The 57671-nt window shown below is 63.9% G+C and carries 49 protein-coding genes and 1 tRNA gene (1 of these 50 running past the window's edge); 34 read left to right on the forward strand and 16 right to left on the reverse strand.

The window, feature by feature from the left end:
• From AC5RV1_RS14950 to pyk, 9 genes are all read left to right on the forward strand, one after another.
• Positions 1 to 290: Trp biosynthesis-associated membrane protein (locus AC5RV1_RS14950; RefSeq protein ID WP_493995083.1), on the forward strand; the 290-nt coding region annotated here is incomplete at its 5' end.
• 103 nt (positions 291 to 393) lie between these two features.
• Positions 394 to 681: an HGxxPAAW family protein gene (locus AC5RV1_RS14955; RefSeq protein WP_458778783.1), complete on the forward strand. Its 288-nt coding sequence runs from the start codon at positions 394 to 396 to the stop codon at positions 679 to 681.
• Positions 681 to 1502: an indole-3-glycerol phosphate synthase TrpC gene (gene trpC / locus AC5RV1_RS14960; RefSeq protein ID WP_493995084.1), complete on the forward strand. Its 822-nt coding sequence runs from the start codon at positions 681 to 683 to the stop codon at positions 1500 to 1502. The genes AC5RV1_RS14955 and trpC overlap by 1 nt, the downstream gene beginning before the upstream one ends.
• 117 nt (positions 1503 to 1619) lie before the next feature.
• Positions 1620 to 2948, forward strand: coding sequence for a tryptophan synthase subunit beta (trpB, locus tag AC5RV1_RS14965; protein ID WP_493995085.1), 1329 nt, complete (start codon positions 1620 to 1622; stop codon positions 2946 to 2948).
• Entirely contained in the window at positions 2945 to 3772 is an 828-nt protein-coding gene (gene trpA, locus AC5RV1_RS14970; RefSeq protein ID WP_493995086.1) for a tryptophan synthase subunit alpha, read from the forward strand. Before trpB ends, trpA begins: the two co-directional genes overlap by 4 nt.
• 3 nt (positions 3773 to 3775) lie before the next feature.
• Complete coding sequence (gene lgt, locus AC5RV1_RS14975) at positions 3776 to 4942, forward strand: prolipoprotein diacylglyceryl transferase (RefSeq protein ID WP_493995087.1); 1167 nt, start codon at positions 3776 to 3778, stop codon at positions 4940 to 4942.
• Positions 4943 to 5205: 263 nt separating this feature from the next.
• A complete protein-coding gene (gene gltB / locus AC5RV1_RS14980) occupies positions 5206 to 9819 on the forward strand; it encodes a glutamate synthase large subunit (protein WP_493948689.1) in 4614 nt (1537 codons plus the stop codon).
• Positions 9812 to 11269, forward strand: a complete 1458-nt coding sequence (locus tag AC5RV1_RS14985) for a glutamate synthase subunit beta (RefSeq protein ID WP_493995088.1) — start codon at positions 9812 to 9814, stop codon at positions 11267 to 11269. Before gltB ends, AC5RV1_RS14985 begins: the two co-directional genes overlap by 8 nt.
• A 64-nt stretch (positions 11270 to 11333) precedes the next feature.
• Positions 11334 to 12824, forward strand: coding sequence for a pyruvate kinase (gene pyk / locus AC5RV1_RS14990; protein WP_493948687.1), 1491 nt, complete (start codon positions 11334 to 11336; stop codon positions 12822 to 12824).
• A gap of 67 nt (positions 12825 to 12891) precedes the next feature.
• On the opposite strand, the gene AC5RV1_RS14995 is transcribed toward pyk, so the two are convergent.
• A complete protein-coding gene (locus AC5RV1_RS14995) occupies positions 12892 to 13497 on the reverse strand; it encodes an ANTAR domain-containing response regulator (protein ID WP_163163231.1) in 606 nt (201 codons plus the stop codon).
• Between the two features lie 203 nt (positions 13498 to 13700).
• Here AC5RV1_RS14995 and AC5RV1_RS15000 point away from each other — a divergent pair.
• Positions 13701 to 13782: transfer RNA gene (locus AC5RV1_RS15000), tRNA-Leu, on the forward strand.
• Positions 13783 to 14835: 1053 nt separating this feature from the next.
• On the opposite strand, the gene AC5RV1_RS15005 is transcribed toward AC5RV1_RS15000, so the two are convergent.
• Positions 14836 to 15492, reverse strand: coding sequence for a VOC family protein (locus tag AC5RV1_RS15005; RefSeq protein ID WP_493995089.1), 657 nt, complete (start codon positions 15490 to 15492; stop codon positions 14836 to 14838).
• Positions 15493 to 15776: 284 nt separating this feature from the next.
• Between AC5RV1_RS15005 and AC5RV1_RS15010 the strand changes: the two genes are divergently transcribed.
• From AC5RV1_RS15010 to glmS, 8 genes are all read left to right on the forward strand, one after another.
• Positions 15777 to 16040 (forward strand): putative quinol monooxygenase, encoded by a 264-nt coding sequence (locus tag AC5RV1_RS15010; RefSeq protein WP_493995090.1) that lies wholly within the window; start codon positions 15777 to 15779, stop codon positions 16038 to 16040.
• 664 nt (positions 16041 to 16704) lie between these two features.
• Positions 16705 to 16950 (forward strand): hypothetical protein, encoded by a 246-nt coding sequence (locus tag AC5RV1_RS15015; protein ID WP_493948167.1) that lies wholly within the window; start codon positions 16705 to 16707, stop codon positions 16948 to 16950.
• Positions 16951 to 19091: 2141 nt separating this feature from the next.
• On the forward strand, positions 19092 to 19472 hold the full coding sequence (locus AC5RV1_RS15020; protein WP_493995091.1) for a hypothetical protein: 381 nt from the start codon (positions 19092 to 19094) through the stop codon (positions 19470 to 19472).
• Positions 19473 to 19474: 2 nt separating this feature from the next.
• Entirely contained in the window at positions 19475 to 20812 is a 1338-nt protein-coding gene (locus AC5RV1_RS15025; protein ID WP_493995092.1) for a glycosyltransferase family 2 protein, read from the forward strand.
• Positions 20805 to 22616, forward strand: coding sequence for a polysaccharide deacetylase family protein (locus AC5RV1_RS15030; RefSeq protein ID WP_493948170.1), 1812 nt, complete (start codon positions 20805 to 20807; stop codon positions 22614 to 22616). Before AC5RV1_RS15025 ends, AC5RV1_RS15030 begins: the two co-directional genes overlap by 8 nt.
• Positions 22617 to 22669: 53 nt before the next feature.
• Positions 22670 to 24457, forward strand: a complete 1788-nt coding sequence (locus AC5RV1_RS15035) for a polysaccharide deacetylase family protein (RefSeq protein WP_493995093.1) — start codon at positions 22670 to 22672, stop codon at positions 24455 to 24457.
• A gap of 36 nt (positions 24458 to 24493) precedes the next feature.
• Positions 24494 to 26194, forward strand: a complete 1701-nt coding sequence (locus AC5RV1_RS15040) for an endo-1,4-beta-xylanase (protein ID WP_493995094.1) — start codon at positions 24494 to 24496, stop codon at positions 26192 to 26194.
• Between the two features lie 136 nt (positions 26195 to 26330).
• Positions 26331 to 28217, forward strand: a complete 1887-nt coding sequence (gene glmS / locus AC5RV1_RS15045; protein WP_493995095.1) for a glutamine--fructose-6-phosphate transaminase (isomerizing) — start codon at positions 26331 to 26333, stop codon at positions 28215 to 28217.
• A gap of 133 nt (positions 28218 to 28350) precedes the next feature.
• Here glmS and AC5RV1_RS15050 read toward each other — a convergent pair whose 3' ends face one another.
• The 4 genes from AC5RV1_RS15050 to AC5RV1_RS15065 form a co-directional block, all read right to left on the reverse strand.
• Positions 28351 to 29052, reverse strand: coding sequence for a 4'-phosphopantetheinyl transferase family protein (locus AC5RV1_RS15050; RefSeq protein WP_493995096.1), 702 nt, complete (start codon positions 29050 to 29052; stop codon positions 28351 to 28353).
• Entirely contained in the window at positions 29049 to 30401 is a 1353-nt protein-coding gene (locus AC5RV1_RS15055) for a M1 family metallopeptidase (protein WP_493995127.1), read from the reverse strand. Before AC5RV1_RS15055 ends, AC5RV1_RS15050 begins: the two co-directional genes overlap by 4 nt.
• A gap of 56 nt (positions 30402 to 30457) precedes the next feature.
• On the reverse strand, positions 30458 to 34411 hold the full coding sequence (locus tag AC5RV1_RS15060; protein WP_493995128.1) for a Pls/PosA family non-ribosomal peptide synthetase: 3954 nt from the start codon (positions 34409 to 34411) through the stop codon (positions 30458 to 30460).
• Positions 34412 to 34550: 139 nt separating this feature from the next.
• A complete protein-coding gene (locus tag AC5RV1_RS15065; protein ID WP_493995097.1) occupies positions 34551 to 34649 on the reverse strand; it encodes a three-helix bundle dimerization domain-containing protein in 99 nt (32 codons plus the stop codon).
• A 366-nt stretch (positions 34650 to 35015) separates the two neighbouring features.
• Between AC5RV1_RS15065 and AC5RV1_RS15070 the strand changes: the two genes are divergently transcribed.
• Positions 35016 to 35519, forward strand: a complete 504-nt coding sequence (locus AC5RV1_RS15070; RefSeq protein ID WP_493995098.1) for a universal stress protein — start codon at positions 35016 to 35018, stop codon at positions 35517 to 35519.
• Positions 35520 to 35933: 414 nt separating this feature from the next.
• Here AC5RV1_RS15070 and AC5RV1_RS15075 read toward each other — a convergent pair whose 3' ends face one another.
• The 5 genes from AC5RV1_RS15075 to AC5RV1_RS15095 form a co-directional block, all read right to left on the reverse strand.
• Entirely contained in the window at positions 35934 to 36656 is a 723-nt protein-coding gene (locus AC5RV1_RS15075) for an alpha/beta fold hydrolase (RefSeq protein ID WP_493995099.1), read from the reverse strand.
• A gap of 144 nt (positions 36657 to 36800) precedes the next feature.
• Positions 36801 to 37700, reverse strand: coding sequence for a diacylglycerol/lipid kinase family protein (locus AC5RV1_RS15080; RefSeq protein WP_493948189.1), 900 nt, complete (start codon positions 37698 to 37700; stop codon positions 36801 to 36803).
• Positions 37701 to 37794: 94 nt separating this feature from the next.
• Positions 37795 to 37953: a hypothetical protein gene (locus AC5RV1_RS15085; protein ID WP_493995100.1), complete on the reverse strand. Its 159-nt coding sequence runs from the start codon at positions 37951 to 37953 to the stop codon at positions 37795 to 37797.
• Between the two features lie 303 nt (positions 37954 to 38256).
• Complete coding sequence (locus AC5RV1_RS15090; protein ID WP_493948191.1) at positions 38257 to 38508, reverse strand: hypothetical protein; 252 nt, start codon at positions 38506 to 38508, stop codon at positions 38257 to 38259.
• Between the two features lie 224 nt (positions 38509 to 38732).
• A complete protein-coding gene (locus tag AC5RV1_RS15095; RefSeq protein WP_493995101.1) occupies positions 38733 to 39008 on the reverse strand; it encodes a hypothetical protein in 276 nt (91 codons plus the stop codon).
• A gap of 180 nt (positions 39009 to 39188) precedes the next feature.
• Here AC5RV1_RS15095 and AC5RV1_RS15100 point away from each other — a divergent pair, with 180 nt between their 5' ends.
• A complete protein-coding gene (locus tag AC5RV1_RS15100) occupies positions 39189 to 39887 on the forward strand; it encodes a TetR/AcrR family transcriptional regulator C-terminal domain-containing protein (RefSeq protein ID WP_493995102.1) in 699 nt (232 codons plus the stop codon).
• A gap of 224 nt (positions 39888 to 40111) precedes the next feature.
• On the opposite strand, the gene AC5RV1_RS15105 is transcribed toward AC5RV1_RS15100, so the two are convergent.
• Complete coding sequence (locus AC5RV1_RS15105) at positions 40112 to 40336, reverse strand: hypothetical protein (protein ID WP_493995103.1); 225 nt, start codon at positions 40334 to 40336, stop codon at positions 40112 to 40114.
• 238 nt (positions 40337 to 40574) lie between these two features.
• Here AC5RV1_RS15105 and AC5RV1_RS15110 point away from each other — a divergent pair, with 238 nt between their 5' ends.
• The 6 genes from AC5RV1_RS15110 to AC5RV1_RS15135 all read left to right on the forward strand — a co-directional run bounded on the left by AC5RV1_RS15110 (position 40575) and on the right by AC5RV1_RS15135 (position 44437).
• A complete protein-coding gene (locus AC5RV1_RS15110; protein ID WP_493948439.1) occupies positions 40575 to 41360 on the forward strand; it encodes a hypothetical protein in 786 nt (261 codons plus the stop codon).
• The gene (locus tag AC5RV1_RS15115) at positions 41357 to 41788 is read left to right on the forward strand and encodes a phage holin family protein (protein WP_493995104.1); all 432 of its coding nucleotides are present in this window, start codon (positions 41357 to 41359) and stop codon (positions 41786 to 41788) included. Before AC5RV1_RS15110 ends, AC5RV1_RS15115 begins: the two co-directional genes overlap by 4 nt.
• Entirely contained in the window at positions 41785 to 42480 is a 696-nt protein-coding gene (locus tag AC5RV1_RS15120; protein WP_493995105.1) for a DUF3618 domain-containing protein, read from the forward strand. Before AC5RV1_RS15115 ends, AC5RV1_RS15120 begins: the two co-directional genes overlap by 4 nt.
• Positions 42477 to 43181, forward strand: coding sequence for a MarR family winged helix-turn-helix transcriptional regulator (locus AC5RV1_RS15125; RefSeq protein WP_493995106.1), 705 nt, complete (start codon positions 42477 to 42479; stop codon positions 43179 to 43181). The genes AC5RV1_RS15120 and AC5RV1_RS15125 overlap by 4 nt, the downstream gene beginning before the upstream one ends.
• Positions 43118 to 43579, forward strand: a complete 462-nt coding sequence (locus AC5RV1_RS15130) for a DUF4383 domain-containing protein (RefSeq protein WP_493995107.1) — start codon at positions 43118 to 43120, stop codon at positions 43577 to 43579. Before AC5RV1_RS15125 ends, AC5RV1_RS15130 begins: the two co-directional genes overlap by 64 nt.
• A 72-nt stretch (positions 43580 to 43651) precedes the next feature.
• Positions 43652 to 44437, forward strand: coding sequence for a DUF2382 domain-containing protein (locus AC5RV1_RS15135; RefSeq protein ID WP_493995108.1), 786 nt, complete (start codon positions 43652 to 43654; stop codon positions 44435 to 44437).
• 356 nt (positions 44438 to 44793) lie between these two features.
• On the opposite strand, the gene AC5RV1_RS15140 is transcribed toward AC5RV1_RS15135, so the two are convergent.
• Entirely contained in the window at positions 44794 to 44991 is a 198-nt protein-coding gene (locus tag AC5RV1_RS15140) for a response regulator (RefSeq protein ID WP_493995129.1), read from the reverse strand.
• Positions 44992 to 45420: 429 nt separating this feature from the next.
• Between AC5RV1_RS15140 and AC5RV1_RS15145 the strand changes: the two genes are divergently transcribed.
• The 3 genes from AC5RV1_RS15145 to AC5RV1_RS15155 all read left to right on the forward strand — a co-directional run bounded on the left by AC5RV1_RS15145 (position 45421) and on the right by AC5RV1_RS15155 (position 47806).
• Complete coding sequence (locus AC5RV1_RS15145; protein ID WP_493995109.1) at positions 45421 to 45684, forward strand: BatC protein; 264 nt, start codon at positions 45421 to 45423, stop codon at positions 45682 to 45684.
• 39 nt (positions 45685 to 45723) lie between these two features.
• Positions 45724 to 46890, forward strand: coding sequence for a cupin domain-containing protein (locus AC5RV1_RS15150; protein WP_493995130.1), 1167 nt, complete (start codon positions 45724 to 45726; stop codon positions 46888 to 46890).
• A gap of 61 nt (positions 46891 to 46951) precedes the next feature.
• A complete protein-coding gene (locus AC5RV1_RS15155) occupies positions 46952 to 47806 on the forward strand; it encodes a ferredoxin family protein (RefSeq protein WP_493995110.1) in 855 nt (284 codons plus the stop codon).
• 111 nt (positions 47807 to 47917) lie between these two features.
• Here AC5RV1_RS15155 and AC5RV1_RS15160 read toward each other — a convergent pair whose 3' ends face one another.
• A complete protein-coding gene (locus AC5RV1_RS15160) occupies positions 47918 to 48925 on the reverse strand; it encodes a hypothetical protein (RefSeq protein ID WP_493948204.1) in 1008 nt (335 codons plus the stop codon).
• A gap of 419 nt (positions 48926 to 49344) precedes the next feature.
• Between AC5RV1_RS15160 and AC5RV1_RS15165 the strand changes: the two genes are divergently transcribed.
• Together AC5RV1_RS15165 and AC5RV1_RS15170 are read left to right on the forward strand one after the other, a co-directional pair.
• Positions 49345 to 50073: an HNH endonuclease family protein gene (locus AC5RV1_RS15165; protein ID WP_493995111.1), complete on the forward strand. Its 729-nt coding sequence runs from the start codon at positions 49345 to 49347 to the stop codon at positions 50071 to 50073.
• A 599-nt stretch (positions 50074 to 50672) separates the two neighbouring features.
• On the forward strand, positions 50673 to 51440 hold the full coding sequence (locus AC5RV1_RS15170) for a VldE C-terminal domain-containing protein (RefSeq protein ID WP_493995112.1): 768 nt from the start codon (positions 50673 to 50675) through the stop codon (positions 51438 to 51440).
• 257 nt (positions 51441 to 51697) lie between these two features.
• Here the strand turns inward: AC5RV1_RS15170 and AC5RV1_RS15175 are convergent, their stop codons facing one another.
• Entirely contained in the window at positions 51698 to 52978 is a 1281-nt protein-coding gene (locus AC5RV1_RS15175) for a cation:proton antiporter (protein WP_493995113.1), read from the reverse strand.
• A gap of 168 nt (positions 52979 to 53146) precedes the next feature.
• On the opposite strand from AC5RV1_RS15175, the gene AC5RV1_RS15180 reads away from it, so the two are divergent.
• On the forward strand, positions 53147 to 54025 hold the full coding sequence (locus AC5RV1_RS15180; protein ID WP_493995114.1) for an SMP-30/gluconolactonase/LRE family protein: 879 nt from the start codon (positions 53147 to 53149) through the stop codon (positions 54023 to 54025).
• A 39-nt stretch (positions 54026 to 54064) separates the two neighbouring features.
• Here AC5RV1_RS15180 and AC5RV1_RS15185 read toward each other — a convergent pair whose 3' ends face one another.
• Positions 54065 to 54667 (reverse strand): dihydrofolate reductase family protein, encoded by a 603-nt coding sequence (locus AC5RV1_RS15185; RefSeq protein WP_493995115.1) that lies wholly within the window; start codon positions 54665 to 54667, stop codon positions 54065 to 54067.
• Positions 54668 to 54970: 303 nt separating this feature from the next.
• Here AC5RV1_RS15185 and AC5RV1_RS15190 point away from each other — a divergent pair, with 303 nt between their 5' ends.
• Positions 54971 to 55603 (forward strand): dihydrofolate reductase family protein, encoded by a 633-nt coding sequence (locus AC5RV1_RS15190; RefSeq protein WP_493948209.1) that lies wholly within the window; start codon positions 54971 to 54973, stop codon positions 55601 to 55603.
• Between the two features lie 301 nt (positions 55604 to 55904).
• On the forward strand, positions 55905 to 57671 hold the 5' portion of the coding sequence (locus tag AC5RV1_RS15195; protein ID WP_493995116.1) for a DUF5107 domain-containing protein. The gene runs 1323 nt beyond the window's last position; 1767 of the gene's 3090 nt are visible here — the first part of the coding sequence; it begins with the start codon at positions 55905 to 55907; its stop codon lies beyond the right edge, outside the window.

The raw sequence follows: 57671 nt of genomic DNA on the forward strand, positions 1-57671 counted from the left end.
CGGCCACGGTCCTGGCCAATCCGCTGGCCGCATCGCAGGGGGCCATCGCAGCCGCAACCGGGATCACCGGCAGCCAGGCGCACGTGGCCGTGACGGCTTTTCCGGTGCTCGCCGTCGTCGCCGGTTGTTTGCTGGCCCTGGCAGCCCTGCTCATCATCCCTGCCGGGCGGTACTGGAAGACCCGGACAAAATATGACGCGCCCGCGGCCGGCAGTGCGGCCCCGCCGGCAGGTCCGGTGGACGAGATCGACAGCTGGGACCGGCTCTCCCGCGGCGACGACCCCACCTGAGGCGTCCCGGCCCTGGGCCGGCGCCGCAGGCACGCCGCCGATACGCGGCCACCGGCCAATAAATGGCAGAATGTAAGCAGTATCCACCCTGAGGAGATTTTCCATGAGCAAAGCACCTGCGTCCGTTTCCAAGTCAGGCACCCGCACGGTAGCCCCCGGCGCCATTGACCACAGCCAGGAACTCGGCCACGGCAACAGCCCCGCGGCCTGGACCTGCGTCATCGTGATGCTGGTGGGCGCCCTCATCATGTCCATCGCTTTCGTCATCGCCAACACCCCCATCTTCATCGCCGGCGGCGGCGTGATGGTGCTTGGGCTGATCCTCGGCTTCATCATGCGCAAGGCAGGCTACGGCGTCGAAGGCAGCAAGCTGAAGAACTCCGGCCACTGATGGCAACTGTTCTCGATGACATCAACGCCGGTGTCAGGGAGGATATGGACGCGCGGAAACGCCTCGTTTCCCTCGCTGAACTCAAGGACCGGGCCCAGGCCGCAGCGCCTGCCCGCGACGCCTGGGCCGCCCTCGGCGGTACCTCTCCGTCCCGGGAACAGCTGAAAGTCATCGCTGAGATCAAACGCCGCAGCCCCTCCAAGGGCGACCTCGCCGCGATCGGCGATCCCGCCTCCCTCGCACGGCAGTACGCCGACGGCGGCGCCTCCGTCATCAGCGTCCTCACCGAACAGCGTCGCTTCAGCGGGTCACTTGCGGACCTCGATGCCGTGCGCGCCGCGGTTGACGTTCCGCTGCTCCGCAAGGACTTCACCCTCGACGAGTACCAGATCTGGGAAGCCCGCGCCCACGGCGCGGACCTGGTCCTGCTGATCGTGGCGGCCCTCTCCGACGCGCAGCTCACCGAGTATTCGGCGATCAGCTCCGAACTCGGCATGAACGTGCTGGTGGAAACGCACACCGAAGAGGAAATTGAACGGGCCGTCGCCGCCCAGGCGCGAATCATCGGCGTCAACGTGCGGAACCTGAAGACGCTCGACGTCGACCGTTCCATCTTCGCCTCCTTGGCGGGGCTGATTCCGGCCGAGGCCCTCGTGGTCGCGGAGTCCGGCGTCCGCGACGTGGACGACGTCACGCACTACGCCGCCAGCGGCGCCAACGCAGTCCTGGTGGGTGAGGCCCTGGTGAGCCACTCCACGCCGCGTGAGCGGATTGCCGAATTTACGGCGGCCGGCGCCGCCGCCATCGCCGCCCGCGGCTGACCGAAACGCCCCTGCACACCACTGTGGACAGGGGCTGTTTGCCGCCCGCGGATCTGTCCCGGCCCCCAGCCGGGATACCACACTTACTGAACGACCTACTGGAACAGGACGGGACTGATGGCTGACGCACCCTCAGCGAACGCTGACAACAACGCCGCGGAAGCATTCCTGCAGGGCGGCTCCCTCAAGCACGCCCCGGGACCCTACTTCGGCAGCTACGGGGGACGCTGGATGCCGGAGTCCCTCATCGCCGCGTTGGACGAACTCGAGGAGACCTTCGACAAGGCCAAGGAGGATCCCGAGTTCCGGGCCCAGATCGCGGACCTGAACAAGAACTACTCCGGCCGTCCCTCCCTCCTGACGGAAGCAAAGCGCTTCTCCCAGCATGCCGGGGGAGTCCGGATCTTCCTCAAACGCGAGGACCTGAACCACACCGGTTCACACAAGATCAACAACGTCCTTGGCCAGGCCCTGCTCGCCAAGCGCATGGGCAAGACCCGCGTCATCGCCGAAACGGGCGCAGGACAGCACGGCGTGGCCAGCGCCACCGCCGCCGCCCTCATGGGCCTGGAATGCGTGGTCTACATGGGCGCGGAGGACTGCCGGCGCCAGGCGCTGAACGTTGCGCGCATGGAGCTCCTTGGCGCCACCGTTATCCCCGTCACCAGCGGCTCGCAGACCCTCAAGGACGCCATTAACGACGCCCTGCGGGACTGGGTGGCAAACGTGGACAACACCCACTATCTCCTCGGCACCGCAGCCGGCGCGCACCCGTTCCCGGCCATGGTCCGGTACTTCCACGAAGTAATCGGCGAGGAAGCCCGCGCCCAGATCCTGGAGCAGGAAGGCAGGCTCCCTGACGCCGTCTGCGCCTGCATCGGCGGCGGTTCCAACGCCATCGGCATCTTCCACGGCTTCCTTGACGATCCGTCGGTCAGGATCTACGGCTTCGAGGCAGGCGGCGACGGCGTGGAGACCGGCCGCCACGCGGCCACCATCACGCTGGGCAAGCCCGGCGTTCTGCACGGCGCCCGCTCCTACCTCATGCAGGACGACGACGGCCAGACCATCGAGTCCCACTCGATCTCCGCCGGCCTCGACTACCCGGGCGTCGGCCCGGAGCACTCCTACCTCGCCGACATTGGGCGCGTCAGCTACGAGCCGATCACGGACAGCGAGGCCATGGAAGCGTTCCGGCTGCTGTGCCGCACTGAAGGCATCATCCCCGCCATCGAGTCCGCGCACGCCCTGGCCGGCGCCATCAAGGTGGGGCAGCGGCTTGCAGACGAAGCCGCCGCCGGCGGCGGGACGGCGCAGGACAAGATCGTGATCGTGAACCTTTCCGGCCGCGGCGACAAGGACGTGGCCACCGCAGCCGAATGGTTTGACCTGTTGGACAAGGATTCCGCCGAGTCGGAAATCGGCAAAGAGGGGGAGCAGCTGTGACCACTGCACAGACCATCAGCAAGTCAGCGGCGGCAATCGACAAGGCCCGCGCCGAGGGCCGCGCCGCCCTCATCGGCTACCTGCCCGCCGGCTACCCGAGCGTGGAACAGACAATCGCCGCCGGTATCGCGCTGGCGGAAAACGGCGCCGACCTCATCGAGATCGGCATCCCCTACTCCGACCCGGTTATGGACGGCCAGGTCATCCAGGCCGCCACCACGGAGGCGCTGGCGAACGGCTTCGCGGTGCGCCAGGTCTTTGACGTCGTGGCAGGCATCACCAGCAAGACCGACGCCGCCGTCCTGGTCATGACCTATTGGAACCCGGTGGTCAGGATGGGTGTGGACGAGTTCTCGCGGCGCCTGGCGGAGGCTGGGGGAGCCGGGCTCATCACCCCGGACCTCATCCCCGACGAGGCCGCCGAGTGGATGGAAGCGTCGGACAAATACGGCCTGGACCGGGTGTTCCTTGTGGCACCGTCCTCCACCACCGAGCGCATGCAGCGGACCGTGGACGCCAGCCGCGGCTTCGTCTACGCGGTGTCCATCATGGGCGTCACCGGCGCCCGGACCTCGGTCAGCACGGCGGCCAAGGACGTGGTGGCTGCGGCCCACGCGGCCGGCGCCGAGCGCGTCTGCGTGGGACTCGGCGTCTCCAACGCCGGCCAGGTCCGCGAGATCGCCGCGTACGCCGAAGGCGTCATCGTGGGCACGGCGTTGGTAGCCGCAATCCGCGACGGGGGAGTGGACGCCGTCGCTGCGCTCACTAAGGACCTCAGCACCGGACTGAGCCGTGACACCGGACTGACAGAGGAAGAAGCCTAATCCATGCAGACCTTCCTTCAGGCAGCCGCCATGGTGCCGGCCAGCATCCCCAGCCCGGACTGGTCCGGCTTCGACATTCCCCTGCCATGGGGGACGCTGCGCATCCACGCCTACGCCCTGTGCATCCTGGCAGGCATCGTGGTGGGCCTGTGGCTTACCTCGGCCCGCTGGGCAAAGCGCGGAGCACCTGAAGGCAGCGTCTGGGACATCGTCGTCTGGGCAATCCCGTTCGGCATCATCGGCGGCCGGCTTTATCACGTCGTTTCGTCCCCGGACGCCTACTTCGGTCCCGGCTTCGACGGCACCGGGGACCTCTCCCTGATCCCGCAGATCCAGCGGGGCGGCCTGGGCATCTGGGGCGCCGTGGTCCTAGGCGTGGTGGGGGCATGGATCGGCTGTCGGCGCAGCGGGGTCAAGCTGAGTGCTTTCCTTGACGCCGCCGCACCCGGGCTGCTGCTGGCCCAGGCCGTGGGGCGCTGGGGCAACTGGTTCAACCAGGAACTGTTCGGCGGGCCCACCACCCTGCCGTGGGGGCTGGAGATCGACGCCGACAACGCCAATTTCCCCGCCGGTGTCGCTGCCGACACCCTGTTCCACCCCACGTTCCTCTACGAATCGCTGTGGAACCTGGCCGGCGTCGTCATCCTGCTCGCCCTGGACCGGAAGTTCAACTTTCGCCGCAGCAGGCTGTTCTGGCTCTACGCGATGTACTACACACTGGGACGGGTCTGGATCGAAGCCATGCGCATCGACGACGCTGAGCAGATCTCGCTGTTCGGCATCACCACCCGCCTCAATGTATGGACCAGCATCTTCGTTTTCCTGGCAGCCCTTGTGGCGTTCATCCTGCTGGGAAGGAAGAAGCGCACGGAGCCGGACAGTGTATACCTGGAGGGCCGGGAACCGGCGGAAAACCATGAGGCGGAGCCGGATAAAAACGCTGTTTCAGCGTCCGGCGATCGGGTCCGTGATACGGACACCGTTGTCTCAGATAGTGGTTCGCGTGATAATCTCCCTGATAACCAAAGCGGTTCCCGGCGTGCTTCCGTCCCCACGGAAGAAGCCAAGGCTGCGCCGGCAGGCCCCAAGCCAGGACCGGATGCAAACGCTGCCGGAAGTTCCGGCAGCACGGCCACAGGAACCGCGCCGGAAGCCGGCGCTACCAAGTAGCGCGCAGGCCAGGCAGGGCAGCAGAGCCACCGCTCGAAGCGCCCAATCACCACAGTGTCGTGGCATCGGGGCCGCCCTGGACAGCATAGAGCTGCTGCCCAGTGTTGCCCGGGGCAGGGGCCTGCGTAACTGTTAGTTCAGCAGGCTACGCTGACCTACAATTTCCAGTAATCAACACTTTGTTGTGCCCATAACCGCGGCGCCGACGAGTGGGGCCAACGGTGTCCCTTCCATACGCACGATCAGGAGGAAGGACGTCTCCCATGAGCCAAACTCTTCACACTCCCAGCTGGTCCGAACCGGACCAGCCTGAGGTTGCCATGTCGCCGTTCAAGCGCTTCGCCGCGCTGCCGGAGGCAAGCGGGCTGTACAACCCGGAGCAGGAGAAGGACGCCTGCGGTCTTGCGATCATCGCCACGCTCCGCGGTGAGCCCGGGTACGACATTGTGGACGCCGCCCTCACCGCCCTGCGCAACCTGGAGCACCGCGGTGCCGTGGGCGCTGACGAAGGCACCGGTGACGGCGCAGGCCTCCTGATGCAGATCCCGGATGAGTTCTTCCGCGCGGTCACGGAGTTCGAACTTCCCGCCCCGGGCCAGTACGTTGCCGGCACCGCCTTCCTCCCCGCCGAACAGCGCGAGGCCGACGCCGCCAAGGCAGGCATCGAGGGCCTCGCGGCTGACGAGGGCCTCAAGGTCCTCGGCTGGCGTGAGGTGCCCATCGTCGCCGACCTCGTTGGTGCCATGGCTCGCGCCTGCATGCCCTACTTTTCCCAGCCCTTCCTGGCGTCCGCCACGGGCGAGGAGCTGGACCGCAACGAGTTGGACTCCCGCGCCTGGCGGATCCGCAAGCGCGCCCAGAACAAGTTCGGCGTCTACTTCCCGTCGCTGTCCTCGCGGACCATCGTCTACAAGGGCATGCTCACCACCGCCCAGCTCGAGCCGTTCTACCCGGACCTCTCGGACAAGCGCTTCAAGACCAAGCTCGCGATCGTCCACTCGCGCTTCTCCACCAACACTTTCCCGTCCTGGCCGCTGGCCCAGCCGTTCCGCACCATCGCGCACAACGGCGAAATCAACACGGTCAAGGGCAACCGCAACTGGATGCGCGCCCGCCAGTCCCAGCTCGCCAACCCGCTGCTGGGCGACTCGCCGGAAGAGCTGTACCCCATCTGCACCCCCGGCGCCTCGGACTCCGCGTCCTTCGACGAGGTAGCCGAGCTGCTGTGGCTCTCCGGCCGCCCCATCACGCACTCGATCATGATGATGATCCCGGAGGCGTGGGAAAACCACGCCACCATGGACCCGGCCCGCCGTGCTTTCTACGAGTACCACTCCCTGCTCATGGAGCCGTGGGACGGACCGGCAGCTGTTTCCTTCACCGACGGCAACCTGGTGGGCGCGACCCTGGACCGCAACGGCCTGCGTCCGGGCCGCTTCTGGATCACCGAGGACGGCCTGATCGTCTTCGCCTCCGAGGTGGGCGTCATCGACGTCGAACCCTCCAAGGTGGTCAAAAAGGGCCGCGTGTCCCCGGGCAAGATGTTCCTGGTGGACACCGACGCCGGGCGCATCATCGACGACGAAGAGGTCAAGGCGGAAGTCGCTGCCGCCAACCCGTGGGCGGAATGGGTCAAGGACAACCTGATCGACCTGAACGACCTGCCCGAGCGCGAGCACGTGGTCCATACCGCCGCGTCGGTGAACATCCGCCAGCGCACCTTCGGCTACACCACCGAGGAACTGAAGATCCTGCTGGGCCCGATGGCCCGTACCGGTGCAGAGCCGTTGGGCGCCATGGGTTCGGATACCCCGGTGGCCGTGCTGTCCAAGCGTCCCCGGCTGCTCTTCGACTACTTCGTGCAGTCCTTCGCGCAGGTGACCAACCCGCCGTTGGACGCCATCCGCGAAGAGCTGGTCACGTCGCTCACCTGTGCCATCGGCCCCAACGGCAACCTCCTGGACACCAAGCAGGTCCGCCAGCCCCAGGTCCAGCTGCCGTTCCCGGTCATCAACAACGACCAGCTCGCCAAGATCGCCAACATTGAAGATGCCGACGGCAACCGCGTCGCGATGAAGGTCCGCGGGCTCTACCGCCCCGAAGGCGGCGAGAACGCGCTCCGTGCCCGGCTGACGGAAATCTGCGAGCAGGTATCCGGCGCCATCAACCGCGGCGTGCAGTACATCGTGCTGTCCGACCGTGATTCGAACGCGCAGTGGGCGCCCATCCCGTCCCTGCTCCTGGTCAGCGCAGTGCACCACCACCTGCTCCGCAGCGCCAACCGGACCAAGACTGCTCTGGTGGTCGAAGCCGGCGACGTCCGCGAGACGCACCACGTCGCAGTCCTGATCGGGTACGGCGCGTCCGCCGTCAACCCCTACCTGGCCATGGAATCGGTGGAGCAGCTCATTGCCGCCGGCGACGTTACCGGGGTCACCCCGCAGGACGGCGTCTACAACCTCATCAAGGGCCTGGGCAAGGGCGTCCTGAAGATCATGTCCAAGATGGGCATCTCCACCGTTGCGTCCTACACCGGCGCCCAGACTTTCGAAGCGCTGGGCCTGGGCCAGGAACTGGTGGATGAATTCTTCGCCGGCACCCACTCGCAGCTTGGCGGCGTAGGCCTGGACGTCATTGCGGCCGAGGTTTCGGCACGGCACCAGATGGCGTACCCCGAGGGCGGCATCGAGCAGCCCCACCGTCCGCTCCTCGGCGGCGGCGAGTACCAGTGGCGCCGCGACGGCGAGCCGCACCTGTTCAACCCGGAGACCGTCTTCCGGCTGCAGCACGCTACCCGTGAGCGCCGCTACGACATCTTCAAGGCGTACACCAGGGGAGTGGACGACCAGTCCCAGAACCTGATGACCCTCCGCGGCCTGCTCAAGTTCAAGAATGAGCGTCCCGCGGTTCCGCTGGAGGAAGTGGAGCCGGTTTCCAGCATCGTCAAGCGTTTCTCCACGGGTGCCATGAGCTACGGCTCCATCTCCCAGGAGGCCCACGAGACGCTGGCCATCGCCATGAACCAGCTGGGCGGCAAGTCCAACACCGGTGAAGGCGGCGAGGACGTGGAGCGCTTGCTCGACCCGAAGCGCCGTTCCGCGGTCAAGCAGATTGCCTCCGGCCGTTTCGGTGTCACCAGCCTTTACCTGACCAACGCCGACGACATCCAGATCAAGATGGCGCAGGGTGCGAAGCCCGGCGAGGGCGGCCAGCTGATGGCTCAGAAGGTCTACCCGTGGGTGGCCCGGACCCGGCACTCGACGCCCGGCGTCGGACTGATCTCCCCGCCCCCGCACCACGACATCTACTCGATCGAGGACCTCGCGCAGCTCATCTACGATGCGAAGCGCGCCAACCCCTCGGCCCGTGTGCACGTGAAGCTGGTGTCGGAAGTCGGGATCGGCACGGTGGCATCCGGCGTGACCAAGGCGAAGGCCGACGTCGTGCTCGTTTCCGGCCACGACGGCGGAACCGGCGCCTCGCCGCTGAACTCGCTGAAGCACGCCGGTGTCCCGTGGGAGCTGGGCCTCGCCGAGACCCAGCAGACGCTGATGCTCAACGGTCTGCGCGACCGCGTTGTGGTGCAGGTGGACGGACAGCTCAAGACCGGCCGTGACGTTGTGATCGCTGCGCTGCTGGGCGGCGAGGAGTTCGGCTTCGCCACCGCCCCGCTGGTGGTGGAAGGGTGCATCATGATGCGCGTCTGCCACCTGGACACCTGCCCGGTGGGTGTGGCCACGCAGAACCCGGAGCTACGGGCACGCTTCAGCGGCAAGCCCGAGTTCGTGGTCAACTTCTTCGAGTTCCTGGCAGAGGAAGTCCGCGAAATCCTGGCAGAGCTGGGCTTCCGGAGCCTGGAAGAGGCCATCGGCCACGCCGAGGTCCTCGACGCCCGGGATGCCGTCAACCACTGGAAGGCCGACGGCCTGGACCTGGATCCGATCCTGCACGGGCTGGAGTTCGACGACGACGCCCCGCTGCGGAACATGACCGGCCAGAACCACGAGCTGGACAAGCACTTCGACCAGCGGCTGATCACCATGGCAACTGAGGCCCTCACGGACCGCAGCCCGGTGAAGATCTCGGTGGACGTGATCAACACGGACCGTTCAGTGGGCACCATGCTGGGCCATGTGGTCACCAAGACGTTCAGCACGGACGTCCTGGCCACGGACACCATCGACGTCACCCTCAGCGGCACTGCCGGCCAGTCCCTGGGCGCCTTCCTGCCCGCAGGCATCACCCTGCGGCTGTTCGGCGACTCCAACGACTACGTGGGCAAGGGCCTTTCCGGCGGGCGCATCATCGTCCGCCCGGACCGCACCAACGTCTTCAAGGCCGAGACCAATGTCATCGCCGGCAACGTGATCGGCTACGGCGCCACGAGCGGCGAGATGTTCCTCCGCGGCCAAGTGGGCGAACGCTTCCTGGTCCGCAACTCGGGTGCCACGGCCGTCGTCGAAGGCATTGGCGACCACGGCTGCGAGTACATGACCGGCGGCCAGACCCTTATCATCGGGCGCACCGGTCGCAACTTCGGTGCCGGCATGTCCGGCGGCACCGCCTACGTCCTTGACCTGGACGCTGCCAAGGTCAACAAGGACGCCCTGCAGTCCGGTGAACTCCAGCTCCGCGAGCTGGACGCCGAGGACCGCGACATCGTGCACGGCCTCCTGGTCAAGCACGTTGAAGAAACTGATTCCCAGCTGGCCGCGCGCCTCCTCGAGAACTTCGATGACACCGCTGCCCGCATTACCAAGGTGCTGCCGCGCGACTACGCGGCTGTGCTGCAAACCCGTCTCGACGCCATCGAAGAGGGCCTGGACCCCGACGGCGAAGAAGTGTGGTCTCGAATCCTGGAGGTAACCGGTGGCTGATCCACGCGGATTTTTGAAAGTACGTCAGCGTGAGACCCAGCCGCGCCGTCCCGTTCCCGTCCGCATCATGGACTGGAAGGAAGTGTACGAGGCGCAGGAGAAGGGCACCCTGAAGGCCCAGGCCGGCCGCTGCATGGACTGCGGCGTGCCGTTCTGCCACCAGGGCTGCCCGCTGGGCAACCTCATTCCTGAGTGGAACGACCTCATGTGGCGGGACAAGGGCGAGGAAGCCATCGAGCGCCTCCACGCCACCAATAACTTCCCTGAGTTCACCGGCCGGTTGTGCCCCGCCCCGTGCGAGGCGTCCTGCGTGCTGGGAATCAACCAGCCTGCCGTGACCATCAAGCAGGTGGAAGTATCCATCATCGACGAAGCCTGGGACAACGGCTGGGTCAGCCCGCTGCCTCCCGCACGCCTGACCGGAAAGACCGTTGCCGTCGTCGGCTCCGGGCCTGCCGGGCTGGCCGTCGCGCAGCAGCTGACCCGTGTGGGCCACACCGTGGCCGTGTACGAGCGCGACGACAAGATCGGCGGCCTGCTGCGCTACGGCATCCCCGACTTCAAGATGGAAAAAGAGCAGGTCGACCGCCGCATCGAGCAGATGAAGGCGGAGGGAACCCGCTTCCGCACCGGTGTAGCCGTGGGCACGGACGTGACCTGGGAGCAGCTGCGCAGGCGCTATGACGCCGTCGTGGTCTGCACCGGCGCCACCGTTCCGCGGGACCTGCCCATTCCGGGCCGCGACCTCGAAGGCGTGCACTTCGCCATGGATTACCTGGTTCCCGCGAACCGCGTGGTTGCGGGGGAGACGGTGGAGAACCAGATCCATGCCCAGGGCAAGCACGTTGTCATTCTTGGCGGCGGCGATACCGGGGCGGACTGCCTGGGCACGGCGCACCGCCACGGTGCTGCGTCCGTCACCACGCTTGCCATCGGCAAGCAGCCGCCTTCAGAGCGGGCGGGCCACCAGCCGTGGCCCACGTTCCCCACGCTCTTCGAAATGGCCAGCGCGCATGAGGAAGGCGGCGAACGCACCTACCTTGCCTCCACCGTGGAGTTTGTCGGTGAAAACGGCAAGCTGACCGGCGTCAAGGTGGCCGAAACGGAATTCGTGGACGGTAAGCGGCTGCCCAAGGCCGGTACGGAGCGGATCATCCCCGCGGATCTGGTGTTCCTGTCGCTGGGATTCACCGGGGCCGAGCCCGCAGGCATCACCGAACAGGTCAACGCAGAGTTCGACGGCCGCGGCAATGTGTCCCGCGACGGTTACTACATGACCAACACCGAGGGTGTCTTTGTTGCCGGCGATGCCGGGCGTGGCCAGTCCCTGATCGTCTGGGCCATCGCCGAGGGACGCGCCGCCGCAGCAGCAGTGGACAAGTACTTGATGGGCAGCACCATCCTGCCCGCACCCGTGGCGCCCACCGACCGGGCCATCGCCGTCCTCTAGTGCAGCATCGAGGGTTCACCTCCACGACAACTTAACCAATGCAAGAGACCAATAGGGTAGGTATATGAGACGCGCAAAAATTGTGGCTACGTTCGGCCCGGCAATTGCCAGCTACGAAAACACCCTCGCGGTGCTGGAGGCCGGCGTTGACGTCGCCCGTATGAACATGAGTCACGGCGACTACTCCGTGCATGACAACACCTACGAGAACGTGCGGAAGGCTGCAGCCGATCTTGGCAAGGCTGTGGCCATCATGGCCGACCTGCAGGGACCCAAGATCCGCCTGGGCCGGTTCGTTGACGGTCCGCACGCCCTTGCCGTGGGTGACACCTTCACCATCACCACCGAGGACGTCCCTGGCACCAAGGACATCTGCTCCACCACGCTGAAGAGCCTGACCGAGGACGTCAACGTGGGCGACGCCCTGCTGATCGACGACGGCAAAGTGGCCCTGCGTGCCACGGCTGTGGACGACGTCAAGGTTGTAGCAGAGGTTACTGTCGGCGGCATGGTGTCCAACAACAAGGGCATCAACCTTCCCGGTGTTGCCGTCAACGTCCCCGCATTGAGCGAAAAGGACGAGGACGACCTCCGCTGGGCCATGCGCCGCGGTGTTGACCTGGTGGCCCTGTCCTTCGTGCGTGACGCCTCGGACATCGCCCGCGTGCACGAGATCATGGACGAGGAAGGCCGCCGCGTGCCGGTCATCGCCAAGATCGAAAAGCCGCAGGCTGTTGAGCAGCTCCCCGAGATTATCGACGCGTTCGATGCCATTATGGTGGCCCGTGGCGACCTTGGCGTAGAGCTTCCGCTGGAGGAAGTGCCGATCGTCCAGAAGCGTGCCATCGAACTGGCCCGCCGCTGGGCCAAGCCGGTCATCGTGGCAACCCAGGTCCTGGAATCCATGATCGACAACCCCCGCCCCACCCGCGCCGAGGCCTCAGACTGCGCCAACGCAGTGCTGGACGGTGCGGACGCTGTTATGCTCTCCGGCGAGACCAGCGTGGGCAAGTACCCGATCGAGACGGTCAAGGTGATGGCCCGGATCATCGAGTCCACCGAGGTCCACGGCCTTGAGCGCGTTCCTCCGCTGGGCACCAAGCCCAAGACCCGCGGCGGCGCCATCACCCGTGCCGCCGTCGAAATCGCCGACCAGCTGGACGCCAAGTACATCTGTGCTTTCACCCAGTCCGGCGACTCCGCGCGCCGTCTTTCGCGCCTGCGCCCCATCAAGCCGGTCTTCGCGTTCACTCCGGTGGAGCAGGTCTGGAACCAGCTGGCGCTGACATGGGGCATCCAGCCGGTGCTGGTCCAGATGGTGGATCACACCGACGAAATGACCGCACAGGTTGACCGCAGTCTCCTGGAGATGGGCCTCGTTGACGATGGCGACCTGGTGGTTATTGCCGCCGGTTCGCCTCCCGGAAAGGCCGGCTCCACCAACTCCCTCAAGGTGCACAAGGTGGGCGACCTCGCCGACTCCACACGGGTTGGCGAAGCCGCCAGCAACAAGGAAAAGCTCGGTCCCTGGCCGGAAAAGAAGAAGAAGGCCTAGGCTTTCGGATAAGAAAAGGACCCCTGCCGGTTGGCAGGGGTCCTTTCTTCTGTCTATGACAGTGCAGTTAGTTGACCTGGTTGATGATGGTCTCTGCCACTTCGCGCATACTGAGGCGGCGGTCCATGGAGGTCTTCTGGATCCAGCGGAAGGCTTCCGGCTCTGTAAGGCCCATCTTGGTGGTGAGGAGGCTCTTTGCGCGTTCCACGAGCTTGCGGGTGGCGAACTGCTCCTGGAGGTCGGAGACCTCGCTTTCGAGGGCCTTGATCTCCTCGTGGCGGGAGAGGGCGATCTCCAGGGCCGGGATGAGGTCGGCCGGGGTGAAGGGCTTGACCACGTAGGCCATGGCGCCGGCATCGCGGGCGCGCTCGACGAGTTCCTTCTGGCTGAAGGCGGTCAGCAGCACCACGGGGGCGATGCGGGCCTTGACGATCTTCTCTGCTGCGGAAATGCCATCCATCACGGGCATCTTGACGTCCATCAGGACCAGGTCCGGCTTCAGCTCTTCAGCCAGCTGGACGGCCTTCTCGCCGTTGTCTGCTTCGCCGATGACGTCATAGCCTTCGCCGCGCAGGATTTCGATGATGTCGAGGCGGATGAGGGTTTCATCCTCGGCCACAACGACGCGGCGCGCCGGCTGGGACGTGGGTTTTGACTCCGTCTGTTCAGTCACGGGATCTCCTTGGAAAGGTACGGCGGGGACATCACTATCTTAGGTGTGCCCGGTCCTGTACTTGATCTGCATGGTCAGGTGCGGCGTCGGCGGCGCGATTCTGGAATTCAGCCTATCTGCATGTAGAGTAATTCCGCGTACGTGAAGCGATCGCGTTGCTCACAATCAGCTGTGGGCGTAGCCTTTTGCTTCATGTAATCCGCGCCCGAGTGGCGGAATTGGCAGACGCGCCGCACTCAAAATGCGGTATCGAAAGGTGTGTGGGTTCGAGTCCCACCTCGGGCACAGCAGATCCCCTCGTCAGAGGGGTTTTTGCTTTGACGTGTGACATGGCTTGTGGTGGCGTCCATCTGACGCTTGGATGGCGGGTTGTGGCCTGGCTGCTGCTGGAGCCTATTCAGGTGTGTGGGGTGGCGGGTCCAAGTCCCTGGCTAGGTGGCCTTCCGCCTGCTGAAGTGGGCTATGAGGTTCCTCGTTCCGGTTCTTCGGTTGGCCGGGGGTGGCCTCCACCTATTCATGTGTCGGGAAAGCGGGGACGACATGACTTCGGTGATCTCGCTAAAGGGTGCCCTGGGAGGCGGTCTTAGGCGTGCCCGCGAGAGTCGCGCCCCGAGCTTTGTCCTGCCAAAGAGGGTGTGGACAGTGTCCACACTTTACGTCTGCTTTGTTTGATCGCCGGGCGGAAGACTGACGGGGCGAATTTAGGGGTTGCTGGCGGTGCCTGGCGTCCTGACCGCGCAGGAAAGCCGCCTAGCAGCCGTCAGAAGGACAACAGCGAAGCCGGCTCCTTGGGGTTCAAGAGCGTGGGGGAGGAGCGCTCCTTGGACGGCCGACAGGAGTGGACCGATCACTGGCACCTTGAGTGTTTGGACGGAGGGCAGTTACTCACGGTGCTGCCGCCCGCTAACGTGGCACCTCGCCGTGCTGTTCCGCCGATTGGTCCGCGATACTCGACGACCGGATAAATGAAGAACGGGCTAACCGGATTTGTTCCAGTTCTAAGTGTCTGGAACGTCCCATAGATGCGTCAACGGGTTACTCTGCGGCTTCGAGTGGGCCGGCCGTGTAGTTGTTCCTAACCGAGTCGTGCAGGGCGATGTATCAGGGTGCGACGGAGCATCAAACGTCACTTCCCCTTCAATTGAGATAGTCCCAAGTGAGACCCGTTGTCGAGACGGCCATTGTACTTTGGATCCGCTGCGAAGCAAGGGGCTTCCAAACGGCTGACAGGTTGGTTCTCCTGTCACAACAAAGGATCCTTTGCTGATACGGCCTGACGCCTCGGGTAGTAGATCTGTCAGCGTCATCAATCGTGGCCCGGTCGAGATGCACCGGTGGTCATTGAGTCTCGAGGATGACCTCGCCCAGCGGCGTGGACAATACGGCACGCAGCGCAGGTTTCGGTGCATGTGCCACGCCCTGCAGCGCCAGAAGCTGGCGCACCGTTGGGGGCAGCCCGCCCAATTGCAGCTCCCGCAGCGCGACGGTGCTGGTAGCCATGTGTTCTGTGGGATGCGTGCCGTCCCACTGGATCAGAGTTGGCAGCGCGCCGCCTAGCTGCAGTTTGCCGTCGTCGCGCACCAAGACCTTCCACGCTAGCCGCCCCTGCAGCGTGTCGCGAGACATGGCCACCGGAAGGCCCGGGTCGATTCCGGCGTCGAGAATGCCCGCTCGGTGTTTGTCCAGAGCGCCGCTGCGCGCCACCACGTGCACCAGGCCTGGCGAATGGGCGATACGTTGCTGCAGTTCCGGGTCGTCGAGGCCGAACCAGCGCCGGCGCAGTGGCGGCGGAGCATCCGGATCGATGGCGATGATCTCGAAGTATGCGCCCGGGAACGGGGCCGACGCGATGCTGAACACCCGGTTATGCGTGCCCATCTGCGGGTGCTTGCCGCCCGGCCCTGGCGTGGTGCCGAGCGTGCCCTCGCACCAAGCCACGCCTTGTTCCAGGCTGGCCGCGGCGACGACGAGGTGATCGACTTCGGTGGTGCTCACAGGCCCACCTTACCGCTGACGCAGGTCACGCTCCGGGGCGTCAGAGCCGGACGAAGTCATGGCTGCCGCTACTGATGACCCGTTTTTCCCCGTCAGTACGCCGTGCAGAACCATGGCCAGTCATTTGGTCGTTTCCGGCAGGGCGGCGCTTGGTGTCCGCCTAGCAGATGACCACCGAGGTTGCGGGAGCGTGAATGCCGGAGTGCCTTGACCAGTCTTTTGTCCCGGGTCTAGTTTGACGTTACTGACCACCCGTATCTCGGGACGAGTTGAAGGAGTTTTCCATGGCACTCGTTACTCTCCTCCATCGCTTTGCCGACTACGACACCTTCCGGAGTGTCTACGATTCGGCGGATGGGCTGCGGCAGGCCGGCGGTGTAATCGATCATTCAGTGCATCGCATGGCCGATGACCCTAACAACATTCTGGTGCTCCACTACTTCGATTCGCTTGAAACGGCCCACGCCTATTTGAGCAATCCCGGTCTGAAAGACGCCATGCAGCAAGCCGGCATGCAGGGCGAGCCGCGGATCGAGTTCTACGAATAAGGAACGGCCCTAATTTTCTGGCTTCACCTGGACTGTAAACCGCAGCGGTAATTGACGTCGTTTTCGCAGCGCTAACTGGCGCGCAGGACCCGGACTTGACCGACTAGGACGGCATCCAGCACTTGCTGGATTCTTTGCCAGAACCGACCCTGACACCTCGGATTGGCAGCCCTCGGCTTTGGAATTAGTGACCCCTACACGAGGTCGCCCGGCAAGTCCTCCACTGAATTGGAAGCCGTTGAGGTAGCTCCTTAGAAGCAGTAGAGGTGGATAGCCTCTGAGAATTGTCCCGGTCGTGGGCCCGACAGCCTGCCTCTCCACACTGGACTAAGTGCGCGTTCCACAGTTCTGCCGCGCGGCTAATGAGCCTATTACAGCTGCGTGAGCAGTTCCTGCTGTCAGTTTTAGGTGTACTGCAAATGGGCGTCTTCCCAAGAGCGAGCTATGAATTCCTGCTTATTGACAGGCGTTGGTAAGGAAACCGGCTCGAGCTGGTCCAAATATGGAAATAGGCCGTCGGCATGGCAGGCCTCCGTCAAACCCCGGAGCCGTCCCGAATGAGACAGAAAGGGTCAGCTGATGATCACCCGAAAGACATCTCAGCGCAACCTTCGGACGGCAGACTGTGACTAGGGGGAGCCCTCCGAAATGGAAAGGACCTGGAATGGTCAGCAATCGCGACATCATTGGCTCCTACGACCAACTTAAGCCGGGGGACGCCATCGAAGCGTTTCATAGAAGCGTTCTGGTCCATCGAGGACCGATCACCGACATCGCCCCGGGCCAGGATTTATTATGGATCCTGGACACCTTGACAGGAAGCCGCCGCCTTCTCGACACCTCCGAACTCGAGATTGTGCGCTTGCCCACGCACTATCGAGAAGTCCTTGTCGGGCTGCCAAGTCATTAGCGCCCGTTCTCCCCAAACCGACGTGAAGGCCCCAATTGCGGACGCACTCCAAGCACCCGCACCCATTGAAACGAGCTTCTCGTGGCAGTTGACCTGTTTGATGTGTTCCTCCGGGACGCAACCGCTTTTGACCCGTCGTCAGGCACCACTATTGAACCGGACCCCCTTTTCGGCCTCTACACCAGTTGGTGCAGCATCACCTGCCAACAGCCCTGCACGGAAGCGTCATTCTGGGAGGCGATGCGTCAACGGCTCAGGCCGGGCCCTAACGGGCTGCGAATGAAGGGACCAGCCGCGGCGGACTACTTCCTAAATAGCTACCCGGCACTGGTCTAAGCGCCCGCGTGCCGCCTTCAACTTATCCTCCTCGGATCGTTGATCATGGACCGAACCGCCCCAGTTGGGCCGTCCACAAAAAGCCCGGCAGGACAGCGATCTTCCCGTCATGGTCGCCGCAAGGAAAAGGTCGCACAAGCGGAGATAGATAGGCCTGGCACACTAATTGCCGGCGTCAGAATGAGATTTAAGTTCCCATTGCCACCGATGCGACAATGGCGAAAGTCGAAGCCGGCAACCCACGATACAGCAGGTCAAAAGGACCGGTAGGGGATTCACCTGCCTACGGAACTACGAAAAGCATGTCCTTGGTGCGCAATGCCGTCAGCAGCAGAACATCCCTAACGGCAGAGGGTAAACACGAATTCTGAAGGGGGGCTAATCGTTGACTTGGTGGTCGAGTCGCGCACAATGCAGATTTTCGGCAGTGTGATGCAGTGTGATTCGATCACCAGATCGACCGAAGAAATGTGACGTCATATAGATGGCGCTTGATGTTGCAGTGCCAATAATGCGATGATCCCTTGGGATTCTCTTTTCCATTTGCAGGCATCTTGGAGTTAAAAGCGCAGATGATGAACACATAAAGCGACCAGATCATTTCTGGTACGCATCCTCCTTATTTCCGCTTCACCGTGGTGATGGAGTAGGGACACTCTCGCAGAAACTGAGCTTGATCCAGCACTTATAGGTGCGCCTTCCCGTGACCACTTCACGGCACCGCCGTAGGTATGGGGCGATCGTGAGTGTGAAAATATCGAGAAGCTGCCGCGCTCCTGTGACTATGTCAAGGATCCAGAACAGCCCAGGGTCGGGCGCAGTGTCCGTCACGGGTCCCCTGGACCTAAGGTGTCATGAAAGACCGCTTCAATTCCGTCTCCCGGGGAGTTCGTGGCAGGAGACGATGATGCCGTCATCGCAGGCCTTATTTTTTCCTCCAAATTTCGACGGATCCCCCTTCCTAAATATTTGGCAGGCCTAGGGTGGCCTCCACGTGTCCTACGGGTGATGTTTGCCTGACATCTTGGGTGTTTCTTTAGTAACTCTGGCCTTTGATCCCGATAACACTGCCACCATGACCTTTTTTGATCGCGGACATATTCGCGCAACGAAGCCATGCCCTCTCGCTTGACGGGCGGGCCGCAGAACCCATTTCCGTGAATACCTCCCTTGCCAGATGCGGCAAACTATTTCTTGGTGAACAATGGGAAAACTTTTGGAAAGGGGACGGTTTCGCGCGGGAATTAAACGCTGATTAGCAGGTAGTCCCTAATTTCTTTTTTGAGTACAAACTACTCATGTTTTTCGTTCCGCCGCCTTTTATGTTTGAAGCGTTGAGTCACTTCTTGTGGCCTGACTCGCGTGACCCTATTGCTGGTGTTGCATACGAAGTACCAAAGTCAGCGGCCAACCCGCTCGGGCGGTTGTCGCCGGCGCCGGCGTTCACGTTCCTGAACTTCACCATCAAAACTTCACGTCCACCCCATAAGCCGTTTCGCCGTTATTGGCTACGTTCCCTTGAATCGGAAGCTGCTTCCAAAAAAAAGCGCGACAAACAAAAAATTCGTTTTAGGCAGGGAGACTGCGATGATCCAGCTTTTAATGTCCAAACATCACCAAACCGCCCGCCCCCGATCTTCCAGCGCCGTGGCAACCACACCACACCAATCGTGGGACTCCACGTTGCCCGTCGTTGGCACCACGCGTCTAGGTGCCGCATGGTCAATGACAGCAGAACAGAACCTGTCCCGTGCCGTTTGTTCAGCAAAGGGGCCTCTCCGGTGAGGCACCTCGAAAATATCACTGTGTCTGCCCAGGCGACCTTCGGCCGCGACGGGGCGATGTTCGACAGCTTTGTTGGCTTCATCGCTCAGCTCAGCTTGGTGCTTTGGGTTCTGGTGGTCCTCACCATAATCGTCCGCTTCGTGGGTATTCGGATTTATCGGGACACTACGCGCGCAACTCCAGCCAAGATCGCCGCGGTCAGGTCCCTTCAGGTTCAGTCCCCAACAGCAAGGACCGACGCCGGTAGGAACTCCCCTCTCCGTGAGGCCCTGGAGCCCACCAAGCGGCAGACCGAGGTCGCGGGTACCGCAATGTCAGGCTTTGCTATGCACCAGGTGGACCTGGAGAACCGGGCCGCCGGGCAGGTGCGCGGGCTCGCCGGCAACTCGACGGGGGCATAACTATGGACTTCGCCCTCTTGGTCTTTTGGCTCTTCGCGGGCGTCAGCATCCTTTATCTCGTGCACTTTGGCCTCTACCTGGCGGGTGCCAACTTTTACGACGTTTGGCAGCAGCGGCGAAAGGGCATCAAGGGTGTCCGGCTCCCCGCCACGTACCAGCCTGAGTGTGCGGGGACGGCCACCTGGACCCGCAAAGGGTTCCCCGAGGTGCCAGGGCTGGTGACCGTGGTGATCGCGGCTCACAACGAGGAGGCCGTGATCGTGCGGACCCTCGAATCGATCCGGCGGAGTACCTACCGTTCCTTCGAGGTCCTGGTCGCTGACGATGCCTCCGGTGACCTCACTGGGCGGCTGGTCCGTGATTACCAACTGCGTCATCCGGAAATGGACCTGCGCATCGTGAGGATGAAAAAGAATGTTGGCAAAGGTGCGGCGCTCAATGCAGCGCTTCGCCGGCATGCACGCGGACAGTTCGTCATGACGCTCGACGCGGATTCCATCATCAGGCGGGACGCCATCAAGAATGCGCTCAGCTACTTCGAGGACCCGTACGTCGCGGGTGTCGCAGCCAACGTGCAGATCATGGAGGAGACTACGGCCCTGGGCATCCTGCAGCGCTTTGAACACATGATCGGCTACCGGTCCAAAAAGCTGTACTCGCTGCTGAATTGTGAGTTTGTAGTGGGCGGTGTGGCGTCCACGTACCGGATGCGCGTTCTGCGCAAGGTCGACTTTTACGACACGGACACGCTGACGGAGGACATCGGCCTCAGCGCGAAGATCACGAACCTGGGTAACCGCCGCTTCCGCCTGGTCTACGGCGCCGACGTCGTGGCCAAGACAGAGGGCGTGCTTACGTTTCGCGCGCTGGCCAAGCAGCGCTACAGGTGGAAGTACGGAAGCATCCAGAACCTCATTAAGTACCGCGCCCTGACCTTGAACTCCAGCCGACGCTACAGCCGCACCTTGACCTATTACCGGATGCCCATGGCCCTGCTGAGCGAGTTCACCCTGCTCATCTCGCCCCTGGCCTGGACGTACGCCATCTACTGGTCGCTGGCCACCTACACCCCTGCCCTGATCATCGGCGCCTATGCGACCATCACTGCCTACACGCTGCTGACGATCCTGATGGATGAAAACCTTTCACCGCGGGAACAAACGAGGCTGTGCATGTACGCGCCGACAGCCTACTTTTTGTTCTACATCATGGACTTGGTGCAGCTGGTGGCTGCGGTCCGCTGCATCATGCGGGCGCGAGGCCTGGTCCGGCGACCCGAGATCAACACCTGGAAGTCTCCGCAGCGGGCAGGCAGCGTGGCGGTGATAAGCCATGGCTAAGCTCCGGGGAGTCCGCCGAGTTCTGCTGAATCCACTCGTCATCATCACCGTCCTGGTCCTCCTGATGAGCGCCGGATGGATGGCGTATACCGGAAGAATGGGCAGCTTCGCCCAAGCGAGGCCCGGAGCCAACCTGCTGCCCGCGCTCTTTCCCGCCATAGTGGGACCTCCGGCGACACCCGGCCCGTCGCCGTCGGCCGGATCGTCGCTGGCTTCTTCCGGCGGCTGGACTGCCGCGCACAGCGGGGATGCGGAGACTTCCTTAGGGCTGGTGGCTGGGCAAATGGGCGGACAGGCTCTGAAACTTGATATCACCCAGTACGCCACGGGCGATGTCACGCTCACCAGCCCGCGGGTGGATGTCGCTACCGGCAAGAGCTATTTCTTCAAGGCGTTCGCCACCACGAATGCGAATTTCAGGCTACTCGTAAGGAAGCACCTTAAGGACGGCAGCTCCAGGCTGGAGCAGCTGCGGAACCCACTGGAACGGCCAGGCACGTCGGCCTTCACGGTGAGCGACGCGTTCAACAGCGGCGAAAGTGTCACCGCGGTGGAGTACGTCTTCCGCCTCTATTCCGCGGGCACCATCAGTGTAGAGGGCACATACCTGGAGCCAGCGGACGATGTCCTCGTGCCGCCAGCCGCAACCGCGGGACCCAACCTGATCCCAAATCCCGGCTTCGCCGGTATCCAGCCCGGCCAGCCGGCATTCTGGTCGCCGTACTCTTCGGGGACGGCAACGGTTGAGTCCGGGCGCGGTGAGGACAGCCGCGGCAGCTTCCTCTGGACCCGCATCGGGAACTACCAGAACGGCGAAGCGAAGTGGCAGTACCAGCCCGTTCCGGCGGCTCCGGACCGCTACTTCAGGTTCGGCGCGGCCTACAAGTCGGACCGCGAGGTTGATGTCGTGGCCGAATTTGAGCTCGCGGGCGGCGGGCGCGAGTTCCGGAACCTTGAGACCGTGCCGCCGGCGGGGGAATGGACCACCATCACCGAAGCGTTCCAGGTTCCGGACGGGGCGACCACCGCAATGGTCACCCTGATTTCACACGGAAACGGCACCACAGGCGTCCGTGACTATTCGCTCACCGACATCACCAAACCGGGTCCGCTGCGCTGGAGCCAGCCCATAGTCTCGCTCACATTCGACGACGGCTGGCAGTCCGTGTACGACCGCGCCCTGCCCTTGCTGGACAAACATGGCTTCCGGTCCACCCAGTACGTCAACCCCAGCTCGATCGAAACGCCCAACTTCATCACCGCGGCAAAGGTCCAGCAGATGCACCAGGCCGGACACGAAATCGCCGCCCACAGCTACCAGCACGTCGACCTCACCTCTGTCGGCAGGGACCGGCTGGACGACGAGTTGCGCAGGAGCGAGGAGTCCCTGGCGGCCGCCGGCCTTCCTACCGATGACTTGGCACCCCCATATGGGCGCTCCGACGCCCAAGTGGACTGGTACGCGAACAAGTATTTCCGGCTTGTGCGCGGAACGGACGATGGCATCAATACCAGGCAAAACCTTGACCTGCGCGACCTGAAGGTCCTCTACATCACTGACCAGACGACGCCGGACACGTTGAAGGAGGCACTCGCCGAGACCTCCAGATCCAACGGCTGGCTCATCCTCGTTTACCACCAAGTCGCTGCCCCGGACTCGTCGGGCACAGTGAAAAACACCATTGCGGTGGACAGGAGCACCATTACCAGCGACGTCCTCGCCACCCAGCTGCAGCTCATCGACGACAGCGGCATCCAAGTCCAACCGGTCGCCCAGGCAGTCGAGCAGCTGCAGGGCCCCTGACCACCATGCGGTGCTTCGCGGCGCCTTCGCCACCCCAAGAAAAGGAAAAAGTCATGATCAATACCAGAGCAAGATTGGCGTGGCATCGCGCCAAGCTCCTGACCATCGGGGTGGCGGTGTGGGCTGTCGCTGCCGCACTGTTGACTCCGACGGCCGCCAACGCAGCCGTGGACAACCCCGCACCAACCCCGCTGGTGTCCTTCACTTTCGACGACGGCATGCAGAATGCCCTGACGCAGGCCGCCCCAACCCTCAAGAAATACGGGCTCACCGGAACCAGCTACGTCAACACCAACTGCGTCGGCATGACAACCGTGCCCAATACGTGCCGCGCCAGCACCGATGTGCCCTACATGACATGGGACCAGATCACCCAGCTGCAGAACACCTACGGCTGGGAAATCGGCTCCCACACCGTGAACCACCTATGCCTTGTCAGCGTGGGCGATGACTGCCAGGCCACCAAGCTGACGGCAGCCCAAGTCGATGCCGAGCTGGCCAACAGCAAGGCAACACTGGCGGCACACGGCTTCAACGCCACCGCGTTCGCCCCGCCCTACGGTGACTACGACATGTCAGCACTCGCCCAGATAGCCAAGTACTACAGCTCCATGCGCGGCTTCGCCGATACCGGCAACAACCCCTGGCCGCTCGGTGACTACCTGATCCGTAACATTCCCGTGCAGGAGCGAACCACACCCGTCGCCACCCTGAAGGCAAAGGTGGACGAGGCAATTACGAACAAGACCTGGGCTGTGTTCACGTTCCACGACATCCGGCCCTCGCCGAGCCAGAACCCAGACGACTACCAGTACGGTACGGCCGAACTCGACCAGCTGGCCGCCTACGTGCAGAGCAAAGTGGCGGCCGGCCAAATCAGGAACGTCAATATCAGCAAAGGCCTTGTGAACGGCAGCCCCAACTTGCTCGCCAATCCGACGTTCAACAATGGGATTGCCGACGGCTGGCGCACCGACGCCCCGTCCACCATTACTGCTGACAATGGAAATAACGGGAACTACCCCGACTCCGCCAGGTCGGTGAAGATAGTCTCCGGTTCAGCGGCTGGCCACCTGTTCTCGCCGAAGGTGCCGGTCACGGCAGGGACTAACTATCTGTTCAAGTCCTTCGTCAACGTCGCGGCAATCTCTTCCGGTGAGGTCGGGTTCTACATCGACGAGTACAACGCCGCCGGGCAATGGATTTCCGGGCAGTTCCGCAAGCGGGAGAACACCCGCTGGGTACAGTCCATGAACTTCAGCTACACCCCGAGCTCCACCAGCGTGGCGTCGGCGAGCCTGCAGGTCTATGTCACAGGAACAGGCATCACAGCGTATCTGGATAATGTTCAGATGCTGGCGCTTGCCGCCGGGTCGACCCCGCCGGCATCCGTCAACCTCGTGCCCAACGGCGCGTTCGATGCCGGCATCAGCTCGGGCTGGAGGACTGACTCGGCGTCCACCATCCAGGCAGACGGCGCCAACCGCGGAAGCCCTGCCAATCCAGTGAATTCGGTGAAAATGACGGCTACCACGGCGAACAGACACCTGTTCTCCCCTCAGGTCGCTGTCACACCCGGGACCTACAAAATCGCCAGCTACCTCAACATTACGGCCCGGACCAGCGGCGAGATGGGCTTCTACATTGACGAGTACAACGCCGCCGGGCAGTGGATCTCCGGGCAGTGGAAGCTCGGGGTATCGGCTGCCGGCGTGACCAACGTCGATCTCACCTATTCACCGAGCACCAGCTCCGTGGCCAAGGCAAGTGTGCAGGTCATCGTCCAGGGCAATTCAGGGCTGCAGGCATACTTCGACGACGTCCGCTGGACCAAGTCCTAACAGCACCACGTCCTGGCACGGGGAAGAGGAGGCGGGATGGCGGAACGACGGCAAGCACGGGTGTTGGGAATGGCGTCCGCCATTCTCGTGGTCCTTTTTATACTGGGCATCCTGTACAGCAGCTCTCCTCCTAAGCCAGAAAACACGGTTGACCTGCTGCGCGGGGACTGGCGGGAAGTTCCCGGGATCCGGGCGGGCATCGGCGGCCTTCAGATCACTCCCACCGCCAGACGCATTGTGGAGCAGAGCGGGGAGGGCGGCCAGCCGAACCCGCCGCTCAACCTGGCCGGCACCCACTTGGTGGTCGGCGGGGAGTTTTCGCTCAGCGCAACGTTCGCGAATGTAACCGCGGACGCGTCCTGGGCTGTCTATGACCGGCCCCCCGTCATCGCGGACGAGTTCCGCGTCGAACCGCCAGGCCTGCGGCTGACGCTCCAAGGCACTGACCTGAACATCGCAGTGTTTGACGGAACTCAGAAGAAGGACGTCACCAAGCCGGTGCCAGTGCACGAGGAGCACCAAACGGTGAAGGACCCGGGCGCCGCGCTCACGGTACACCGCTTGGGCGATACGCTCACGGTCAGCAGCGGCAGCGACGCGCTTTCCTCACTGCCTTTCGGCAAGGTGTTCTCGTCAGGGTCCCTGTGGCTTGGCTTCTCCAGTGATTCCGGAGACTTTCAAATCACCTCTCTGAAGGCGGTTGCACCGGTAAGCGCGGGCCTGCGCACCTCCGGTGCTGCCGCCTCGGGCGTGCAGCGGTCAGCCGACGGACTGCAGGCTCTGGCTGCCAGGATCCGGCCGGACTTCCTGGTCGGAGCGGCCGTGGCCCTGGGCCCCCTCACCGGTGACGGGGACTACGCGCGGGAGTTCGTCGAAAACTTCGGTGCCCTTACCCCGGAGAACGCCATGAAGCCGCAATTCCTTTCCCCGCAGCAGGGGGTGTACACGTTCGAGGAAGCCGATGCGATCCTGGCAATGGCCCAAGCCAAAGGCATGGTGGTACATGGCCATACCATTGCCTTCACCGAGGCCATGCCCCGCTGGATGCAGGAGCTCCCCGCAGACTCCGAACAGGAGCGTCGGGCCAGCGCCGACGTGCTGCTGGACTACGTCACCACCGTAACAATGCACTTCAAGGGGCGGCTGGCATCCCTGGACGTCGTCAACGAGCCGTTCGACGTGAACCAGGGGACCAGCATGCAGCAGAACACCTGGTACCGCGTCTTCGGCCCGGACTATCCGGCGATCATCTCCAAAGCGGTTTACGCCGCCGATCCGCAGGTCAAGCAGTACATCAATGAAAACGGTGCCGACGTGCCGGGACGGCGCCAGGACGCCCTGCTCCAGCTCATCCGGGACACCAACGCCAAGGGCGGGCACATCTACGGAGCAGGCCTACAGGCCCACGTTTATGACCTCGAGACGGACGCCATCTCCGCTAAACAACTCACCCGCACGCTCAACCGCTTCGGCGACGCCGGGCTGCACGTCCGCATCTCCGAAAACGACGTCACGGACGGCCAGGGGACGGACGCCCAGGCGAAACAGTACGCCACCGTGCTGGCCACCTGCCTCCACTCGCCCACTTGCGTCTCCTACACCACCTGGGGAGTGGATGACCGCTACGACTGGTGGATCGACGACGGCGGCAACCTGCGGCAGGGCCACGACCACCTGTTCAACAACGGCCGGCCCACCCCCGCATACGACGCGGTGAAGCGTGCCATGGGCGGCTGACGGCACGGGGGCTATTGACCGCCCTGCTCTCGAACCACCGCTTCCCTGCCACAATCCAACCTGGACGGGGGCGGCTGTTGGAAGTGCCTTACAGGGCACAGGAAATTAGCCAAGATCCTAGTTCAGGAGACCTTTTATGTGTGGAATCACGGGGTATGTGGGCCGTTCTGATAACGGCGGGAATCACAGTGCGCTGGATGTTGTCCTGGAGGGACTGCGGCGCCTGGAGTACCGGGGCTATGACTCCGCAGGGGTCGCTGTGGTGCCCCGGGGTTTGATTGAGTCGCGTAAGAAGTCGGGGAAGCTGAGCAACCTGATTGCCGAGCTGGAGGCCCGGCCGCTGCCGGAAACCGTCACGGGGATCGGCCACACGCGCTGGGCGACCCATGGTGGTCCGACGGACCGGAACGCGCACCCGCACCTGGCCGATGACGGCAAGCTCGCCGTGATCCACAACGGCATCATCGAAAACTTCGCCGAGCTGAAGCTTGAGCTGTTGGATAAGGGCGTAACGTTCCTGTCCGAGACCGACACCGAGGTGGCCGCGGCGCTGCTGGGGGATATCTTCCGGAACAAGCTGGGCGGGGACACCTCCGACGGCGGCCTGACCCGCGCGATGGAGCTGGCCTGCCAGCGCCTCGAGGGCGCTTTCACCCTGCTGGCGGTCCACGCTGACCAGCCCGACGTCGTCGTCGCCGCCCGCCGCAACTCACCCCTGGTAGTGGGCCTGGGCGAGGGCGAAAACTTCCTGGGTTCGGACGTGTCCGGGTTCATCGACTACACCCGCCGCGCCGTCGAACTGGGCCAGGACCAGATCGTCACCATCACCGCGGACACGGTGCAGATCACCGACTTTTACGGCAACCCGGCCGAGGGCAAGGAATACCACGTGGACTGGGACCCCGCCTCGGCGGAAAAGGGCGGTTTCAGCTCGTTCATGGAAAAGGAAATCCATGACCAGCCCGACGCCGTGGCGCAGACCCTGCTGGGCCGGTCGGACATCAACGGCAAGCTGACCCTTGATGAGCTGCGGATCGATGTTGAACGGCTGAAGCAGGTCAATAAGATCATCGTGCTGGCCTGCGGTACCGCCGCATACGCCGGCACCGTGGCCAAGTACGCGATCGAGAACTGGTGCCGGATCCCCACCGAGGTGGAGCTGGCGCATGAGTTCCGCTACCGGGATCCGATCCTGGACGAGAACACCCTGGTGGTCTCGATCAGCCAGTCAGGCGAGACCATGGACACCCTGATGGCCGTCCGGTACGCCCGCGAGCAGGGCGCGAAGACCATCTCGATCTGCAACACCAACGGCTCCACCATCCCGCGTGAATCCGACGCCGTGCTGTACACACACGCGGGCCCGGAAATCGCTGTGGCCTCCACCAAGGCGTTCCTGGCGCAGATCACCGCCGCGTACCTGCTGGGCCTGTACCTGGCACAGCTGCACGGCAACGTAGATGAAGGTGACATCAAGGACGTCCTCGCGGACCTGAACAAAATCCCGGCCAAGATCCAGAAAATCCTGGACAACGCAGGGCCGCTGCGGGAACTGGCCCGGTCCATGGCTGACGAGAAGTCGGTGCTGTTCCTGGGCCGCCACGTCGGCTACCCGGTGGCCCTTGAAGGTGCGCTGAAGCTGAAGGAAATCGCGTACATCCACGCCGAAGGCTTCGCCGCAGGCGAGCTCAAGCACGGCCCCATCGCCCTGATCGATGAAGGCCAGCCCGTGTTCGTGGTGGTCCCGTCCCCGCGCGGCCGCGACTCGCTGCACGCCAAGGTCGTCTCCAACATCCAAGAAGTCCGCGCCCGCGGCGCCCGCACCCTTGTCATCGCCGAGGAAGGCGACGAAGCGGTCAAGGCCTACGCCGAGCACGTCTTCTACGTCCCCGAAACCCCCACCCTGCTGATGCCGCTGCTGACCACCGTCCCGCTGCAGATCTTCGCCGCGGAACTCGCCGCAGCCAAGGGCTACGACGTGGACCAGCCCCGCAACCTCGCCAAGAGCGTCACCGTCGAATAACCGGCACACGGGGCGGTGCCGAACAGCTCGCCGACCTCGCCCTCAAACTGGTCGCGGAGGCAGTAAGACTCCGGCGCCCCGGAGAAACGGGCCCCGCAGAGCCAGCAGCAGGGATCGCCGGCCCGGGCCAGTGTTACTGGGCGTCGCTCCGTTGCCGGGTAGCGATCGAGGCAACAAAGTCTTCCGGAAGACCGACACTGGCGGGGCTGATATCTTCGACCTTCCATAGCGCGGGCCCGCGCACTCCTGCAGGGGTCGGCGTGGACACGTCAACCAGGGAAGGGGCCGTTGCCAGGCCCGTCCCTAGTGCTTTCAGGACGGCTTCCTTGCGGACCCAGAGGCGGGTTTGGAGTTTGGCCGTCAGCGCGGGGGGCACTTCTTGCAGCAGGCCACGCTCATTGGCTGTCATCGCCAGCGACGCGAACCCGTCAAAGTCTGCTGCGGCCCCGTTCTCGATGTCCACGCCGATAGCGGCGATACCGTCGTCAAGGCTGGCGGCCAGTAGGCACCAGTTCCCGGACCGGCTGAGGCTGACGCGAAGACGGGCGTCAGAGGAAGGGAACTGATACCGCGGGATCCCGTGTCCCGGGTCGGTTCGATTGCTACAGGCTGGACAGAAGTAGTCGGCCTTGAGGGACTTTGGGCTGTCCCCGGTCAGCGCACTGATGTGGAGGCGCAACGCTATGCGGCCGGCCAGGAAGGCGTCCCGCAGGGCGGGGGAGCGGAAAGTCGAAGCCCTGGCCAGCTCCGCCTCATCCAGGACATGCACCAGGCCCAGGTCGACGTCGGACAACCGAACGCCCGCCAGCGAGACCCTCTGACCTGACGGCGTCACGGGAGCGGGGGAAGTGCTGGCTCATAGAGCCAAGGGTTCAGAACGGCGCGGGCGTTGAATCCGGGGAGTTCGATGCAAACCTGATCGGCCGTGTCCATGAAATCAGCTGTCGTGACGCTGCCAAAGCGGTAACGGTGCGTCCACGTTCTGAGGATTTCGAAGAACAGCGCATCCCCAGTGGCGTGGCGCAAAGCATGGAGGGCAAGGGCGCCGCGTTTGTAGACGCGGTCATCGAACATCAGCTCCGGTGAGGGGTCACCCACCAGCAAATCCTGCGCCTGGGAGGAGAGTCCCTGCCAGGCGCACTGTGCCCTCTGCTGTGCCGTGGTGTTTCCGGAGGCCTCGGACCAAATCCACTCGGCGTAGCAGGCGAACCCCTCGTGCAGCCAGATGTCGGCCCAGGAGGTGGCGGTCAGGGAGTTTCCGAACCACTGATGGGCAAGTTCATGGGCAATGAGCCGCTGGGCCTCCCATTGCTGGTTGAGATGGTTCGGACCGAAAACAGACAGCGACTGCGCTTCCAGAGGGATTTCGAGATCGTCGTCCGCCACCACCACGGTGTAACCGGGGAAGGGGTACGGGCCGAAGCAGGTCTCGAAAGTCTCCATCATCTGGCCTTGCCGCCCGAGGGCAGCCACGGCGGTGGCCATGAGGGCCGGGGGTGCCGCAACGAATTGCGGGACCTGACGCTGGCCGCCGTCGTCCGCGGTGCCCGCGCGGTGGCCCGGAAGGTGGGGCTGGAAGGCCAGGGGCCCAAGGTCGTAGCGGCCGATCTGCACCGTGGACAGATAGGTGGCCATGGGCTCAGGCTGTTCAAAGACCCAGGTTTCGCGGCTGGCCTTGGCATGGCGCGAGACCAGCACACCGTTGCAGACCACCCTGTAGTTGGACTCCGTGGTGATGGTGTATCCGAAGCTGGCTTTCTGGCTGGGATGGTCATTGCAGGGAAACCAGGACGGCGCGCCGGTGGGCTGCCCGGCCACAAGCACCCCGTCGGTGAGCTCTTCCCAGCCCACTTCGCCCCAGTTGCCGCGCAGGGGACCGGGGGAGCCCTCGTACCGGATATCAAGGCTGAAGTCGCTGCCGGCGGGCACGGGACGGCCAGGGACGATGAAGAGCTGGTGCCCCCGCTGGCTGAATCTCTGCACACGCTGCCCGTCCAGTTGAACCTTCAGTACCCGCAGCCCGGCCAGGTTCAGCATGATGGTGGCCAGCTCAACGTGGGAGCGGGCTGTGATGGCGGCGTGGCCGGAGAGCCTGTTGGTGGACACGCGGTAGTCGAGGTACAGCTCGTAGCGGGTGACGCCGTAATCTGCGGATCCGTGACCTGGCGTGTAGGGATCGGGCAGCGGACTGCGGGGGACGGCTCTCCGCTGCCCGCCTGGTACGTGCTCCTGGTGTGCGGTCACTGTAGCTGGGCCTCTCGGGCGGGAACGGCTGCGGCCGGGGAAGCCCATGGGCTGACCGGATTCCCGATCCAGTAGCTGGCCGCCGGAACGGTCTCGCCACGCATCACAAGCGATGCCGGACCCACTGTGCCGCCGGCACCAATTCGGGCTGCAGGCAAAATTACTCCGTGCGGGCCCATGGTTGCCCCGGCTTCAAGCGTAACGGTGTCGATGCTCATCACCCGGTCGTGGAAGAGGTGGGTCTGGATGACGCAGCCGCGGTTCACCGTGGAGTTCTCACCCAACGTGACCAGATCCGCCTCGGGCAGCCAGTAGCTTTCACACCAGGCGCCGGAGCCGATCTTGGCACCAAGGCCACGCAGCCACCACACAAGGGCTGGGGTGCCCGCGGCAGCGCGCGCGAACCACGGCGCCGTGACCATCTCGATGAAGGTATCCACCACCTCGTTGCGCCAGATGAATGAACTCCACAGGGGGTGCTCCCGTGCATCGATCTTCCCCACGAGCAGCCACTTGGCCGCTACCGAGCTTGCCGCGGCCACAGCCCCGGCTGCCAGCAGCACGGGCGCCCCGAGCACAGCGGCGGCGGCATATCCGGCGGTTCCGGCGATCCAGTCCAGGACGGCAAGGATGGCGACGGCGATGGCTGCGGTGAGGATGACGGGAACAGCCCTGCACAGTTCCCAGCAGGAGCGGTAGATCTTCAGCCTCAGCGGCGGGTCATAGGTCAGGCTCTGGTCAACCTCCATCCGGGCGCGGCGGAGACGCACCGGCGGGCTGCCCAGCCAGGACGTCCCCGATTTCGCTTTCGCGGGCGTCGCGGACAGCACAGCCACCAGCGAGTTCTTGGGCACGCTGCGTCCTGCCCCGGTCATGCCCGAATTTCCCAGAAACGCCCGCTTGCCGATCTTCGCCGGAGCGATCCTCATCCACCCGCCGCCGAGCTCATAGGAGGCAATCATGGTGTCATCGGCCAGGAAAGCGCCGTCGCCCACCGTTGTCATGGAAGGCAGCAGGAGTACGGTGGACGCCTCAACATTGCGGCCTACTTTCGCCCCCAGCAGCCGCAGCCACACCGGCGTGAACAGGCTTGCGTACAGGGGGAAAAGCAGGTCCCTGGCCATGTCCAGGACACGTTCGGTGGCCCACACACGCCAGCCGGTGAAGCTGCGGACGCGGTAGTGGCCTTCGCGGAGTCCCAGGCCAAGCAAACGGACGAAGGCGGCCGTCAGGACCATATTGGACATGAACCAGACGACGGCGGCAGCAGGCACAGTCCACAACAGTTCCGGCCACGACGAGAACAGGGACTCCTGGCCCCGGACGGCGGAGATCACCGGAAGGGCGCCAAGGGCTGCCGAGACGAAGGGGATGAGCGCCAGGGCTGCCGCTGCCAGCGCGTAGGCGCCAAAGGACAGCACCGATTTCAGGCCTGAGCGCGGCCGGGCGGGCCAGTCCTGCTGTGCCTTCCCGAGGCGCTGGGCAGGCGAGCCCGCAAAGCGCTGGTTCGCCTTGAGCTTGCCCAAGACGGCCGAGCCCGGGGCGACTTCGGATCCGGCACCGATGCGGGCGCCCGGCATGAGGGTGCTCCGCGAGCCAACAGTCGCGCCCGGGCCGACCCGTACGTGTCCGATATGGACCAGGTCGCCGTCGATCCACCAGCCCGAAAGATCCACCTCGGGTTCGATTGAACAGCCCGATCCCAGGCTCAGCATGCCGGTCACGGGCGGGACGGAATGCAGGTCAACATCCTTGCCCACTTTGGCGCCCAATGCCCGGGCGTAGTACGGAACCCAGGGGGCGCCAGCCAGGCTGACCGCCCCGGACAGGTCCGCGATCTGTTCTGCCAGCCACAGCCTCAGGTGCACCTTCCCGGACCGCGGATAACTGCCGGGAACCACGCCGCGGAGAAGCAGGCGCGCCGCCGCCACGGAGATGGCCATCCGGCCCAGCGGATTCACAAACGCCAGCCAGGACACCAGCACCCACCACCAGGACACTGTCGGGGCCCCGCTCAGGACACCCCACGCGGCGAGGACGTTGTTGATGGCCATCAGATATGTCAGCCAGCGCATGGCCACGAGCACGTGCAGGGGCAACCCGGCCACGATCTGGAAGACCTGCGATTTACGGGCGGTAGGCCGCACTGAACGTTCCATCGGCTCGGAAGCCGCCATGCCGCCGTCGGGCGATGAAAGCCGGGCAAGTTCGATCAGTGCTCCAAGCCGCGGGCGGGCGTACACGTCAGCCACGGTGATGGTGGGGTAGCGCACCCGGAGGGCGGAGACCAGCCGGGCGGCGGCCAGGCTGCTGCCCCCGTAGGCGAAGAAATCGGCGTCCAGGCTGTCCGATGGCGTCCCCAGGACGGCCGCCCACTGATCAGCGATCCAGGCTGATGGCCCGTCCAGGTCCGGCGCTACGCCTTCACCTGCGGACGCCTGCGCCAGCGGCCATGGCAGCGCGTTGCGGTCCACCTTGCCGCTGGTCTTCACCGGAAGGCTGTCGACGACGGCCAGCAGCGGGATGAGGGCCGCGGGAAGCCGGGCTGCCAGCCGGTTCCGTAATTGGTCAAGGTCGGGGGAAGTGTCCGGCGCCGGCACCACGTACCCAACGAGGATCTGGTTTCCGGCAGCGGTGCTTTGGACCGCGGCAGCCGCGCCCTGGATGCCGGGCAGGGACTGCAGCGCGGCGTCGATTTCGCCCAGTTCGATCCGGCGGCCGCCGAGTTTCACCTGCTCATCGGCCCGGCCCACAAAGACCAGGCCTTCAGTCTCGTACCGTACAAGGTCTCCGCTGCGGTAGGCGCGGTCCCATCCCAGCGTGTGCATGGGCGCATACTTTTCCGCGTCCTTGGCCGGGTCCAGGTAGCGGGCAAGGCCAACACCGCCGATGATCAGTTCTCCGGTCTGCCCCTCGTCCACGGGAACGCCGGCGGCGTCGACGACGGCGAGATCCCACCCGTCCAGGGGAAGTCCGATCCGAACGGGACCCGATCCGTCCGTCCGTGCCGCGCAAGCCACGACGGTGGCCTCGGTGGGCCCGTAGGTGTTCCAGACCTCGCGTTCGTCCACGGCAAGCCGCGCTGCCAGCTCGGGCGGGCAGGCCTCGCCCCCGAAAATCAGGAGCCTGACCGCATCCAGCGATTCGGCCGGCCATAGCCCAGCAAGGGTGGGAACGGTGGACACGACGGTGATTCCGTTGGTGATCAGCCATGGGCCCAGATCCATCCCGGTGCGCACCAGAGACCGCGGGGCAGGCACCAGGCAGGCGCCGTTCCGCCAGGCCAGCCACATCTCCTCGCAGGACGCATCGAAGGCGACCGACAGTCCCGCCAGGACGCGGTCCGAGGAGTTGATTGGATGGTCCGGAAGGAACAGCCTGGCTTCGGCGTCGACGAAGGCGGCAGCTGACCGGTGTGTCACTGCCACGCCCTTGGGTTTGCCCGTGGAACCGGACGTGAAAATGACCCAGGCGTCATCCTCAACCCCGGGTTGCCGGGGTGCCGGGAAGGGAGCCTCCCTGCCTGCGTTGAAGATGCCACCGGCGCGGAGGATGGCCGCCACCCCGGCTTCTTCGAAGACGAGGGCAGCCCGCTCCTCAGGGTCGTCCGCGTCAACCGGCACGTAGGCGGCACCCACCAGCAGTGTGGCGAGGATGGCTACATACAGCTCGTTGGTGCCCGACGGGATGCGGATTCCAACTTTGTCGCCGGCTCCGATCCCGTTGCTGTGCAGGCGCCGGGCATACTCCTTCGCGGCGGCGTGCAGGTCTGCGTAGCTAAGGGAGACCCTTCCGTCGTCGAGGGCGGAAGCGTCAGGGAACTGCCGGGCCGTTTCCTCGAAGACCTGGACAAGGGTCCGCGGCGGTGCAGCCTTCTCCGCGGCAGCCAGCTGCGGCAAGTACGCCCCCGCACGCCCATTGTGTCCGGGAGCCTGTCCGCCGGTGTTCACTACGGATACTGGCTGCTTGCCTGCTGGTTCAGTCAGATCAGAAACATTCACCGGCCGAAGTTACTCCGCCGGAGTGAACGGACGATGAACAGCGTCGCGGCAATTCACTTTCGCCTGGGAAAGGCTCTGGAGCCGATCATTAGCTTGGTGGCCGGTGGAAGGTCTCCCGGTGGAGCCGGTTCCAGGCGCTGCGTTCCACCAGGATCGGTATGTAGCTGCGGATGCGGGCACGGCCCAAGGTGTGTATTCGGCAGCGACAATACCTTGGATATGTTCCCTGGGGGTCTCCGGATAACTTGCAGCCACTCGATCACCGACGCGTAGCACAAGGGGTTTCCTGTGGGTCCTGGTCCATCCGACAAATGGTGGATGTCGCTTTGCGGAGGCGTCAAGGGCCGGTTAAGGCCACCGCTTCATGCGTAGCTTTGCGGCGCCGTTCGCCGGCATCAGGCGTGCGGCCCAGCTGTGCCCACCTAGCACTGCGGTGAACATCCGGTGAATACTGACCCGCAGGTTCACATTTGACGCGCCGCCGCCCCGGGGCATGCTTGAATTCGGTCAGGGCAGCGTGCGTGAGCACGCATGCTGAGTGCCGTCAGGGAGCATGGATGCATACAAACACTTCTCCGCCAGTCTGGGCGCCGACATGGCTTACGCAGGGTCGCTGATTCTGGGGGTCCCATGGTCGGTGCCGCCGTTGCTCGTATACGCAGGTGCAGAGCTGGCCGCTGATCTTAACATCCACCTTGTTTGTGCCTTCGTGGACCCGTCCAGTGTTCTTACGGAATGGGAACCTCAACGGATCCGTACGGCGCTTTCGCTTGATCCTGTTGTCAACGAAGAGGCGCTCTACCCTGCCAACGAGGTGCGTTCGCGTATCACCGGTCTTTTGGGCCCTGACGGAACAGCGTGGTCCTTCCGGGAACTGCACGGAGACGTCAGCTCTGCACTGGCGCGACTTGCTGCGAGCACTGGCGCCAGCTTGCTCATGGTCGGGAACGGACGGCCAGGTCTCCTCGCCAAACTCGGCAGGATTATGGAGGGAACGGTGGCGGACAAACTCGTCCAGGCACAGGACAGGCCGGTGGTCGTTGTCCGCGAATGCTGAGCTTCTTGTACAGTCCATAACGGGGAGAGTTTCCATTTTTGATCTACAGATCAATGGGAGCCGGGACGCGCTTGGGAGAAGAACAGCACGTCTGCCTCATTGAAGATGACCCGGATGGGACTGATTACCGCAGTGTTGAGTCGTGCGGGGTTAAAAGTACCGGCGGTCGGCTCAGGAGCGAGGGTAAAGCCGCAGCCGGTTCAACCTTGTCCCTGACCACCCTGGACTTGGGTTTGCCCGACATTGGCGGATCAGGACCTAGGATTCCGTCAACCCAACGGCCACGATCCAGCCGGTGGGTTCCCGCCCTGCGGTTCCAGAGTGGTTTGAAGCAACTTCTTGTCTGGGTGGTACCGGCCTTTTCGTATGGCTCGGCGGTGCATGTCAGCCCGCTGGGTTGGAGTGACGGAGAGGCTAGGACGGCTGCTGGGAAGTTAGGGCCAGGATGCCAGCGGCTGTGGCGGCGGCACCGCCGTGCTGGACGATGTGGGGTTGGCCCGGTACTTCAAGGAAGTGCCCATCCGGGGCGGTAGCGGCCAGTTTTTGGCACCAGAGCCGGGGTGCTACGGGATCCCGGGATCCGCGGATGACCAGAGTGGGTTGGTTTGCCAGGGCCAACCGGGCGTTCAGGTCGTAGGTCATCATGACGGGCAGTTCGGTGAGGTACCAGCGCAGGCCGGACCGGGCATACTCGCGGAAGACGATGGCATTGCCGGCGGGGCTTTCGAGCAGCGAGTCAAGACCCAGGGACAGGCTCTGCTGGAGGACGGTCCTCCGGGCCGGGTCCACCACAGGGCCCAGGAGCACGAGGTGGGAGACCAAATCGGGGCGTTGGACCGCGAGTTCGGTCGCGAACTGGGTGCCCATCGAGTGCCCGATCAGCACCACGCGGGAGGCGCCCATTTTTTCCAGTGTCGCCGCGGTGTGGGCTGCGTAGTCGGCGACGGAGAGTTGCCGGGCCGGTGTGGGCGTTCCGGCGAACCCGGGCAGGTCGATGGCGTGGGTGTTCCCGTGACGGGCCAGAAGGGCTTGCAGTCGCCGGTAGTAGCGGTGGGACATGCCGATGCCGTGCAGCAGCACAAAGACCGGGCCCGGTGAATCCGGTGGACCTGTCAGGGTGTGCACGTGTGAGGTCAAGGACCTTGTGGTAACAATCCTGGGCGTCAGGCGGGGGCCCTTCCCGGGCATGAGCAGACGGTAACGCGTTGATTCAGTGTCTGGTTGGTCGGTTGCGGTGTGCACCGGGTGTCCTATTCCTAAGGGGGTGGTTCAATCGGTTCGTTAGCCCAAGGTGGCGAGGGCAGCCGGGGCCGATTCGATGGTGACCCGTGTGTGCGCTTCAACGGATTTCACTTCTCCGTCGATTTGATACGGGATGGGTTTGAGGGTGGTGAAGGCGTAGTTGCTGACGCTGGGCTGGTCTCCCAGGCCTTGGGTGGCAGCGCGCAGTGCCGTCAGCAGGATCCGGAACTTTGACCTGTGAGGGAAGGTCACGACTTCGAATTTGCCGTCCGAGATCTGGTCGTCGGCTTCGCTGAGGGTGGCGTATTTGGCCATTTCGGCGATGTTGGCGAAGACAAGGCTGTCGAACTTCCGGCGTTTGCCCTCTGTCGGGCGGATTTCGAAAGGCTTGAATTTGGAGAAGGTGCGCATGACGGAGAACATTTCCTTCAGGGCGCCTTTGCTGCCTTTTTCCAGGTCGATTGCCATGACCGGGGTCAGGCCGAAGCCGATGTAGGAGTGGGCGTACTCTGTGGGCGCGTCTGCTGTTGCGCCCTTGGTGATGCGCAGGAGGTCGATGTTTCGCACGGCACCTGCGGCGATGGCGTGCTCCAGGGGCTGGGTGCCGATGATGCGGCTGTGGTCGTTGGCGTTGCCCGCAGCCAAAACGGCGCATACCGCGTGCGGGTTGCCGGATTGCATCACGCCGTTGACGACTTCGTTATAGCCCCCGTCGCCGCTGACCGAGACGACCAGTACGTCCCGGCCGGTTTGGGCAGCGTCCCTTGCCAACTCGACGGCATGGCCGGCATGGGCTGTGGGTTGAAGCCTGATCTCTGCGGCATAGGGGAGAAGCTCTCCGAGCTCTGTCCGCAGTTGCTCGGCGAGTGTAGGTGCGTCGCCGGTGCTGTTGGGGTTGAAAATGATGACGATTGATTCGAAGGTCCGTGCAGTGGTCATGATGCGCTCCGCGGTCATTATGCGCTGTGGTTGATTGATGAGTGGCGCCCCCGGCACCTGGTCCAGTCCTGATTTGGCCTCGGCTGTGTGGTGCCTAGCTGTTTCCGGTATGGACGAGGCTGTCGGGATCCTGCTGTAGGGCGGGTGCGTCGGCGAGGCCTGCAGGGGTGAGGTCGAGGTCCTCGACGGCGGGGGTCTCTGGCCCGTTGGCGGGAGTGGCGTCGGTCGCAGTGGTGTTGCTGTTGTTCGTCATCTGGCTATACCTTTCGCCGTAGGGCGGGGGCTGGGGAGAGGTTCGCGCCGCTGTTCCGCCCGAAACGGGTGCTGCCGCGGCAAGGCCTGCGACGTGTTCTGCGGTGGTTTCCAGTACACGTGACCGGTGGCATTTCGAGCAGCGGATGGCCACCGCGAGGGTGCCTGCCTGTCCGCCTCTGACAGCCGGTGACTCGACCAGGAGGTGCCGGTCGGTGTCACACGTCCGGCACCACGGATGTTGACCGCGCGCCTGGTGCACGCCACGGGGGACGTAAGTATTGGTCGTTGTGGTCATCGGGGGTCAGACGACAGCCCGGTAGCTGTTCAGGATGTAGTCCGCTGCCGCCGGGCCCCTCATGCGCAGGCACTGCCCGGAATGGACGCGTTGCTTCATCGCGGCCCAGAAGGTGTGCTCCGGCCGGGGGGAATGGCGGGAGACGTGGCACCAGCTGGTGTAGAGGCCGTAGAAGGAATCACCGTCAAGAGTCGAATCGGACTGCGGATCACGGTAGGTGGCTTCCTGGAGGAACTGGTCAAATTGCGAATGCGCCATGAACGGCTCTTTTCAAACACGGTGCAAATTCTCCGCCGTTCGGCTACAGCGGCCTCAAACCCGGTGCCCTTGCACGGGACACCAAGCGGTACTGCCGAAAGTATCGGGTTCTATAACCCAGGCAGGCCAAACAAAAAGGTAAGACAGGACAGTCCTGGCGCAACACCCTTCGGTGCCGCGCCAGGATCAGTTCGTTCCGGCACGGGTGCCGGAAGAGCGCATGTTTAGGCGTGGTTGTTGCTGACCCGGTTGCCGGCCTTCGCCAGGCCGCGGGCCACCATCAGGCCGACCGTGAGGAAAGTGATGTACTGCATTGCGTCGTTGGCGTTGAACACGTCAACACCGTTTTCGCTGGCGTCGTCCCCAACAACTGTTGCCGTGATGATCGTGGCGATGACGGCTGCAACATAGACGGCGAACTCAAGGGTCCGGGTGGAGATCTTGATGTCGTTGGTGTTGCGGACAGCGGTGGAGTGCTCGTTCTGGGTGTGCGTAGTCAATGGTTCTCCTGAGACGGTGATGTGAGCGGCCGTGGCGGCCATGCAAACCCTGATCCCTTTACTGAAACCATGTCGACAACTTCTCTACAATGTAGACTTTACATGTAGACTGCTTAATAAGCAAGCTTACGTATCTCCTGAATGGGTGGGCCTGACGCAAACAACAGGACGGACCCGGCCATGGCTTCCCCCGCAGAATCCAAGAGTTCAGCAGGTGCACGGAAAGCGCGCCTGAGCAGGGAACTCGTGCTCTCCACGGCTCTGACGCTTGTGGACAACGATGGCCTGGAAGCATTGTCGATGCGTCGCTTGGGCCAGGAGCTGCAATGCGATCCCATGAGCCTTTACCGCTACGCGGCCAACCGGGCAGCTCTGCTGGACGGGGTCTCCGAAATGGTTTTTGACGAACTGGCCATCTTTCCCGATGACCCGGACTGGCAGGCCCAGCTGCGCAAGATCGCACATGATCTCCGGCTCCTGGCCCTGCGGCACCCCAATGTGGTGCCGTTGCTGGTTACCCGGCCACTCTCCACACCACTGGGGTTGCGCCCGTTGGGGACACTGCGGCCACTGGAGCAGATCCTGGCGCTGCTGATCGAGGCCGGCTTCACCCCGGCAACGGCCCTTCACGTCTACCGCGCCTACTACGGGTTCCTCTATGGGCACATCCTGAACGAACTGCAGGAATACATTGTGGACCCGGACGAAAACGAAGCTATTCTGCGCCTTGGCCTGCACCGCCTGCCCGCCAAAGACTTTCCCCACCTGCGGGCATTGGGGCCGGTCCTGGCCGAATATGACGGCGCCGCAGAACTCGACCAAGGACTTAGCATCCTGCTCTCGGGGCTCAGCAACCAACTAACGACCCACCATTCCTGAACCAGGGCGTAGCAGGTTCAGGGTGTCCTAAATTGTCCGTCCCGGCGGGTCCGGTGTGCTGGTCCCCAGTGCGTGGCCACATTTCCCGTGAATTCGCGCGCACGGGCCAATCTTCATGCTTCAGCCGCCGGACTTACAGCCGAATGTCGTGCTGGTTTGGGGCCGTCAGGCGGAGACAACACGGGATGGTAATCATGCAAAGAACCAGAGGTGAGGGAATGGCCTCATGTGACCCAGTCTTGGGCAGGCGCATCGTGGGATAAGTCATCGATTGCCCAGGCAAGAAGCCTCAGCTCGAACGGGTCCCGTTCCGTGAGGCCGCGCAGGTAGGAATCGAACTCGAACATGTCTGCAGATCCACCGTGGGCCCAGTACTTCAACCACAGATCCTTCACCCAGCCCGGGTCCTTTTGGGCCAATGCTCGTGCCACGCTTCGTGGATCCTCCATCGGGTACCTCCTTCACCATTGGGTTGCCGCTCTGCGGCGCTCCTACTGCTCCGGACGCCTTCTACGTTGCCAGCTGCGGGCGGCCGGTGGCAATTACCCACGTCGGCACCGCCCGGGGCTGCAGGACAAACCATTCCCTGATTAGAAAGGCTACTTACTATTTTTTAGTAATCATGCTTACTATTGCGGGGAGTGCTGGTTCGTCTACAGCAGCTGACTATGAAGGAAAGAGAGCATGATGACGGAAAATCAGTGGACCAACGTCCCCGGATCCTCCTCGCAGGATGCGGACATCACCACCATCGGAACAAGCCCGGCCTCTGACGGCGGGTCCGTCTCGAAGAAGGACGCCGCGAAGGAAGAGGCTTCAAACGTGGCCGGGCATGCAGCCTCTGCAGCGCAGGGCGTTGCCCAGACCGCGAAGGAAGAAGTCGCGAACGTCGCTTCCGAGGCAAAGTCCAGCGCAAAGGACCTGCTGTCCCAGGCCAAGTCGGGTCTTTCCAGCCAGGCCGGCACCCAGCAGCAGAAGGCCGCAGAGGGCATCAGGACCTTCTCGGACCAGTTGCAGACCATGGCCGAGGCCCCGGAGCAGCAGGGCATTGCCAGTGACCTGATCCGTCAGGCAGCCGAGCGCACCTCTACGGTTGCTTCCTGGGTTGAAGGCAAGGACCCGGCAGCACTTCTGGCGGATGTCCAGTCCTTCGCCCGCCGCAAGCCGGGCACCTTCCTGCTGCTGGCAGCGGGGGCAGGTATCCTCGTTGGCCGGTTCGGACGCGGCCTCCAGTCGGGTGCTCCAGACTCCCAGGGCGGCGCCCAGTCCTTCGCTTCTCAGCGCTCCGGTCCGGCTCCGGTCGGGCAAAACACAACTTTTGCCACCGGCGGCCCGGCCGGTTTCTATGATGAGCCCGTCATCCGGGCAGGCGCTCCGGTATCGACTTCATCGCTGCCCTCCGGCACGGCGGAAGACACGCCGCTCCGGCTCGAGGATGACCCCTACACGTCGAAGGAAGGACGCCACCTGTGAGCAGCCAAATTCCGGAGCCTGCCCCAAGCGCAGCGCATCTGAAGGCAGACAACACCTCCTTGGGTGACCTGCTCGGTGATGTGACCCGTGACCTTTCCACCCTGATGCGCCAGGAAGTTGAACTCGCGAAGGCAGAGGCCAAGCAGTCCGCCACCAAGGCAGGCAAGGGCGGCGGCATGCTCGCCGGCGCCGGCGTCGCCGGACATTTCGTCCTGCTCTTCCTGTCCCTGGGACTGATGTTCGCCCTGGGCGCCCTGATGCCGCTGGGCTGGGCCGCCGTGATCGTCGGCGTGATTTGGGGCATCATCGCCGCGGTCCTGGCCTCGAGGGGCCGCAAGGAACTTAAACAGATCAAGGGCCTGCCACAAACAGGCGAAACACTTTCCGAAATCCCCGAAACTCTCAAACCAGGTGAGGTAAACCGATGAGCGAAAACCCGGACGCAATCCGCCAAGACATTGAAGAAACCCGCGCACGCCTGGGCACCAACGTGGACGCCCTCGCCGACAAAGTCACCCCGGCGAACGTCGTCCAGCGCCAGACCGACAAGGTCAGGAGCAGCGTCAAGGACGCCGTCGCAGGAGTGAAGGACAAAGTCATGGGAGCAGCCGACTCCGCAACCTCCGCTGTTGGTGACAAGGTGTCCACTGTAGGGGACAAGGTCTCGTCAGGCGCCGGCCACACCGGGAACGCCCTGCACAGCACGGGCGATTCCCTCCACGGTGCCGGGGAAAGCGTTGCAGCCAAACTCTCCGACGCCGGGACCGCGATCTCCGCCGCACCGGCACAGGTGAAGGCCAAAGCCCAGGGTAACCCGATGGCCGCGGGCCTGATCGCGTTCGGCGCCGGAATGCTCATATCCTCCCTGATCCCGGCCAGCCAAAAGGAACGCGAAGCAGCCCAGCAGCTCAAAACCGCTGCCGAGCCCCTCGCGACCCAGGTCACTGACGCGGCCAAGGACATGGTTCAGGATCTGAAGGAACCAGCCCAAGAAGCCATGGAAAGCGTCAAGGCGACCGCCGCCGACGGCGTGCAGAACGTCAAGGCCGAAGGCCAAGGCGCCGTTACGGACGTCAAAGACCGTGCGGCAGAGGCCAAGGACACCGTCCAAAGCACGTGAGTGCCCGGGACAGGGTTTCGGAGCCGCCCCGCGACCCGGCGGGGCGGCCACCGGACCCGGACCAGCAGGTACCGGTTGCCGGCGGCCCGCGGCACATGAAGTCCCGTCCCGGCCCGGCTCCTGACCAGTGGGCTACGTACCGGCTGGTCAGTGTCGCGGCCCGGCTCAATGAGCGGCGGCTTAACCGCCGGCTTGCCCGGCTCGGGCTGACCACTGGATCCCTGGACGCGTTGGAGACAGCAGCGGAACTGGAGCCCACCACTGTCACCGATCTCGCCGCCATTCTCTGCGTTAGCAGGCAAAGCCTGGGCAGGGTCGTGCGGCGCCTCCAAAGCCTGGGGCTTCTGACCAAGGAGCCGGCCAGGGATGGCAGGAGCGCCGACATCTGCCTCACCGAGCAGGGACGTGACATCCTTTCCGCCGCTGAAAACCTCATTCGCGCTGAGACGGAAGTTGAAGCGGCAGATGAGGAGTCGTTCCGCAATCAGCTGGAGCAACATATCCGCCACCTCAGGAACGCCGAGCCGAGCCGTGGTGTACGGCACGGACCCTCCCAAGGGCGGGCAATAGCATCCTCAGGTTCGCGCAACACGCAGGATCCAAACCATGCGCTTCACACTGAAAAAGGAGCAGATACTTGGCTACTACGAACCGGACTTCCGGACCCAAAACAACCCTTCAAAAAGCAGCCCAGGCAGTAGGCGCTGTCTTCCTTCTGGTCGGCGTGCTTGGCTTCATCCCGGGCATCACGAGCAACTATGAAGCCCTCTCCTTTGCCGGCCACGGCTCCGAAGCCCTCCTGTTGGGGATCTTTCAGGTCTCGATCCTGCACAACATCGTCCACCTGCTCTTCGGCGTCGCAGGCATCCTGATGTCCCGCACCAACGATCAGTCCAGGAACTACCTGCTCTACGGAGGGGTCATCTACCTCATCCTGTGGCTCTACGGACTCATCATCGGCCACGACACCCCGGCCAACTTCGTCCCGGTCAACACTGCCGATAACTGGCTCCACTTTGTCCTGGGCATCGCCATGATCGCCCTGGCCATCCTTCTCTCCCGCAACACCACCCGCACCGCAGGCTCCACGCGCCGCTAACCCAACCGGGGGACAACACAAGCCCCAACCTGATCCCCAAAGCCGTTCATCAGCACGAAAAGGAAAAACATCATGCTCAACACTGAAAACCTTTCTGCACTCACCACCGCCGGCGGCAACGTCATCGGCTCCGATGGAAGCAAAATCGGGTCTATAGGCCAGATCTACGCTGACGACGACACCTCGGAACCGACCTGGGTTACCGTCAAGACCGGGGTCTTCGGAACCCACGAGTCCTTCGTCCCGCTGGATTCAGCTACCCAGGATGGCAACGACATCGTCGTGCCGTACACCAAGGACAAGGTCAAGGACGCGCCCCGCGTCGCCCCCGACGGGCACCTCGAACCGGAAGAAGAAGACCGGCTCTACACCTACTACGAACGCTCCGGCGGAGCCGCCTACACCGGCACCGGACGGGACACCACCGATCGGGAAACTACCGCCCGCGGCGCCGTCGGTCATGACACTTCAGGTCCCACCACTGATGATGCGATGACCCGCTCGGAAGAGCAGCTTCACGTCGGCACCGAAAAGCAAGCCACCGGCCGTGCGCGGCTGCGCAAATATGTCGTCACCGAGAACGTCACCACGACCGTCCCGGTCCAGCGTGAAGAGGTCCGCCTCGAGCGCGAACCCATCACCGACGCCAACGTTGGTGCAGCCACGAGCGGCCCGGAGATCAGCGAGGAAGAGCACGAAGTGATCCTGCACGAGGAACGCCCCGTAGTGCAGAAGGAAACCGTCCCCGTCGAACGCGTCCGCCTTGACAAAGACACCGTGACCGAAAACGTCACCGTCAACGAAGAAGTCCGCAAGGAAAACATCGAACTCGACAACGACGGCCGCACCAGCCGCTAAGTCCAGCCCCGCCGGGGAACCCGGCACCGTCAATGCAAGTTCAAGGCCCCGCCCCCATTCCTGGAAGGTGGGGCCTTGGGCTCGTTTTCACTGCTCCAACGTGCCGTTGGCTGGCTCATCAGGACGCTGCTACGGCTGCAAGGGAGTGGCGCCTCACCCGAAAACACCAGCAGCGCTATCTCGTATGGCTTCTGATGCGTCGGTCAGCGGTCGACTCGTCAGGCCATGGAAGGCATCTTGGCCAGTTGGTGCGGGGCCGGCGCAGCATGGCTCCGATTTCGGGCACGGAGTTCGTGGGCTCGAAAAGGCTTGCCGAGGTAATCGTCAGCCCCGGCTGCAAGCCCCATCAGCACGTCCTATTCTGCGATCAAGCCCGTAATCATAATCAGATACGCATAGCTGAAAGTACGAATCCTGCGGGCTGCTTCGAAACCATCGAAGCCAGGCAGATCAACGTCCATAGTGATGATGACAGGATCGTAGTCCCTGACTGCTTCGACGCCTTCGCTGACGGAGGACGCCTGATGAACAACGAAGCCCGACTGCTTGAGCACATCTGACAAGCAGGCCCTGAAGCTTGGGTCACCGAACACTCTCCGAGGGGCAAGTTCGTACGGGGGCACTTTTCCGAAACGCCGAAGCTGATCACCACTGCTAATCGTGCCGTAGTTGACACTCGCCGGATGAGCACCCGACGGCGGTGCCGAGCCCATAGCAGATATGACGCCTCTGAAGCTGCTCAATCTTGCAGGCAGCAGTGTTTCCCGGGGGCCGATGGGCACTGGATTCAATCTCCGAAAGGGGACGGGATGGCCGTGCCGGCCGGCCAATAGGACTGTCCCAGTTCTGAATCAAAAGAAGGTTGTTCCCAGGACTGGCCCGTGCCGTTAGGGTGATCACGGGCGGTGCCGTTGGATCGCCCGGTTGGGTGATCAGTGCCGGTGACGGAGCTGATCCTAGCGATTCGATTCTCGGGAGGAAGCATGACCAGTCCAGAGCAGGATCCGAGCCAGCAGGAAGGCCCCGCGGACGGTGGCGCGGCTGGTGTCCCCGGCATGCATGACGGGGGTGCCGACGGAGGAGCTGACAGCGGTGCAGACGGAGGCGCCGATGGCGGTGCTGACGGTGGAGCCGATGGCGGTGCCGACGGTGGTGCCGATGGCGGTGCCGACCGTGGTGCCGATGGAGGAGCTGACAGCGGTGCCGATGGCGGTGCCGACGGGGGAGCCGCAGAACGGGGCATCTAAATTTTGAGCACCGCCCGCACGGAACAGGACCCCGACGCCTTGGAAAGCGGCGGGGTCCTGGAGACACGCCTGATCAAGATTGGCCGTGAGAGGTTCGCCGGCGACGTCTGGGGGCGCACCGCGCTGCTCACACGTGAGGCAAGCGACTTCGCCGATCTCTTCTCTGCCGAGGCCGTCGACGAACTGATCTCGCGCCGTGGACTGCGCACACCTTTTCTCCGCGTCGCCAAGGACGGCACTACATTTCCCGACTCATCATTCACCTCACCCGCCGGCGTCGGCGCCACCATGTCTGACCAACTCGACGACACAGCGCTTTGGCGCAAATTCGCGGATGGCGCCACGCTCGTGCTGCAGGCACTGCACCGCACCTGGGAGCCTGTCTCGAACTTCAGCAGCAGGCTGAGCACGGAGCTCGGACATCCGGTGCAGGCCAATGCCTACATCACGCCGCCTCAAAACCGGGGTTTCGACGATCACTACGACGTGCACGACGTCTTCGTCCTGCAGATCGAGGGGACAAAGCGCTGGATCATTCATGAGCCGGTTCATACGGATCCGCTGCGTGACCAACCCTGGACCGACCGACGCTCCGCCGTGGCCGAGGCCGCGAAAGGCGCGGCGTATATCGACACGGCGCTAGAGCCAGGGGATGTCCTCTACCTGCCGCGCGGCTGGTTGCATGCTGCCCAGGCGCAGGGCGAGGTCTCCATCCACCTCACGCTGGGAATCCACAGCTGGACCCGCTACGCATTGGCCGAACAGCTCGCGCAGGCCGCGCTTGCAGCGCTGTGCGACGATCCCGAGATGCGCCGTACGTTGCCCTTGGGCGTGGACGGGCCAAACGGGGAGATCGACGTCGTCCGTCGGCGACTGGCGGCCGCCCTCGCCGAGGCTGATACTGCTGCCCTGTTCCACCGCACCCGGCGGGGCCAGGGACGCCCCGCGCCGCTGGGACCGTTGGCCCAGCTCGCCGCCGTCGACGGCCTAAGCCCCGAGTCCGTGGTGCGGCTTCGCGATGCTCTGGACGCACGGCTGGAGGGACGGCGCCTGACCACGCGCGTGGGTTGGCTCGACTTCCCGGACGCCGAGCTGCCGTCTGTGATGTGCGCCCTGGACGGGGAGACTCACACCGCGGGTGATCTCGGCGTCGAACTCGTTGGAAGACTACTGCGCGCGGGGGTCCTCGTTCCCGTTGAACAGTAATCTAACCAATAACCAGGCCGCAGCGGCCGCCAAGCGCTTTTTCTGTTCTGATGGCGCCCGTTTGCGCGGCGACCCGATTGCCGGCACGGCGCCGCACGGTGTCGTCTGGGTCCTCATTGAGTACCGGGGCGGGTGGCCGCTCAATGGCTTCGAGGGGCTCGATCTTGAGCCAGGGACCAAAGCCAGCGTGCTCTCCGCCGCCAAGGCGGCGCGGGCGCGGGTGCTGCTGGTAAGGCGGCCCGGCCCCCGATGGCGTGAAGGTAAGAGCCATTGGGCCGTGCTGCGCCGTGAGAACTCCGGGGCCTATCGTCAGCAATGGGGGACGTGGAGCCGGGATGAGGATCTGGCGGAGATTGCCACAGCTCTCAGCGGCCCCGGAAAACTCGGCCATCCGCCCGTCATCCTGGTGTGCACCCACAGTCAACGTGACCAGTGCTGCGCCGTGTGGGGACGGCCTGTGGGACGTGCGTTGACTGAGCGCTGGCCGGAGCTGGTGTGGGAATGCTCGCATGTAGGCGGTGACAGGTTCGCAGGCAATGTCGTTGTCGCGCCCGACGGCGTGTACTACGGAAATCTGGGCGCTGAGTCGTCCGTGGCCACGATCGAAGAACACCTCGCCGCCCGCATCCACGCGGAGTACTTGCGCGGTTACACGGACCTCTTCCCCGCACAGCAGGCCGCTGTCGCAGCCACGCTCGGACGTTTCGGCCCGGCCGGCCGGAACGATTATGCGGTTGTGGAGACCTCCCGCGACGGCGATAACTGGCGAATCCGCATCACCGGCAGCCCGCCTCACCCGGCGCGCGTCGACGTCGAACTGCGGGCCCGCCACGCCCCGCCGCGCCAACTGACCTGCCGCGGGCCGGCAATGAGCTCGGCTATTGTCTACGAGCTCATGTCGATCCGCGCAGTCTAAAGGTTAGGTTCACCGAAGGCAGTTCGTGTGCACTCGTCGCCGCGCCAAGAACCACACGGGTGCCAGCCGGGCCAAAAAGCATCTGCCACGGCTGGCACCCCTACGTCAGGTTTAGCCGGGGATATTGTCCACAATGATGGGGTACTTGAACACGCCAGTGTTCTCCTTGGTGGACGAGTCCTTTTGGTGCGTGAAGATGGTCACGAAATGCACGCCGTCCGTGAGTTGCGTCGTATCGATGGTCCACACGACATTACGGGGGCCATGACAGGTGCCTTTGACGGTAGGAGCGCAGGCCGTGGTGCCGCTGCCAAGGACAAGTCCGGTGGAAGGCGGATCCGCGTGAAGCTTCGGATCCACTGACACCATCCAACCGGTGATGTTCTTGCTCACTCCATCGGTGGTCGTCTCGTGCGAGGCGATAAAGGAGTAATTGCCCTTGACCGGCGCGTAAGGCAGCGTTGGCGAGTAGGAAGACGTGCTGGACTTCAGCCGGGCGTAAGCGTACGCGGTGTTGGTGTGCCACCCGTAGCCGTTCGTGTCGTGGCGGTTATAGTGGTCCACCGTCTTGCCGTGCTGGATATTAGCCATGTAGCGGATGGCCGGGCGCACCGTCCCGTCAGCAACCTTTATCTCGAACCGGTTCTGCACCTGCTGCCACCCTGTCTTATCGGCTGTGCCAACGTCGAAGGACGTGGTCACCCAAAAGATGCCAGGTCCCCTGAACTTCGTGGAGTCGGCGTTGTAAAAGGTGGCCTTCTCGCCGCAGGCAGAACAGCTGTCGGTTGCGACCTCTTGCGTGAGCCGGTGCAGGTAACCGTTCATGCCGTGCATGTCGATCCGCCAGTGGGCCGTAAGTACCGTGCCACCAGTCCTGACGGTCTGATCAGCAGGCAGGCATGCCCCCAGGTGGGCGTGAGTCCCATGGTCCGACCACCACGACTGTGCTTCAAGGAAAGTCCGCGGCTCAGGGTACATGCCTGTACCAAGGCCTGCGGCTCCCGGGTCATCCGCCGGCGCGCCAATACATCGATATCCGGCCGCTTGGGCCGGACTGACCGGGCCAAGGAAGACGGCCACCAGCAACGCCCCGATCAGGGCGGACAGAATCTTTCGCATTTTCCGAATCATGTGATCTTTCCCCTACAGCTTGAAGATGTGATTGGAACGCGTCCCACGCTATGGTTACGTCGCTGCCATTCGGGACAATTTGGACGTTTGTGCCCGTGTCGATCCAAAGCATGAACCGCTGCGCGGTGGCCGTAGCGTCCGCGCCGCCGCCCGTAACGGCTGATGACTGGAATACCAGCACCTAATGGTTGGAGGCGTTCGCGGCAACCGCGGTGAACGTCACGTCATCAGCGCCTGCGACACCGTGGGTCCATGGTTTGAACAGCTGAGGCAACCATTGGCCCTCGAAAGCGGACCTCCGCAGAGTACTAAGGATGCGGACGTGTGGCAGGCACCACGGACTCGGTTACCTGCCACAGGTGGTGGTCGAAGCTAGCGTGGGGTGACGCCATATAACCAGAAGGACCATGAAGACCACCTGTTATTCCGCCAAAGTCCTGACCAGTGTCGCTGCGATGATGCTGGCTGGGTCATTAGTTGGTTGTGACGCTGCCGCCAACGCCCTTGAGGTCCTCGGGTCGGCCCCACGCAATGCAGCCGATGCGCCAGCCCGGGCAGACCCGTCCTTTGCCATTGAGGCCGCCAACGCCCTTGCCCAATTGGAGGGCATCCCGGTGAAAGGGCGCGCCCCGAAGACCGGCTATACCCGGGATAAGTTTGGACCGGCCTGGGCGGACGTTGACCGCAACGGTTGTGACACCCGCAATGACATCTTGGCCCGGGACTTGACGAGCGAAACGTTCAAGCAAGGCACCAACAACTGCGTGGTCCTGACAGGGACCCTGGCCGATAAGTACACCGGCACCACGATTACCTTCACTCGCGGCCAGGACACGAGCTCCGACGTCCAGATCGACCACATCGTTCCCCTCAGCGACGCTTGGCAAAAGGGCGCACAGCAGCTCAACGCTGACCAACGCAAGGAACTCGCCAATGACCCGCTGAATCTCATGGCCGCCGACGGCCCTACCAACGGTGCCAAAGGTGACAAAGACGCAGCTACATGGCTTCCGCCGAACAAAGCTTTCCGATGCGAATACGTCGCCCGCCAAACTGCAGTCAAGGCCAAATACAGCCTCTGGGTCACTCAAGCCGAGCACGACGCCATCGCCGGTCTTCTCGGGGGCTGCAAATAGGTCCCATCGACTTGGGGCGAGGCGATTCTGGCGCGCAGCCGATAGCAGTGGTACAAACATTTGCCGATGCTGATGGGGTCAATCGTCCATGGGCCAGAGTGACCATCAGCAAGGCAGCCAGCCCGTCCCGCACCTATTTCTGAGCCCAGTAATTCCCCGGTTCATGGGTTTTTCTTGCCACTTCAACGCTGCTCATAAGGAGCCATGGAGATCCGGAGCTGCACGCGGTCTCAGACGGCACCATCGCCGCCGGCTTCCTGCTGTTCGTGGTCTTCCTCCAAGGCGCTGCAGTCGGCGGGAGCTCGACGTCACGGGGGCGTGTGAACCCGGCGCTGGCGGTCCAGGCCCTCCTTTCGGGGTCCTTCCTCGCAATGGCACTGACCGCCCTTTTCATCCGCGTGAAGAGCAGGCTCCAAGGATGACGTAAGTCCCAGGAGAAAATGCTATGAGTGGATCACTGCCACGCAACGAGAGGGACACGTCATCGGAAACGAAACTGCTGTTATAGGCCCCGGAGTCTTCGCGTCGGCGTGGGCCTGTGAGCTGGCCGCTCCCGGCCTCCATGGGGTCTCCGTGCGGTCTGCACGTTTGCTCTCGTGTTGACTCACAATCATGCGCATCGGACCCGGCGCGGCCCGCTTCGGCTGCTCTTAGGCCTGCTGCTGCTCGGGGCGCTTGCGTCGACACTGGTGCTCTTCGGGCCCGGCGTGTTCAGTGGCTTACGCACCGAGATCACCCCGGTGCTGCTGCCCCCGGAATGCACGGTAGAAACTTCCGAGGGAGAAGTCGGTCTCGACCGTGCGGAGGCGCAGCTGGCAACCACCGCCGTCGCGCTCCAAGCGCGCGGGATGGAGGCACCGGACACATCCAGCATCAATGAGGCGGTACTGCAGCGGCTCGCCGGCGGCCCAGCTTACGACGCCGGCCCTACCCTGAGCTGCCGGGGCTCGGCCGCCAGGGACCTGCAGGAACAACAACTGACTGCCACCGGGCTGACACCGCGCGCCGAACAGGTGCGCGACGCCATGACAGAGGTGTTCGGCGACCAAAGCCTGGGCGGATTCGCCCCGGGTGGCATCGGGCAGGGACACGGAGCGGACTCCACGCACTACGACGGCCGGGCGATTGACATCTTCTACCGCCCGGTGACCGAGGAAAATCGGCGTCAGGGATGGATACTGGCCCACTGGCTCGTCGCCCATGCCGAGGACCTGAACATCCAATACGTCATCTTCGACGACCGGTTTTGGAGCGTCCACAGCTCCCGAGGGCGATGGCAGAACTACGATGCACCAAAGCCGGGCAACGACATCCTGCGCCACCTCGACCATGTACACGTAGACGTTCTGGGTGGAAGTCCCAACTGAAGTCCAGACCGCAATGAGTAACGCCCAGCTGGATGCTCCAGCCGGGCGTTTACGTGGTCTTCGTTGGGGATCCTTTCGGACTACACCAGGAGAAGTGGCTATCATTCCCTTCAAAACCGTCGACAGCATCAACGAAGACCTGCGAGCCCTCTTCCCCGGCGATTTTTGAAAGGCCGATAACCGGCCAACCGGCCCTACATCAAGCAGTCGCAGCGCCATTGCCGGGCCCCCTCCGCCTCTTGGTGCTGCCATTTCCCCTACGGAACATCCTGGTGCCGCACGGCGGTTCCTGAAGGTTCCCGTTGAAGCTGCCGGAGTGCCAGCAGCGGAAACAGGAGCACCGAGAGCATTCCTGCTCCGACAAGTGCCGACGAGATTGCGCTGGAGATGAGCCCTTCGTTCCGGCCGATGGCTGTCACCGCCACGATGATAGGCAAACCCGTGGCCCCAAACAGAATGATGGCCCGTTTATCGGCCCAGCTGGACTTTGACGGAGCGGCGAGCAGTGACGGTAGCCCGCGGATGACGAGCAGGAGGAGCAGGAACAGGGGGACCAGCGCCAGCGCGGCCGGGCTGGCGCTAAGCGCACTCAGGTCGAAGTCGATGCCGGTATCGATAAAGAAGACCGGCACCAGGAATCCGAACGCGATGGCGTCGACTTTCGCCTCGATGACGTGCCGGTCCTGCTCCGGAGCGCGTGCAATGGCGACCTTCCAGAGGACACCGGCGGCGAAGGCGCCCAGCAGCATATCGAGGCCCAAAACCATGCTGAGCACAACAAGCACGGTAAGGATGAACATGATGGACCGGACGGCGAACTGCCCGCTGGTGTGAAGGGTCCTCGTGACCTGTGCATGGAGAAGGGAGTGGCGTGCCCGTGAGGCGAGATGGATCGCCAGCCCGGTCAGGAGAATAAACCCGAGCAGGACAGCCGTCGCAGGTCCCAATTCCCTGCCGCTGAAGAACAGCGAGATCGCCACCAGGGGTCCAAACTCCCCGGCGGCACCCAGTGCTGTAACAGCGATACCCATAGGCGACTTCGACGTGCCGGCGTCGCGAAGGATGGGCAACAGCGCGCCCAAAGCTGTGGAGCATAAAGCGACGCCGATGATCACCGCGGCAGCCGGCGTCGGGCCCAGCACAAAGCCAGCGCCAATGCCTGCCGCCAGGGAGATGACCCAGCCAGCGGAGGCGCGGGTGATGGGCCGGCCGCGGATGGCGGCAAAATCGACCTCATTGCCGGCAACGAAGAAAAGCATGGCCAGCCCGAACTGGGCCAACGTGTCGACGAACTCGCTTGGTTGGATCCAACCCACCAGGCTGGGGCCGAGCACGATCCCCAGGACAATCTCGAACACCACGATGGGCACCTTGACCGCCCGGTCAAGGAAGCGGGCCGCAAGGGGCGCCACAACAGCCAGCAGAGCGATCAGAACCAATGACGTGGACAAGCCCTGCATCAGCGGTACCTCCGGTACCTCGGCTGCTTCAAAGGAAAAGTAATCCAAAGCTACCGCCAGCCTCAGCAAAGGCGCCACAACAGCTTTTGTCCCTGTCTTCGGTGCGCTGAGCAGCGCCACTCGATGGTGGTAGGCCAACGGGTCTCGTCGCGCTATCGTTTCCCGTAATGCGCGTGCCCGGGAGGGTTGTCACTGGCGAACGTTCTGCAGTGCAACGCCAGGAAAACTGCCTACGAAGGGGGCCGGATGGGTGCTGAGCTGACGAGTGGCGGGTTGGAGTGCCTGTTCACTGGCTCGGTATGGGCGGAGGGTCCCGTGTGGGTGCCGTCGTCGCGGACAGTGCGCTGGAGCGATATCCCCAACAACCGCATTCTCGAGTTCAACTCCGTTACTGGGAAGACCCGTGAGTACGGACTCGGGGTCGAATTCACCAACGGGCGAACCCTCGATGCTGACGGAACTGTGGTGCAGTGCAGCCACGGGCGCCGCCGAATTGAGCGTGACTGCGGGGGAACGGTGTCGGGGCTGGTTGATTCCTTCCAGGGGCGCCGGCTGAACTCGCCCAACGACGTCGTCATCGCGGGCGACTCGAGCATTTGGTTCACGGACCCGCCGTACGGGATCCTTCCGGGCACCAAGGAAGGGCACGAGGGAGCGCAGGAGTACGGCGGCTGCTACGTTTTCCGGTTCGAACCTGCTTCGGGCACTCTCAATGCAGTGATCACTGACCTCGTGTATCCGAACGGGTTGGCTTTTTCACCGGACGAGTCGGTCCTATACGTTTCGGACACAGCCGGTCCGGCTCACGGAGTGCCGTTGAGAATCGTTGCCTACGACGTGCTCGATGGCATCTGCCACAGCAATGAAACCCTCCTCGAGCTCGAAGAAGGTTATGCCGCTGACGGGCTGAGGGTGGACGTCCAAGGCAGGATCTGGACCTCAGCCGGCCCCACCGTACGAATCTATTCGCCGTCCTTCGATCTCCTGGGTGTCGTCCCAGTGCCAGAAAAAGTATCGAACGTGTGCTTCGGAGGCCCGGACGGCCAGGACCTCTACATCACCGCAACCACGAGTCTGTACCGGATCCGCACCACCACCCGGGATGCTGCCGCCCGCCATTCTTGAGCGCGAGGACCACTGCCCCAGCGGCAACGCGGTTTCCGCCTAGGTGCTGGGAACCAGCCGGTAACGCACATGCGTTACCAGGCGGGTGCCGCTTACTTCGGTCGGTTTAAGATTGAGGTTTCCGACGCCGTCCAGCAGCCTCTCGCCCGCCCCCAGGATAAGCGGCGCGATGTGGAGCCGCAGCTCGTCGATCAGCCCGGCCGAGAGGAACTGCCGGGCAGTTTCGGCGCCACCGGCGATGGCCACGTCTTTGCCGGCCGCAGCCTCCCGCGCCTGGGCCAGTGCGGACTCAACTCCGTTGTCCACAAAATGGAACGTAGTGCCGCCCTGCATCTGTACAGGAGGGCGGGGATGGTGCGTCAGCACAAAGACGGGGGCGTGGTACGGCGGCTCCTCACCCCACCAGCCGCGCCAGTCCTGATCCCACGGACCGGCCCCGGGGCCGGCGAACATGTTGCGGCCCATGATGTAGGCGCCTGCGGAGAGAATGCCCTGAAGCGCTGCGGCGTTGGCCTCGGCTTCTTCGAACTGCCACCGGTGCAGGTCCTCGCCACCCTCGCCCAACGGGTTGGAGTGGCTTTGATGGGGGCCGGCGAGGAAGCCGTCAAGGGATACGGTGAGATCGCAGGTGACGCTGTTCATGGCTTCCTTCTGCCTGGCAGGGGCGTTCTGAGCGCGGATCGATAACGGCCATGCTATTGGCGTTCGACGGCGGCCGGAAGGGCTGTGTCTGCCGTGCCTGAGCGGGCGGCAGGCAGGATCTGCCGGACCTTCGAGTGATTGGGCTTCGACCAGGCGGACTCTTGCCCCCCGAGGGCGGCTAGGTTGATTCGATTGCCTTCGGGGAGAACCGGGCCGTCCCTTCCCATACACGTCGGAGGGCTCTTGAAGGCCTGATCGCGGCAGGGATAGCATTGCCGGCACCTGCCATCAAAGGAGACGGTCATGGGTGAGACACCTTCCGAGGCGCCATCAGAACTGATGGTTGATTTCATTATTTCGCTGGACGGCTACGCCTCGGCCGAGGGATGGCCGGGCTGGTGGGGCCTGGAGGGGCCGGAATACCTGGCTTGGCTCGAGCAGGAAGGGAAGAAGGACTACACCCTGCTGATGGGGGCGAACACCTATCGGCTGATGTCCGGCATGTCTGAGGAGGCCGCGGCCGAAGGCTCGGCGTTTTCCGAGGAAGAGGGGGCCAGCCTCACCGGCCTTGCCGCGGTGCCGAAGGTAATCTTCTCGTCCACCTTGCAGGCGCCGCTGACGTGGCCGAACTCCGAACTGGTGACCGGGGATGCCGTTGAGGCGGTGAAGGAGATGAAGCGGACCGGAACCGGCCCGTTGAGCACTCTCGGCAGTGTCAGCCTGTGCAGGTCGTTCCTGGCGGCAGGCCTCGTGGACAGGTTCCGCCTGGTCGTCTTCCCGGTGATCACAGGCCGCACCGGGCAGGAGCGGATCTACGACGGCTATCCCGACGTTTCGTTGGAGATGGTGGAGAGCAGGACGTTCGACGGCCGGCTCCAGTTGCTCGAGTACGTCCCCCGAGTGCTCAGCGGTCCGCCTGGCGTTGGTCCGGCCTGAGGCAAGGCAGCAGAGGGAGCCCTGCTCCGTAGAAGATCGTCCATATGCTCGCGCGCTTATGCCATGGGAACAGGCCGGGGAACTTCATAGGCTTGCACCCGTGATGGATGCAAACGAACACAAGAGCCACTTAGTCCTGCCAGACGCGCCGCCGGATCAGCAGGCCGTTCTGGAGACAGGTGGCGTTGCCTGCTGGTCCGAACCAGTGTCAATTGACACGTATTCTCCCGGGGAACCGGACCGCTACCCGTTGTTCCTTGACCGGCGCGTGTACCAGGGTTCCAGCGGCAAGGTGTACCCAATGCCTTTCATCGACAGCATCGCGGGGACGAAGGCGCCCCGCCTTTGGCAGGCCATTCACCTCGAGAACGAATATATCCGCCTCATGCTCCTCCCGGAGATTGGGGGCAGCATCCACGTTGGGTTCGATAAGACGGCCGGGTACGACTTCTTCTACCGGAACAACGTGATTAAACCTGGCTTGGTGGGGCTGGCGGGCCCGTGGATTTCCGGCGGCGTGGAGTTCAACTGGCCCCAGCACCACCGCCCCGCGACGTTCCTGCCCGTCGAAACCTCCGTGGACAGGAGCGACGAAGGCCAGGTTACCGTGTGGCACAGCGACCTGGACCCCCTGCAACGCATGCGGGGCTCCCACGGAGTCCGCCTTCGCCCAGGCAGTTCCCTGATTGAGGTCGAAGCTCGGCTGTATAACCGGACTGATGAGCCACAGACCTTCCTCTGGTGGGCAAACGTCGCAGCGCGCACGCATGAAAAGTACCAGTCATTCTTCCCCACCGACGTCAACTTCGTTGCCGACCATGCCCGTCGCGCGATTACGGCTTTTCCGCAGGCTGACCGGCCCTATTACGGTGTGGACTACCCGGCGTTGGCTGGAGAGGGCGCGGACCGCATCGACTTTTATGCCAACGTCCCGGTCCCCACCTCGTACATGGTCACCGACACGGAAGACAGCTTCTTCGGCGGCTACGATCACGAGGCCGACGCCGGGTTCGTCCACTGGGCCGACCGCAGCATTTCCCCCGGCAAAAAGCAGTGGACGTGGGGGAACGGAGCGGTGGGCAAGGCTTGGGATGCGCACTTAACGGACGACGACGGGCCGTACGTTGAGCTGATGTCCGGCGTCTTCACGGACAACCAGCCGGACTTCAGCTACCTTGCTCCCGGGGAGACCCGCACCTTCAGCGAGTTCTGGTACCCCATCCGGCAGATGGGCCCGGCGCACCAGGCGAACCTCGAGGTCGCCGTGTCACTTCAGCTGGACAGAACGTGGCGCAGGGTCACTGTGGGCGTTTCCAGTACGGCGGATCGGGAGGATGCAAAGGTTGTTCTCAAGCACCGGGGCGCAACAGTCCGGGAATGGGTTGCCCGGATCTCGCCGGCGCACCCCTTCACCGAAGCCTTTGAGCTGCCCGAACCGGCACATGAATCCGACCTCACGCTGCAGGTCCTGGCCGGGGACCGGGAACTGATTCTCTGGACCCCGAGGAAACCACAGGAAAACAGGGAGGAGCCGTGGGTTGCCACTGAACCTGATCCCGCCACCGGCATGGCAAGTATGGACGAGCTTTTCGTCACCGGAACGCATTTGACGCAGAACCGGCACCCCACGCGTTCGCCGCTGCCGTACTTCGAGGAGATGCTGCGCCGGGATCCGCTTGATTCGCGCGCGTCGATTGCGCTGGCAGCCGCGGCCTACAAAATCGGAGAGTACTCCCGGGCCCGGAAACTGCTGGAGAACGGCCTGGGCCGGCTCACCCGCCGCAACCTGAATCCGCCCAGCGGGGAGGCAAGCTACCGCCTCGGCCTGGTCCTGGAGCGCACGGGCCGGTTGGATGAGGCCCGGGAGCGGTTCGGCAAGGCAGCGTGGGACAAGGCGTGGGCGCAGCCGGCACACCTGGCGCTGGCACGCCTGGCCCTCCGGTCAGGACAGCCCGCCGAGGCACACCGGCACGCCGACGCCGCCCTGGCACTGGACCCGGCCAGCCCTGAGGCGAAGCACCTGCTGTACCTGGCCCTGGACAAAGCCGGGCGGCGGGAGGAAAGCGCC

The organism is Arthrobacter sp. Hb9-2 (assembly GCF_059091165.1).

Excerpts from the sequence above, each read along its gene's own strand:
- AC5RV1_RS14955 (WP_458778783.1), top strand. The coding sequence starts at position 394 with ATGAGCAAAGCACCTGCGTCCGTTTCCAAGTCAGGCACCCGCACGGTA.
- trpC (WP_493995084.1), top strand. The coding sequence starts at position 681 with ATGGCAACTGTTCTCGATGACATCAACGCCGGTGTCAGGGAGGATATG.
- trpB (WP_493995085.1), top strand. The coding sequence starts at position 1,620 with ATGGCTGACGCACCCTCAGCGAACGCTGACAACAACGCCGCGGAAGCA.
- lgt (WP_493995087.1), top strand. The coding sequence starts at position 3,776 with ATGCAGACCTTCCTTCAGGCAGCCGCCATGGTGCCGGCCAGCATCCCC.
- gltB (WP_493948689.1), top strand. The coding sequence starts at position 5,206 with ATGAGCCAAACTCTTCACACTCCCAGCTGGTCCGAACCGGACCAGCCT.
- pyk (WP_493948687.1), top strand. The coding sequence starts at position 11,334 with ATGAGACGCGCAAAAATTGTGGCTACGTTCGGCCCGGCAATTGCCAGC.
- AC5RV1_RS15010 (WP_493995090.1), top strand. The coding sequence starts at position 15,777 with ATGGCACTCGTTACTCTCCTCCATCGCTTTGCCGACTACGACACCTTC.
- AC5RV1_RS15015 (WP_493948167.1), top strand. The coding sequence starts at position 16,705 with ATGGTCAGCAATCGCGACATCATTGGCTCCTACGACCAACTTAAGCCG.
- AC5RV1_RS15025 (WP_493995092.1), top strand. The coding sequence starts at position 19,475 with ATGGACTTCGCCCTCTTGGTCTTTTGGCTCTTCGCGGGCGTCAGCATC.
- AC5RV1_RS15030 (WP_493948170.1), top strand. The coding sequence starts at position 20,805 with ATGGCTAAGCTCCGGGGAGTCCGCCGAGTTCTGCTGAATCCACTCGTC.
- AC5RV1_RS15035 (WP_493995093.1), top strand. The coding sequence starts at position 22,670 with ATGATCAATACCAGAGCAAGATTGGCGTGGCATCGCGCCAAGCTCCTG.
- AC5RV1_RS15040 (WP_493995094.1), top strand. The coding sequence starts at position 24,494 with ATGGCGGAACGACGGCAAGCACGGGTGTTGGGAATGGCGTCCGCCATT.
- glmS (WP_493995095.1), top strand. The coding sequence starts at position 26,331 with ATGTGTGGAATCACGGGGTATGTGGGCCGTTCTGATAACGGCGGGAAT.
- AC5RV1_RS15070 (WP_493995098.1), top strand. The coding sequence starts at position 35,016 with ATGGATGCATACAAACACTTCTCCGCCAGTCTGGGCGCCGACATGGCT.
- AC5RV1_RS15080 (WP_493948189.1), bottom strand. The coding sequence starts at position 37,700 with ATGACCACTGCACGGACCTTCGAATCAATCGTCATCATTTTCAACCCC.
- AC5RV1_RS15085 (WP_493995100.1), bottom strand. The coding sequence starts at position 37,953 with ATGACGAACAACAGCAACACCACTGCGACCGACGCCACTCCCGCCAAC.
- AC5RV1_RS15090 (WP_493948191.1), bottom strand. The coding sequence starts at position 38,508 with ATGGCGCATTCGCAATTTGACCAGTTCCTCCAGGAAGCCACCTACCGT.
- AC5RV1_RS15100 (WP_493995102.1), top strand. The coding sequence starts at position 39,189 with ATGGCTTCCCCCGCAGAATCCAAGAGTTCAGCAGGTGCACGGAAAGCG.
- AC5RV1_RS15105 (WP_493995103.1), bottom strand. The coding sequence starts at position 40,336 with ATGGAGGATCCACGAAGCGTGGCACGAGCATTGGCCCAAAAGGACCCG.
- AC5RV1_RS15110 (WP_493948439.1), top strand. The coding sequence starts at position 40,575 with ATGACGGAAAATCAGTGGACCAACGTCCCCGGATCCTCCTCGCAGGAT.
- AC5RV1_RS15120 (WP_493995105.1), top strand. The coding sequence starts at position 41,785 with ATGAGCGAAAACCCGGACGCAATCCGCCAAGACATTGAAGAAACCCGC.
- AC5RV1_RS15135 (WP_493995108.1), top strand. The coding sequence starts at position 43,652 with ATGCTCAACACTGAAAACCTTTCTGCACTCACCACCGCCGGCGGCAAC.
- AC5RV1_RS15145 (WP_493995109.1), top strand. The coding sequence starts at position 45,421 with ATGACCAGTCCAGAGCAGGATCCGAGCCAGCAGGAAGGCCCCGCGGAC.
- AC5RV1_RS15160 (WP_493948204.1), bottom strand. The coding sequence starts at position 48,925 with ATGCGAAAGATTCTGTCCGCCCTGATCGGGGCGTTGCTGGTGGCCGTC.
- AC5RV1_RS15165 (WP_493995111.1), top strand. The coding sequence starts at position 49,345 with ATGAAGACCACCTGTTATTCCGCCAAAGTCCTGACCAGTGTCGCTGCG.
- AC5RV1_RS15180 (WP_493995114.1), top strand. The coding sequence starts at position 53,147 with ATGGGTGCTGAGCTGACGAGTGGCGGGTTGGAGTGCCTGTTCACTGGC.
- AC5RV1_RS15185 (WP_493995115.1), bottom strand. The coding sequence starts at position 54,667 with ATGAACAGCGTCACCTGCGATCTCACCGTATCCCTTGACGGCTTCCTC.
- AC5RV1_RS15190 (WP_493948209.1), top strand. The coding sequence starts at position 54,971 with ATGGGTGAGACACCTTCCGAGGCGCCATCAGAACTGATGGTTGATTTC.